Genomic DNA, 51,989 nt, shown 5'->3' with positions numbered 1-51,989 from the left:
TTGGGCTTTAGCCGCCCACTCTCGCTGCGTCGCAGCGACCGGGAATCGCCTAAAGGCTAGACACCAACGGTTGCTGAATACCTTTTGATTTAGGCCTGTGCCATTGCGTTTAGAGAGGCTTTCATTGAAACAAAGCAATCGGTTCCACGATCATTCCCCCTTATGCTGGGTGTTGCGTAATCCGATCTGGGACAGGTCGATCGGGATGATGCCCATTTCCAGTGCGGGAGATCCCGGCTTGAACCGAAAGTCGCCGTTCTCCGGGTCGACGAACATCGGGTCCGTCGCCCGACTGTTGGCGTCCACTCCATCGCCTTGTTGTTTTTCCAGCGTCTGTTTCGCCAGTTCCGGATCGGTCGAGCTGTAGTAGATGTTGAAATCGGTATCGGCATCCTTCGATCGCGCCAACTCACGCCCTCTGCTATCCTCGGTCTTGCGTCCTTTTCCGGGAGCCAGTTCATCGATGAAGACCGTGTCGTTGCCCATGGAATAAAAGATGTTTCGCTTGATCACGGCACCCTCCATCGGCCCTTCCCGCAGCGACAGGTAGTAGCCTCGGGGCGGCGCGAGAACATCGGCCACGATGTTGTTTTCGGCGCGATTGTTCAGTTTTAAAATGATCCCCTGCGCCATGCACTTGTAGATCAGGTTTTCTGCGATCAGCGTATCGCGCTGGCCACCGTCGGTGCGAATCGCCGCCTGCATCAGCATCGGGGTCACCAAGTGGTGAATGTAGTTGCGGCGGATCACATTCCCGGCACCCGCGCCGCGGATGTAGATTCCGTTGCCGTCGCCCATGGTTTCCATCACGTGATGAATCTCGTTGGATTCGATCGTGTTGTCCCGCGAGTGAAGATAGGTTCGAACCTCTTCCAGCGTCGGATTGCGCGGCACGTCACCGACTTCGTGCTTCCTGATGGTCCGGCAAAGCTCTCGGCCGTTTCTGTCGAAGAAGTGCGTCATGAAACCAGAGACGATGATTCCACAGTAAGGCATGTGATGGATCAGGTTGTTCGCCACGCGATTGTTGCCGCTTTGCCAGACCAGGATTGCGGGCGAATGCAGGTAGATGCGTCCCAGATGGTGGATGTGATTGTTGAGCACCAGATTGTTGCGATTGACATCCTTGGTGCCTGGGCCGTAGCCGCAAAGCAGGATGCCGGCTCCTCCCATCTGCTCGATATGGTTGCCGGAGATTTTGTTTTGCCGGCCGTGCAAATCCACGCGAATCGCACCGCTGCCACTGTGGGCGAAGCGACATTGCTCGATCGCGCAGTTCTCGGTGCCGCGTAGCCGAACCAACGCGTTGGCCTTGTCGTGCATGTCCCAGTCGTGCTGCAGGCCCGCGTCGTCAGCGGTCAACAGATAGCGTTCGCCGTGCAAGAATGTCAGACCGCGAAAGCACAGATTCCTGGCCGGGATGTCCTTGGGCCCTTGTTTGTCGACGTCGCCTTCGATGCGAATCAACTCCGTCAATTGAGGCGCCACCACGGGCGTCTGGTTTCGCGGCCAGAGGTAGACCTTGCCTTGCTTTGTGTTGAGCACCCATTCGCCCGGTTCGTCGAGTTCCTCCAACACGTTCTCCACCCAGCACGATTCGACGGTGGGCAAGAAATGCAACTTGTTCATGGCGTAGGTTGCGTCGATCGACGTGCTCGCCAGCTGTGTTTGTTCGTCCACCGATGCCAACGGCAGCACATTGGAGATCCAAGCATGATGCGGGCGGACGATGATTTCCACGTCCTTCACATTCGGCCAATTCTTCAATCGGCCCTTGGGAAAATGAAGCCGGTTACGACTGCCGCCGCTGAGCGGGATAAATCCAGCCGAGCGGGCTCGCGGCAGCATGCCTTCGTCGTCGTAGAGTGTAAAGAATCGATCCGAGACATCCGCCGCCCAGACGTGACCGACCGCCGCGTCCGGTAAGCCCGGCAGGGTCTCGGTGACCTTCTTCCACCCGTCGATTGTCTTCCCCGAACTGAACACCGGTGTTTCGCCGGGATAGGCGGCGTAGGTGACGGTTGCATCGCCCTGCGGAGAATCTTGCAACCCGAACACAACGGTCTCATCCAGTCGGTAGGTTCCTTCGCGGACGAGGACCACGACATCGTTGGACGGACGCCCTCCCAACTCCCGAATCGCGTCACGCGCCCGCTGCAAGGTTGCAAACGGCCCGTCGTTGCCCTGTGGGTTGGGTTCCGCCAGCGTGCCTGACCAGCTGTCCGATCCGTTGGTCGACACGTACCAATCCGCATCCGTCTCGGCTGCTCGACAAACACTTCCGGTCACCAGGACCAACAACAAAATCCATGCGAACTTCGTCATGTTCAATTGCTGCCTGTGTTTGACAACTGTTCCACCAAGAATTGCACGCTGCGGTCGACAATGGCATCGAATGACGGTTCGATCTCCGCGCCCACCTTTCGCCAGTTGTGTCCGGAATTACGGATGATCATGACCTCGACCGGTGCATTGAGTGCTTCCGCTTTCTCTTGCATGTACCACGCGTGCTTGACCGGAATGGTCGTGTCTTTGTCACCCTGGATCATCAGCAGTGGCGGGCTGTCCTCGGACAGATAATTGATCGGGCTCATTTCGCGGTAACGGGCCAATTTGATTTTCGGATCGGCATCCGACTCCAGAATCCGGCCGCCAAAGCGGTCCGCTTTCTTGGATGAATCAGACGTCTCAAACAAGTCAACTTTCTCGAAATCGCAGGGGCCATACCAGGAGACGCCGGCCACGATGTTGTAGTTGGCATCCGCCAGACTTGGATCTCCCGGTAAACTTTCCGGCGCCGAAAGCAGCAGCATCTGCGCGATCTGTCCTCCGGCGGAATCTCCCATCACAAAAAAGCGGGTGGGATCCAGGCCCAGCGCTTCGCCGTTGCTGGCCAGATACCTCACCGCATCCTTGCAATCGATCACACAGTCGCGCATCAAGACCCCGCTGCCCTTCTTGGTAAGCCGGTAATCCACCGACGCCACGCAGAAGCCTGTTTCGATCAGTTTCTCAAACAGCGGTTTGAACAAGCCTTTGGTGACGCCGTGCCTGCTGCCCGCCGCCCAGCCTCCGCCGTGCGTGTAGACGATCAGCGGGCACTTGCTGTCACGCTTTTCCTGTGGGTAATAGAGATCCAAGGACAGCTTTTTGCCCTGGACTTCCTTGTATTGGACATCGAGCTTCTTTTCGCCATCCGTCTCAAGGGACGCCGGCAACCTCTTGTTGGCCTGAGTCACATCCTGCGAAAAGCATGGCAGTCCGATCGTTGCTGCCGCCAGGCAGCAAACAAGAAGCTTCGTTGATGCAAATCTCATTTTCGCGATTCTCTATCTGAAAGCCGACAGTGGCAAATCACTTCGGGTGTGACGACTCAACTCGACGCAGTGGCTTCGTTTTCAGTTTGTCCCGAGCACAGGTAGACCGCGAATCCGAAGACCGCGATGACGACGAAACAGATCAGCGGCAAGAAGAACGACACGCGAACGGATTCCAACGTTTGGCCCGCGATCGTCATCCCGGGGCCGTCGATCAATCCGCCTTGATAGCGTGGCAGGAACGCGCCGCCGACAATCGCAAAGATCAAACCTGCGGATCCCAACTTGGCGTCATTGGGCGTCAATCCGCTCAGAGCGATACCGTAAATGGTCGGGAACATCAGCGACATGCAGGCGGAAACGCCGATCAAGCAATACAAGCCCGACATGCCTTGGATGAAGATCGCTCCGGTCGTCAGCAAGCCGCCGCCGACGGCTAGGATTCCCAGCAGCAAGCCCGGCGACAGGTATTTCAGAATGAAGGTGCAAATGAACCGACTGGCCAGAAAGATCACCATCGCAATGATGTTGTAGTTTTGTGCCTGTGCCGCGCTCAGTCCGACGAGTGTCATCCCATAGTGAATGATGAACGTCCAACACATGATCTGCGCGCCGACGTAAAACGCCTGCGCGACCACGCCGCCGACGAATCGCCAACTCGTCATCAGGTGCTTCAACAGCGCCTTCAGCGAGATCTTTTCCTCCTCATGCCCCGTATCGGGCAGTTTCGAGACGGCGAAGACGACGAGTACCAGCAGCACAACGATTGCGATGACAACGTACGGCGTTTTCACGACGTCCAAGTCATGCGCCACCATTTCTTGCCGAGCGTCAAAGTGATCTTCGGCATGCTGCTCCATCGCCGCGGTGATCAAGCCATCGACTTCACTGGGCAACATCGTCGCGTATTCCGGGTGCGCCTGCAGTTGCGTCTCCCGGAACTCCGACACTTGGAGGGCCGGCAAGATGAAGGTACTGGCGACCACCATGCCGGTCAGCGATCCGATCGGGTTGAAGGCCTGGGCAAGATTGAGTCGTTGCGTCGCCGTTTCCCGCGGGCCCATCGACAGGATGTACGGATTCGCGGTTGTTTCCAAAAACGCCAGCCCGAATGTCAGGACGTAAAAGCCGACCAGGAAGACGTTGAAGTTCATCATCATGCTGGCCGGAATCGTCAACAGTGCGCCGATTGCGTACAGCAACAGCCCGACGATAATGCCGGACTTGTAGGAAACCTTGCGGATCACCAGCGCCGCCGGGATCGCCATCGTGGCGTAGCCGCCATAGAACGCCCATTGAACCAGACTGCTTTGAGCGTTGCTGATCAAGAAGATCTCTTTGAACGCCCGCACCAAGGGGTTGGTGATGTCGTTGGCGAAGCCCCAGAGCGCAAAGAGCGTCGTGACCATCACAAACGGATAGATGAACTGAGTCGGCACCACGGGTAAGTCGCGGGCCGGGCCAACAGTCGCCGGCTCGGCTGTCGGAGTGTCTTCGTCAGTCATTCGATTCCTTACTGCATGCTCTCAAGGGTGTGGGCGGAAGGCATCCTCCGGCAGAAAGCACATGCGTCGCAACGATTTTCTGCCTGAAACCAGACGATAGTTGAATCCATCGCGTCTGGAATATTGATTCGCAACATGGTTATAACGAATTGCGGCACTCCGTCGACGCAAAAGAGCCGGTCACGGTCAGAGTTTCGCCGGTGACGCCGGTGAGCTCGCGATCCCGATCCCGCCCACGTCCATTCGGGTTGCCGCCGCAGCCGGCTTTGCGTTTGGATCGGTGCCCAGGTGAGTTTGCTGTGACCCGGAACGACGCTTACTGATCGACGAAACCTTCAACATCATCCAGCACCACCTTTTGTCGTTCGTCCGCGTCGCGAGTCGTCAGCTGGACATTCTTGAACTCAATCTTCCTTGCATGGCGGATGTAGGCCCCCAAGCCGGCAGCACGCCAAAGAAAAATTGTTCCGGATAGCGATCAATGTCTTCAGCAACGGTGCGTCGTGCATCTTCTTCCGTGCCATGCCCCGGGAAGGAGATCTGGATGTTCTCTAGGACGACGTTTTCGACGAAATGACCGGGGATGCCCGTGATCATAATCGGCCCGGCTTTCGACTTCTCTTTGTCAGTCACGCCGGGCGTCGTGTCCACTTCCAGATTCTTGTACACCGCTTCAGCAGCTTTCGCTCGATCCTCTATGATGACCTTGGCAACGACATCGCTGATACGTATGTTTTTTAATGTGCCGACGGGCGGACTTTCGCGTCCTTCGCCAAAGTGACTGCCTCGATTGCCTAGACGTATGAATAACGGACAGCCCACCTCTTTCATGACCACTCGGGAGATATCGACATTCTCCAGGCGTCCGCCGTCCACCGACTGCAGCTTGATCGCGCCCATGGGACAGTCGTGAAAATAGCAGTTGGTCACCGTCACATCGATGAACCCGCCGCGGGATGAAGTGCCGAACTTCAATGCAGCCGTGTTGCTGTCCAGCTTACATCCGCGGACCACAATGTTTCGGCACGGGTTCTTTGAACTCTTCAAGCAGATCGCGTCGTCTCCGGTGCTGAGATCACAGTTCTCGATGAGCACATTCTCACAGCCATCGATGTCGAATCCATCATTGTTGTAGTTGTTGTTGCGGAATCGCACGGTCACCGCGTTGAAGTGAATGTTCTTGCAGTCGATCAAGTGCAATCCCCAGAAGGCGGGGCGTTTGTAGGTGACGCCGGAAAAGGTGAGATCCTCGCAACTCTCCATGCGGATCAGGCGTGGGCGGATGCCAGAGTTTCTGCCGCCGCTCCTGTTCCGCGGGAAATTCTCGTGAGTTCCCCTGCCATCGATCACGCCGAGACCTTCGATGGTGATGTTGTTCGCGTTTTCAGCGTAAATCAGGCAATGAGCGGCGCCCTCTCGGGGTCTGCTGAGGTTTTCCGTGGGGTAGTCAGCCACATCGGTGCTTCCGAGCAAGCTGGCTCCGTAGTCGAGCGAAAGGGTGACATTGCTCTTCAGAATGATCGTGCCGATTTGAAAACTGCCGGTGGGGACGCGCACGACCCCTCCCCCTGCATCATGACAGGCATCGATCGAGTCTTGGATCGCTTGTGTCTCCATCGCAACACCGTCGCCGATCGCGCCGAAGCTCTTGATGTTGATCACCTTCGTGACGGACCTGGCGTCGTTCACTGCAACCGCGTCTTGGGGATCACGGAGATGTGTCAAGACGACCCCGAGCAGAACAACGGTCGTGATTAGCTTGACGGACGATTGCCGGTCCATTTGTGTTCCCATTGTCTTCTGCGTGTCATTCTTCGAGCGTTGCATGCTATTGAGGGCGGGGTGTGAACGGTTTGCGCGGCTTGAGTATCGCGACTTTGTTCGACGCCGCTCCGAATTCACTTCGACTCGCCTCCACGGGCATGAAGGCGTATCACGCTGTCGGTGGGCGAGGGCTTAGTCGGACACCGATGGAGAGTATTCGTCCAGCACTTTCGCATCGAACTGAAAGTCGTCTACGGTGATGTGTCCCCAGCCGTCGGTCGAATGGTCGACAACCTTGATGAACATTTTCTGACCGACATAAGGAGTAAGGTCCCAGGCTGCTTGCTGCATGACCTGGTCATTGATGCCGCGCGCGAATGCGACTTCTTTGCCGTCGGCCGTGCACAGCGCGGCGTAGGTGGACGGTCCGCGTCCGCCGCCGATCCGGAAGGTCATCGTTCCGCCGTCGGGAATGAACAGTGGTGATACGATCACGCCGGTCTGCATGTCCGTGCCCTTGTTGGCATCCGCGGAGGGTTCAAGCGTCGTCAGATACGATTCACCCTGTTTGTTGTACTCTCTTTGATTGTGAAAAAATCGGTCTCTGCTACCGATGACATGCCCGAACTCACCATCGACGACCTTCCAGGGTTCCAGCTTGCCGGACTCGAAATCGAAGGACGCGGTTCGGAGACTCGGTGTCGCCGGCGTTTTCTTGGCGGGGTTGGCCGGCGCACGCGGATTTCGTTTCGCTGGGCGTGACGTTTGCTTTGGAGGCGCGTAACTTGAAAGCAGGGCATCGAGTTCCTTCACCACCTCGGGACGTTCGTTGTACACATTTCGTGTCTGACTGACGTCTGCTTCCAGATCGTAAAGCTGAGCTGGCGGGGCGTCTTTCTTGATTTTGCCGTCTTCGATGTCGCTGTTCACTGAACCCACAAAGCTGACCGCCGGCGGTCCCGCGAACGTATGGTCGCCCGGTTTCCGGCCTCCGAACCCGCCGCTGCCCTGGCCGGGGATATACATCCACTTTCCTTTGCGAACCGACAGGTGCGTGCCCTTGTGAGGGGCGAGGACCAGATGGTCGCGGATCGGTTTCTGCGGTTCGCCGACAAAGGCGGGCAGCATGTTAACGCTGTCGGCTTGCTGGGCCTTGTCCAACTGCTGTTGCGTCAGTGCCGCAAACGTTGCCAGCATGTCGACGTTTCCGATCAACTGGTTGGAAATCGTTCCGGCCTTCACCTTGCCCGGCCAACGGACGATCAGTGGCACGCGGTGACCGCCTTCCCAGACGCCGAACTTGAACCCCAGCAGGTCGCCGTTTTGTCGGTGTCCGGCTTTGAAAGCGGCCTGTCCGCCGTGGTTGAACATGCCGCCGTTGTCGCTGGTAAAGATCACCAGCGTGTTGTCGCTCAAACCGTTTTCTTCAAGACATGCAAGCACCTCACCGACGATCCAGTCCAGTTCATGAATGAAGTCGCCATAAAGTCCGCACTGGCTGGTGCCTTGGAAACGTTTGGCCGGCGTGAAAGGGTGATGAATGTTGGTTGTTGCCAGATACAGAAAAAACGGTTCGTCCTTGCGAGCATTGATCCACTCGACGGACTTCTCCGCCAGCGTGGTGCCGACCTTGTAATCGTTGAACAACTTGTGAGCTTCCTTCGCCCCGCCAAATTGATTGGGACTGCGCTGCGCGGCCTCTGGAGGAATCGGAGTGATCGGCGTGGCGGCCTTGTTGTTCCTGCCCAAGTAAACCAACGGGTCGGCGGGATCGCTCCCGACGATGCGATCGTTTTCCACAAAGACATACGGAGGTGCGCTGTTCACCACAGGCATCCCGAAGTAGTAATCAAAACCGAGATCCTGCGGCCCGGGGCGCAGCGGTTCTTGCCAGTCGTTCTTTTCCTGGCCGAATCCCAGATGCCATTTTCCAAAAGCCGCCGTACTGTAGCCGCTGTTTTTAAAAACATCCGCGATCGTCGTTTTTTCCGTGTCGACAAGAAGTGGTGACGTCACCGGAGCTGGTCCCCAGATGCCCCTGCCTCCGTTACCGCGCAGCGGGTATTGGCCGGTGAGCAGCGCGTAACGTGACGGGGTGCAGACCGCTGAGACCGAATGTGCGTCGGTAAACCGGCGGCCCTCGGCGGCAAGTCGGTCGATGTTGGGCGTTTGCACATGGCTCGCGCCATAGCATCCCAGGTCGCCGTAGCCGAGATCATCGGCAAAGATCAGAACGACGTTGGGCGGTGTGTCGGCGGCGCGGCAGAATGAAACCGTCGCCAACGACAGAAACAGACTGGCAGAGAGTATCAGGGGAAGGTACTTCATGGTGTGTCGCTTTATCGTTAGGAAAGTCTCAAGTGCGGAGCAATCGTCGCTAAAACAGGTGCGAACGAAGGCGGTTTTATGGTCTACTTGGAACGCGGTTTCGGATGCTTGATCTCCGGCACGACTGGCACGTTGAGCACCTCTTCCGGATCCGGCTTGCGGTTAGAGGTCGTGTCCGCATCGCCGTACCAATACACCCCGACTGCGTAGCCCATCTCGCAATCCGTCCAAGACCAGACTTCCATGTCCAGTTGTAGCGAGCTGCTGAAGGGCATCGTGTCGAGAGCGCGAGTGCGCGTTTCGGTGCTGAAGCCCTGTGTGTTCTTTTCGTCGATCTTGGGTTTACGGCTCAGCTTATTGTACTTGTGACTGAACGTCTGGGCGTGGAACGGGTGTTCGTAAAAGTCGGTGCTGCGACCTCCCCACGAGTAGGCGTAATAGTCTTCGGTGCCCGTGCCGAAGATCGATGGGAAGGTTTCGCCGTCGACGAAAATCTTTTCATCGCCTTCGCCCCACCAACGTTCCACCGGATTCATGATCGTCAGCGTATCGCCGACGTAAACCCCACGCCCCTTCAGCGTGACGTAGTTCCAATCTGAATACGGCCGTGTCGGCACGGGAAACTGACCGTGCCAATCGGCGTGAAAGTACATGCTGGACGAATCCCATTTCCAATCTCCGACCGTTGCCGTGAGTTCAACGACAACCGGCTCTTCGCTCAGGTTCAAGATCGAAACCTTCGCGTTGTTTTGATACGGCATGACCCAGCGGCTGGTCATCGTGCCGTCGCTGTCAACCGTGCGATACCATCCCTGAAACGGGTTCAAGCCGAGACCGGAACCGAAGAAGTCGCCGATCGGGCACCAGACCGTTTCCTTTCCGTCAAAGCTGATCTTCAAAACGACGTGCCGAGTGATGTTCGCGTCGTCGTAGCTGCCCAGCTTGAGCGACAGAGTTTGGACCGCCGCGGCGCCCTCTCTCAGCGACACGGACTGCTCCTGACCGCCGCCGAGAGTCTCCTTCAGTTTGATCACGTCACCGACCGCGGCCTTGGCCGGGTTGAGAAGAGAATCGCAGGTTGCGGTGATCGATGACTTGGCGGACCGAAACGCTTCCATCGAAAACGTCTTCACGTCGACGTCTTCGTCGTACTCGCGGTACGTGAACTGGAAGAAGAACGGGTGATCCGACAGGGTCACCTTGCAGCTCTTGGCGTAAGGAATCGGGAAAAACGAAACGGCCGACCGCAGGGACTCGTGTGCCAGTGGAAACGGAATCAGACCCTTTCCCTGAAACAGATCGAACATGTTGCCTTCGAGGGCCGGTTCGGACGCACCATCGAGGTAGAACCGAATGAGGATGTCAGATCCGGGTTTCAACTGGTCTCGCCAGGGAACCCAAAATCGGACAATCGCCCCTGGGCCTTCGTCCTCCATCACCACCCATTCCTTCCGGCCTCGGTTTTCTTCGGTGCGAACGAAGTTGTGGTGTTTGTCGCTCGTGTTGCGATCAATATTACTGAACCAGCCCTTGGGGTCGTCGGGCGTTTTGGAAGCCCGGTCGTAGCTGCTGGCTTGTTTGAGACGGAAGTCGGCTTTCGGGTACCGCGCCACCTGATCGCGATCACCCATCTCTCTGAGCAGAGACTGGATCGAAACAGGCTGCTGTGATTGAACACGAGCGGCAGACAACGCCACGACGGCGAAGATGAGACAAGTGGCTTTCGAGACGCGTTTCATGATTGTGATGCCGTTTATCAATAGCTCAGTTTACCGCCTCTTTCATAGCCGATCGATTTCAACAGCTTCGGATACGTGATTTCGCTCCGCCGCAGGTGAGCTTCATGATTGCCCGACAGATGCCGATAGACACCGTTGCGATACGGAGTCCGGCCGGTCAGGATCGCTGACCGTGACGGTGAGCAAACCCCGCAAGCCGAATAGCACTGAGTGAACTTGACACCCTGCGAGGCCAGTTTGTCGAGGTTGGGTGTTTGAATCAGCTCGTGGCCGTAAGTTGCTGAATCACCCCACCCCATGTCGTCGGCTAGGAACACCACGATGTTGGGCTTCGTCTGCTCGGCTGCGTTTAGAGCGGCCAGCGAAATCAGGCTCAGGAATACGCACAGTGGCAGCGATAGTCGCATGGTGTATTCACGCAAGTCAGGAGGGAAAGGGGAGAGGAGTCGAGGTGGGAAAGGCAGACGCGATCGGACGATGCCTTGTTGACGTACGGGCATTGAAAAGGCGCGGAGGGATGGAGTTGGCGTGGCGTCCCCCCTGAACGATCGCGACAGTCTTGCACGGCCAGAATCGCCAACAGTTTACGCCCATCGCCACGATGCCGACGGACAAATTGCGGCATCCAATGATCTATATGCGACACGCAGGGCGTTGGGGGGCGTTGCCGGGCGGGGGCATGGCTGGGCGGGGGCATGGCCGGGCCATTTGGTGTCTAATGGAGTCGTCACCATCGACTTCTCCATCTGAGTCTTGCACCTGGAATCATGACACGACCGCTACAACGTTTGATCACCGCCGGAGTTCTGTTCGCCGTTGCTCTTCAGGCTTGCGTCGGCCTCGGGACCGGTGCTTTGCTCGCGGCCCCGCCGAATCTGGTTTTGATCATCGCCGATGACATGAACTGGGATGACTGCGGCGCCTACGGTCATCCTGCGATTCGAACACCGAACATCGACCGTTTGGCGACCGAGGGGTTGCGGTTCAAGCACGCTTATCTGACCACCAATTCATGCAGTCCGTCTCGGTCGAGTATTTTGACGGGCAAGTATCCCCACAACACGGGGGCCGAACAGTTGCACTGGCCCTTGCCCGAGGGCAGTCGGACTTTTTCCGCCGAGCTTCGTCAACTCGGCTATTACACCGCGGCGGCCGGAAAGTGGCACCTCGGCGATGCGGTGCGAGACCATTTCGACCGGATCTACGAAGCGTCGACGGCGGGATTTGTATTGCCATCGGGAGAAGACGGCCAGCCGCCCAAAATGATCGCCAAGCAACCCAGCGGATGTGAGGACTGGGAGCAAGCGATTGAGGATCGGCCCCGCGATCGACCGTTCTTTCTTTGGCTGGCCGCGCTTGATCCCCATCGCGAATACACCGACGGAGCGCTCGATCCCCCGCATCGTGCCGATGATGTGATTGTGCCGGCACATTTGCCCGATACCGCGGACGTCCGCGAAGACTTGCGACTGTACTATGACGAAATCGGTCGACTGGATACCTACGTCGGCAAAGTGGTTGCAACGCTCCAGCAGCAGGGAGTCGCGGACAATACCTTGATTCTGTTCATCAGCGACAACGGCCGCCCTTTTCCACGCGACAAGACGACACTCTACGATGGCGGCATTCGCACGCCGTGGATCGTCCGTTGGCCGCACGTGGTCAAGCCAGGCGTCACGACGGACGCGTTGGTCAGCGCCGTGGACATTGCCCCGACATTCCTGGAACTGGCCGGAGCCACGTCCTCGCTGGCGACCGAAGGGCAAAGCTTCGTCCGGGTGCTTGACGATCCGACGCAGCCGCATCGTGAATTCGCGTTCGCCGAAGACCACTGGCACGACTATGAGGACCATGCCCGCAGCGTGATGACGCAGCAATACAAACTGATTCGCAACGACTACATCGATCTGCCGCCGACGCCCTCGGCCGATGCCGGACGCGGACTGAGTTGGCAAACCATGCTGCGACTGCAACAGCAAGGGAAATTGTTGCCCCATCAACAGACTTGCTTTCGGGCACCACGCGACAAGTGGGAACTGTACGACTTGCAGCGTGACCCCGGCGAGTTGCAAAATCGCATCAACGATCCCGCGTACCACCGTGTCCGTGATCGTTTGACAGTCGCTCTGGAAGACTGGACCCAACGAACCGGCGACTATCTGCCGACGCGTCGAACGCCGGATGAATTCGATCGCGTGACGGGCGAGCCGGATCACAGTGTCCGCGTGCGACCGAGGCCGTCGAAGTTCGAGATGTTTGGAACCAACGAAAAGTACTAAAAGACAATCCCTTAACAGCCGCCCGCCGAGAGATCCATCTGATGAAACCATCCTACCTTGTCCCGGCCGCGTTCCTGCTGGCACTGGCCGGTTCGTTGGCGAGTCCAGCATCGCGAGCCGATGAGCCTCGTAATGTTTTGATCATTCAAACCGACGAGCACAATTTCCGCACACTCGGTTGCTATCGCCAGACGCTGTCCCAGGAGCAAGCGTTTGTGTGGGGGAAAGAGGCGTTCGTGGAAACTCCGGCGATCGATTCGATTGCCCGTCGCGGCGCCATTTGTACGTCGTTTTATGCGACCAGCCCCGTTTGCACGCCCTCCCGTGCCGCGTTCTTCACCGGGCGGTATCCGCACCAGACCGGCAGCCATACCAACAACGAGCCGATGGACAGTGACATCGTCACCTTTGCCGAGGCGCTTCGCCGGGATGGCTATGCCACCGGTTACGCCGGCAAATGGCACCTCGACGGGCCCGGTAAACCGCAGTGGGCTCCGAGACGGCAGTTCGGTTTCAGCGACAATCGCTTCATGTTCAATCGTGGACATTGGAAAAAGTTTCAGCTGACCGACGCCGGGCCACGAGTCGGTTCGCGTGACAAAAATGATGCGCCCAGCTACGACGTCGGTGACGCCGATGAGCAGACTTTTGCAACCGACTGGCTGGCCGACCGCGCCATGGATTTCATCCGCGAACATGCCGACGAGCCGTTTTGTTACCACCTCAGTCTTCCGGATCCGCATGGACCCAACACGGTGCGCCCACCCTACGACACGATGTTTGCCGACATGGTCATTCGACCGCCGATGTCGTTTTCGATGGCAAACGAGAATCCGGCTTGGGCAGCGGTGGGAGGTAAAAACTCGGCGGCACGATTCAATCCGGCGCTGATGACGCTGTACTTCGGCATGGTCCGCTGCATCGATGACAATGTCGGCCAGATCCTGGACACCTTGGCGGAACTGAAGCTGACCGACAAAACCATCATCGTGTTCACCTCGGACCATGGCGACCTTTGTTTCGAACATGGACGACTGAACAAGGGTAACCCGTATGAGGCGAGTGCGAAGATTCCGATGATCATCGCGGCGCCGGGATTGATCCCGGCGGGGACGCGGGTCGACCAGGCGCTCGGCACGGTCGACTTTGCCCCGACGTTGTTGTCGTTGCTTGGAAAAGAAGCGACAGCGGGAGCGGTTGGCCGCGATGCGTCACCGTTGCTGACCGCCCAGAGCGATCTGGCGTGGGACGATGTGGCAATCATCCAGTCTTCGGGACTCAAGCCGTCTTGGTTTGCGGTGATCACCGACCGGTACAAGCTGGTGCTGTCGGTTTCGGAACGCCCTTGGTTGTTTGATTTAAAAACCGACCCGGACGAATTAAAAAATTCTATCGACCTGGAACAGAATCGCGACATCGTTTGTGAACTGGCCGGTCGTCTGCGCGATTACACACAGGCACAAGACGCCGGGTTCTTGAATCCGAAGCTGAAGCAGCAGATCGACACGTTGGTGTCCAGCCGTTAGGCGATCTCGGATCGCTGCTTCGCAGCGACGATGGGCGGCTGAAGCCTGCACACCAGCGCGCGTTGGTGTCTAGCCTTTAGGCGATTCTGGGTCGCTGCTAGGAACGTCGATTGTATAAGTGACGGATTTGATCGTAGCGGAAGGCGCCAAGACTTTTGCGGTATGAACCCTCTCTGGCGTTTGCTTGCTGCGCAAACGCCGTCTCTCCCAAAGGGAGAGAATCTAAATGAGCTGGCAAAAGCTGCCGTTATACAATCGATGTCCCACGGGATACTGGATTCGCAGGCATGACCCCGAACGGGGTCAAAGCCAGTAGCCGGAGGTGAGCGCAGCGACACCTCCGGACATCCGGCCCCTGCCGGACGCGACCCCGGAGGGTGTCGAAGCGAATGGCGCCCGCGCCCTCGAATCCGGCCTGCAGCAACGTTCAAGCATCCCGATCAATCTCTTTTAGCAAGGCGAACTGCGGCACCGCCGGCGGATTGATTCGCTGCGACCCCGCCGGGGTCGATGGGACTTGAAGGCTTGCCTCCCGGAGGTGGCGCTGCGCTAACCTCCGGCTACTCGCTGGCATCCCGCCGGGATGCTCGGCTCGCTGTCGCGATCCCGGCGACCCGATTACCGGAGGTGGCGCTGCGCTGACCTCTGGCTACTCGCTGGCATCCCGCCGGAACGTCGATTGTATAAGTGACGGATTTGATCGTAGCGGAAGGCGCCAAGACTTTTGCAGCGTGAACCCTCTCTGGCGTTTGCTTGCTGCGCAAACGCCGTCTCTCCCAGAGGGAGAGAATCTAAATGAGCTGGCAAAAGCTGCCGTTATACAATCGATGTCCCACGCAGCGAGGATGGGCGGCTAAAGCCTGCACACCAGCGCACGTTGGTGTCTAGCCTTTAGGCGACTCCGTGTCGTTGATCGTTTGCGCGTTTTCGCCCAGGTCACGTGATTGAATTCCTTCGCGTGGACGCGGTGGGATGAATGCTGAGTCCGGGAAGGCAGTGGCGTCGGTCTTGCTCGACTGAAACAACAGCGTGTGCAGTCGCGCCAACTCCTTCGCCGGGATCTTGATGACCTTGCGATCATAGGTCATCAGACCGTTGATCTCACCTTCCACGTCGGTCGTCTGGGTGTAGACACCGGCGGCGATGCCTTTCCCACGCAGTTCGTTGAGCATCTTCAGTGACGTAACGTAGCGGGCCTTGTATTCGGCTTCGTTTTGCGGCAGCCCGCCATAGCCCCAGTTGCGACGATTGGCATCCCAGAGATGGCCTTTGACGGGATAGCCGTGACCTCCAAATTCCCCCATGACTTTGATGTAGTCCTCGAAGCGTCCGCCGGCGCCCTGGTCGAACGGGAATTCGGGGTGGGGATACGCGTGGGCGTCGACGACATCACCGACCGGCCAGAAGTTGCCGCCGCTGGCGATGTTGACCAAGCGCGAGGGGTCGCGATCGACCGTCCACTTGCCGACGTCGAGCGTACGATGTTGTCCCCAGGCCTCGTTGAAGGGCACCCACACCACGATCGACGGATGGTTTTCCAGCAGCCCGATCATGCGTTCCAGTTCGACCATGAATTGCCGATGATGCTGGTCAGGCCAAACGGCGTCTTCTGGATCGGGTTGCAAACGCGTCCACTTGGGATTGTTGCCCGCGCTGACTTGGTCCTGCCAAACCATCATGCCCAGTCGGTCGCAGTGATAATAGTATCGACGCGGTTCCACCTTGATGTGCTTGCGAATCATGTTGAATCCGGCGTCCCGGAGCCACTCGATATCGAACAACATCGCTTCGTCGGACGGAGGTGTCAGCAAGCCGTCGGGCCACCATCCCTGGTCGAGCGGTCCCCAGTGAAAAATGGTGTCGCCGTTGAGCGTGAATCGCCAGTTCCCCTCGGCGTCTTGGGCTTTGCCGACGTTGCGAATTCCTGCATAGGACGCAACTCGGTCGAGCGTCACCGCGTCGGCGCCGACCAGGGTTGCTTCGATGTCGTAGAGGTGCGGTGACGAGGGCGACCAGAGTTTTGCGTCGGCAATCGTCAACTCGATCGCGTCGTTTCCCGATCCCTCCGCCACCACGTTGTCGCCGTCTTTGACGACGACGTGGACTTCGCCATCGCCTTGGACGAGCGGGGTGACGGTGATGCTTCCTGTGTCGGCGTCGGTAGCGATTTTCAGATCACGGATGTGGTTCGGTGAGACTTCTTCCAACCAAACCGTTTGCCAGATTCCCGAAACCTGTGTGTACCAAATTCCGCGTGCGTTGAGCGTTTGTTTGCCCCGCAGTTGATAGTTTTCGGTTTCATCTTCGACTCGGACGACCAACTCATTGTCGCCGTCTTGCAAGGCTTCGGTGATGTCGAACGTGAACGCCGTGTTGCCGCCCTGGTGTTTGCCGACGGACTGACCATTGACGAAGACTTCGCAGCGATAATCCACGGCTTCGAAGTTCAGCAGCGCTCGTTTTGATGCAGACGGTGTTGCCCGAAACGTGCGGCGGTACCAAAGCGCGTCGGTTGCGTCCAGCAGTCGCTGCACGCCGCCGAGTTTTGATTCCAAGCAGAACGGCACCAGGATCTCGCCGTCCCACCCGTTGGGTTGCTCGGTTTGCTCGACCGGCGTGATCGCATAGTCCCAGTTGCCATTCAGGTTGATCCAGTTGTCGCGTTGCAATTGCGGGCGGGGATACTCCGTCCACGCATTTTCCGGCGTGACGTCTGCGCCCCAGGTGGTGATCAATTCGGATTGGAACGGTTTGGTGTCGCGTGGCGGAGCGGGCAATTTGGGAACGTTGTCACCGTCGACCAGGTGAACGTCGATGAACTGGCCGCCACCGGTTTGACGGCAGTGGACGGCCAAGGTGTTGCGACCGAGCTTGAGCGCCGATCGTTTCGCGCGATCGATGGAAACGACTTGGTACTCGGTGGTATAGCCTTTGAACTGGCCGATCGGGATTCCGTTGAGAAAGACGTCGGCGTCTTCGTCATGGTGAATCAGCAGGGCGGGGTTGTTGGGAATCGCCGCCAAGTCAAATGATTTGCGCAGCCAGATGTTGTTGGTGGCCCAGACGGTTCCGACGCGTGCCCCCGGCGTATCTCGGGTGCCGAAGCCGCCGCCGGCTTCCTGCCAGTCCGAATCATCGAATGAATCCGATTGCCATTCGGCGGCGGGCTTGCCAAGGGTGTATCGCCAGGTGTCGTGGACGGCTTGGGCGTGACAGATGCTACTCGTGAACAGAAGGAACGCGAGGGGCAGAAGCGTGATTCGCGATCGGCACGTTGAGTGCGTCGCGAGTGGCGATCGATGGGGCATGGGGCAGTCTCGTGTGGGAGAGGTTGACTTGGATGGCATTCTAGCAAGCCAAATCCACTTCAAACTGAGACACGCCGTCGGAGTGTTTAGAGATGTTGTCAGACTATTCGACAATCATCACCCCGTTCATCACTTTCCAGTGTCCCGGGAACGTGCACAGGTAGGGATAATGCCCGGGTTGTGCGGGGACGCGGAAATAAACCGTGAATTTCTCGCCCGGCAACACCACATCGGTGTAGGCCAAGACATCGGTGGTGGAGGGGATGTAATGATGAAGGGCGGCGTCGGGATCCGAAATCGATCGGTCCGCCAAGACGCCTACACGCTCGATCGTCCCGGGTTTGGCCAAGGCCCAATTGTGCGGGACAACGTCGGGGTTGGAGAGCGTCAATGCGATCGGTTCACCAGCGCTGACCCGAAACGATCGCATTGCGTAGGACAGGTTGGTCCCGGTTTCGATCTCGATCTGGCGCGCCCCGGCAAGCTTCTTTCGATACGGGTTCGGCACGCTGCGGGTCGCCATGGCAAGGTCCGCGTGGATCGGATGCGGGTCGATCGTCTTGTCAATCGACAGGTAACCCGGGAAATCGGCGTAGGGCTTGTCGAGTTCATGAACCGTGATGAACAACTGATGAAACTGACCGGGCGACGATTGCACGGACAGATGCAATTGATTCGTCCGCTGGAGTTCGGGTAGTTCGAGGAAGACGGTTCGGTGATCGGCAAGGACATGGGCGGACTTGATCGGCAGATGATCGTGCCCCCGCACGCCGGGGTGCCGCGTCGAGAACTCGGGGGAGCCATAGCCCGGACCGTAGCGATAGTTCCAGGTCTGTGCGAAGTGATTGCCGGGGGCGGTGACCGTCGCTGCGTCCAACGGCATCGAAAACGAAATCACAATTCCATTTTCATGGACGTGAAAGCCGGTCGGCAGTTGAGCATCGCCGCCGTCGTAGCGCACGCGTTGGAAACAGCCATCGTCGGTCGTGTAGGAGCCCCAGCCCTGCATGCCGGTCACGTAGAGTTGGCCGTCGGTGGGGTTGAATCGTCCGCGGTGGACGCCCGAGCGGAATTCCCCGGGCAGCGGCACCACCGCGGCTTGGGCTTGTCCGTTGACTTGGTCACGAAGCACCAGAAAATGCGAACCTGCGCCGAAGGAGAAGTGTAGCAATTGGCCGGACAGGGGACCCCAGGAATCGCTGTCAACAAACACCTGGCCGCCGCTGGAATTGTCCAGTCCGCGCGGCAGATAGGCGAGCGGCAACTGCGGGGTTTGGCCGTCGCGGGGCCCGCCGTAGCCGTAGTGCGGCACACGCTTGTTTGCGCGTGTCGATGAATCTGCGGTATCGCCAGGAACTGCTTCAACCGGCACGGCGCAAATCATCGAAGCGGGAGTCCAACTGCCTTCCGAGGCGGGAACGGTCACAGTTCCGTCGGGCAGCAAGCCCAGGCCATCGGGGTTGCGAAATCCGGTCGCGATCACGTCGGCCCGTTGACCGTCCGGTGAAATACGGACCAAACCTTGATTCCCCGACGCGGTGTAAAAGTTTCCGTCGCGGTCACGCTGCAAGCCACAAATGAAATCGTGTCCGGCAGCCGACGTGCGAAAGGCGTTGCTGAAGCATTCGTAATAATCCGCTTCGAAGTCGCCGTTCAGATCGTGAAGACGTGTGATCTGGTCGCGGCCCAAAACGAAGATTCCGTCTTGGTCGACCACGATGCCCAAGGCATGGTGCAGCCCGGACGCGAACCGTCGCCAGGTCGCCTTGGTCGAAGGGGATTCGATGCCGGTCACGCGCCAGACGTCGCCTTGCATCGTGCAAACCAACGCGGAACCATCCGGCAAAAAGGCATGGCCGCCGCAGAACAACAAGGCGTTCCAGGGGTTCTCGGAAGGCAATTCGATCGTATCCACCGCGTAGGGTTTCGTCGTACCGAATCGGATTTCGGTTTCGATCGTTTGCGGCCATTGGGTCGGCGCGTTCTTTATGTGATGACGTAGCGGATGTTCTTCTGCCGGCGCGACGACGCGGACGAACTGTCCGTTTTTCACATCGGGCGCGTCGAGGAACGTTTCTTCGCCGATGCGATAGGCAAACACGACTCGATCGCCGAGTCGGTAAAAGCCCAGGTATTGAAACGGTGGGTCGGGTTTCTTTTGCCGCGGCTTGCTGAGCAGTTCACCGTCGATCCTCAGCCCGTCCAAGAAGCCGTGCCGGTGCGAGGAGAACTTGACAAAACCGCCGCGCCAAACGGCATCGTACGTCAACGTGTCGGGGTTGAAACAGGTTGCGAGTTCGCCGTGGTCGCCGAGACGCACGCACACGCCGCGAGGGAGGGTCGTCTTGCCGACGCGGAACACACCGCACATCAGGCTGCCGAGTTCGGTCTGGTTCCAGCGGTCGTTGGCCCAGGTGGTGTCGTTTTGGTTTCCCCAGTGACCCTGATCGCCGCCGTCGAGCCCGGGGTACTCGGCCAGCAACGGCGGGACGGCGGCTTGTTGACGGAAGAAGTTCGCTTGTTTGGCGTAGAAGTCATACACCCGATCGCGATTGACGTCGTGTTGCCAGCTGGGCCAATGTTCGGGGGCTAGCGGTCGTCGCTCGATCGGAAACTCCGCCGGTCCATGCGAGTGTGTCTGGGCGTGTAGGAGCAGCGTTTCCATCTCCGCGATCGGCAAGCCCTCCTCGGTCCCCAAGGTGAACAAGAATCGCAACAGACCGCTAAGGTCTTCGCGGGACATCGCACCGGCCAAATTGTCGGGCATCAGCGTGCCGACCTCTCGCTGTAACGCGATCTCGTCGATCGGGATCGCCGTCTCGGTCGGTTGATTGGCCGAGGGATCGCGAAGCACGAGTTCGCGATGGTCCTGACGCACCAGGTAGCCTTGGTGGGTCTGACCGGAATCGTCGAGGACCAGATGGGCGACGTATTCGGGTGGGATCTGTCGTTTCGGCCAGAGCACCGATTCGACCAGTTCCTCGGGTTTGCGTTGCTTGCCGATCGACGTCAACTCGGGACCGACGCTGCCGCCGTGGGGACCGATGCGATGACAGGACAGGCACGCCGAGTTGGCATTGGCAAACGTCAGCAGGCCTCGATGCGGATCACCATCGGCACGGGCTTTTTCGACCAACGCGGAGACCAACGCGGGCGAGTAGTCTCGGTTCTTGAAGTCCAGCCGCGCAGTGTCTGGTTGCGGCCCTTGCGCCCCGCCGCGCGGTGAGGTTTCCTCACTGCGCCACAACAACAGCGTCGTGTCGTCTTGGGTGGCATCGACCACCGGATCGGCGGGGATGTCTCGTACGCCCTCGGAAATGCGAACCCAGTGGACTTGGCCGCGACAGCCGATTCCTCCTTCGACCAATCGACCGATCGCCAACTTGTCCGCACGGCCATCGCGGCCTGTCGATCGGATCGGCTGATCGGCCACCGGCTTGCCATCGACGAGCAATCGCAAACGATTCGGCTGGTAAATCATCGACACGGTATGGGGCTTGGCATCACAGATCATCGCCTGGGAATGGACGTGATCGGGTTGCATCCCGGGCAGGTAGGCGGTGAAGTTGCCGGTACCATTATTGGAGAATATCTCCCAATGGTCGCCCGATCGTTTGGTGTCGTTGGCGACGAGGATGTTGTACCCGTTTGCATCGGGCAACGTGACGCGGCATTCGACGGTGATCGGCGGTCGTCGGTATTCCGGGCGGCCGTCGATCAATGATCCGACGCTGCCGGATGCTCGTTTGGGAGGTGCTGTCTCGGGTGAAAACGTACGGAGTGTCGGCTTGGGGCCGGCAGGCTGGCCGTCGATTTGTGGCAGCAACCAATGCAAACCGTCGAGGTTGTCTCGCAGTCGAAGTTCCACGTCATCCTGCGTGTGACCGATCAGGCCGACGGGGCCGTCGTAGCCGGAATCACGGACGGCGGCGAGCAGTTGGACATCGAATTCGCCTTCGCCCAGCGGCAGTATTTTCTGGCCACGCTGATCACCGTCCCGGGTCATGCCGTTCAGATTCAGGCACAAAAGGTAGGGCTTGAGTTGATTGAGAACAGCGGCAAAGTCGTCGATGTGCCCGTGACCATGGTGGAGGTTGTAAACAATGCCGACATGGTGGGCGTCGTGATGCTCTCGCAGGTAGTCGCAGACCGCGATCATGTTCTCCGGTTCGCCGCCCCAGCCGCCGTGGTTGTACAGTCCGAGTTTGCTGCCCAGCTTGCGTGTCTGCTCGACCAGTGGCAGCAACCGGGACGCGGCGGTTTTGATGCGATCCGCTTGCGTCGCACCTTCGATCGAACCGAGCATCTGCCAGATCTGCGGGCGCAAGCCATGTTTTTGGAACAGTTCCAGCGCCTCGTCGTGTGCACCCCAAAATGCGAAGTATTCGATCCCGTGTTTTTTGTATTGCAGGATTTCTTCTTCGAACGTCGGCACATGTTCGGCACGCCAATCGTAGGCGACACGGCGCAATCCGAGCCGTCGGACCATCTCGGCACGCTCGGCCGGCCCGCGCTTTTGCGAGTCAAAGGGAACGATGCACCAGGCAACCAGATTTTCGTCGCGAAGATTGGCGGGCGTCTCGGCGAAACATTGCGTGGTGACGGCGACGCCGAGTAGGATCGTCAACAGGACTCGTAGAGGGGCCATGGATGATTCAGTGTTGCACAGATTGGTTGGAAGCCGATTTCGTTTTCTTTCGGCCATTGTAAACCACGTCTCTGGTTGCGGCAGGCAATTCGATCGCAGGGACGACGGTCCTTTTGACACCAGGTAGACTGTGGTGGGATCGGACGATTCATTCCTTTTTTTTAGTAATCCATGAAACGACAATTCACCAGGTGGCTCGGATGCCTGTTTTTGTTCTCGATCGCGTTTGCACCCTCGAGCGTGTTGGCGAATCATCGGCCGAACGTCGTCACGGTGTTCATCGACGACATGGGGTGGTCCGACCTGTCCTGCTACGGCGGAACACGGACCTGGACGGAGAACATCGATGCGTTGGCGTCCGAAGGGATTCGCTTCACTAACTTTTACGTCAATTCACCGATCTGTTCGCCGTCGCGCGTCGCGCTGTCGACGGGGCAATATCCCCAACGCTGGCGGATCAGTTCGTACCTGGCCGCGCGGAAGCTGAACCGCGATCGCGGCATGGCGCAGTGGCTGGATCCCCAAGCACCGGTGCTCGCCCGTCACTTGCAGCAATCGGGGTACGCGACCGGACACTTCGGCAAGTGGCACATGGGCGGACAGCGCGATGTCGGCGAGGCGCCGCTGATACAAGCCTATGGATTTGACCGCAGTCTGACCAATTTTGAAGGCTTGGGGCCGAGAGTGCTGCCGCTCAAAGACGCCTACAATGGCAAGCCGCCGCAAAAACATGATCTGGGATCGGCCGACCTTGGAAGAGGGCCGATTCGTTGGGAAGACCGCTCGGTGGTGACGGCCGCGTTTGTCGAGCAAGCGGTTGAGTTTATCGATCAAGCACAATCCGATGGCAAGCCATTCTTCGTCAATGTTTGGCCCGACGATGTGCATTCGCCGTTCTTTCCACCGGAAGTCCTTCGAGACAAAACGGACGAGTCCAAGCGGGCCCTTTACTACGCGGTGCTCGATGCGATGGACCAACAACTTGCCAAGTTATTCGACCGCATTCGCAACGACAGTTCACTGCGCGAGAACACGCTGATCCTGGTCATGTCCGACAATGGGCACGAAGAAGGCGCGGGGGCGTCGGATCCGCTACGTGGCGCCAAAACGTGGCTTTACGAAGGGGGCGTGCGATCGCCGTTGATTGTTTGGGGGCCGGGACTGTTGGCCGAGGGTGTGGCCGGCCGCACCAACAACGAATCCGTCCTCTGTGCCTTGGACGTCAATCGGTCGCTTTATTCTCTGACCCAAACCGATCCGCCGGACGGCGTCTCCTTCGATGGCCAGGATCTTTCATCGACCCTGCTGGGGGATCAACGGGAAAGCCGAAGCGAACCGATTTTCTGGCGACGGCCCCCCGATCGTCCGGGGACGGCGCGTGAAGACAATCCGGACTTGGCCGTCCGCGACGGCAAGTGGAAGTTCTTGGTCAACTACGATGGCAGCGATCCACAGCTTTATGATCTTCAAGCCGACGCTTCGGAATCGAACAATCTCGCGAAACAACATCCCGACGTCGCCGATCGCTTGCGGCGCTCGCTGATGGACTGGAATGCGACGCTGCCCGTTGACGCGGGGGATCCGAACTGGTCGGGGCACCAACGCGTCGGTTCGGTTCCGCTCGATCAATTCGTCAACCCGATCGGTGAGGGCGCCGATCCCTGGGTGACGCGTGATCCGAATCAGACGCGTTACCTCTGGTGCCTTTCCCACGGCAACCGGGCGATCTCGATTCAGGCCAGTGATCGATTGACGTCGATGGGCAAGCCGAACATCGTTTGGACGGCACCGCAGTCCGGCCCCTATTCGCGCGAGATCTGGGCGCCGGAACTGCACCACTTGGACGGTCATTGGTACGTCTACTTTGCCGCCTCCGATGGCCAGAACCGGAACCATCTGACGTATGTGCTGAAGTCCAAGGATCAGGACCCGCTGGGCGAGTACGAGCTGTTCGGGCCGATGGCCACCGGTGACGGCCAGGACGGTGCTTCGCCCAACGTCTGGGCCATCGACATGACGGTGTTGACGCATGGCGAAAAACGCTACGCCGTCTGGTCGGGTTGGGATGCGCCCGGAACCGATCGACAGTACCTGTACATCGCCCCGCTCGCCTCGCCGACCGAATTGGGCGGCCCGCGAGTCCGGCTGTGCGACAACGACGACTACCGCTGGGAGCTGACCGAACCGGAGCAATCCGGGCGTGGGTTGAATGAAGGCCCGCAGGTGTTTCAATCGAAAAACAAAACCTCAATCGTGTACTCGTGTGGTGCCTCTTGGTTGCCGACGTACAAGTTGGGCATTTTGGAGTTTACCGGGGGCGATCCGCTGGATCCCGCTTCGTGGACCAAGCGTGACAAGCCATTGTTCGAGGGCACACGGGACGTCTATGGAGTCGGGCATTCGTGTTTTGTCCCATCGTTGGACGACCGCCAGTGGTGGCACGTGTTTCATGCCAAGCGAGATCGCAACCCCGGCTGGCGTCGCGCCGTTTACGTCCAGCCGATGAAGGTGGGGCGGCGGGGATTTCCGTTTCTGGAGTCTCCGATCCGGGCCGGCGAGTGGCTGGATCGGCCCTCCGGGGAAAAACCTCAAGAACTTGTGTTACCGATTCGTTTGTTCGGTGACGACGCGGGCGATGCGACCTGGTCTTTCTTTGGGCATCATCAGTTGATCGAAGTCGGACCGGAGGGACTGCATCTGGGACGCATTCCCCGTGATCCGATCAACGACTACCGCAGCGGCGAAAAAGTGGTGCTCGATGATCCGTGCCCCGCAGATTGTGTCGTTGACGTCATGATCGACTTTCAAGGCGAAGCGAATGCTCGCGATGCCGGCGTTTTGTTTCGCTGCAGCGGTCCGGCGGTCGGCTACGATGCCCAGCGTGGCTACTTTGCCGGGTTGATTCCGAAGACCGGGTTGGTGATCGTCGGCAAGATGAACGGATCTGCCTGGATCGAGCTGGCGCGGGCATCCACTCAGATCGATGTCACGCAGCCCCAAGCGTTACGCGTCCAAATGAAGGGCAACCAGATCACGGTCACGCACAACGGCCGGCAGCGTGTTTCGCTCTTGGATGAAACCTATCGATCGGGCAGCGTGGGACTACGCGTCGTCGACACGCACGCCGTGTTCTCTGATTTCACCGTGAGTGACGCGAAGGATTGAACGTCCGATGTGCACCATACGCAAGCGCCGAAGCGGGTCTCATTCAGAATCCACCAACCCGCGCAGCGTGAACTTAGAAACCAGCAGCGCGTTTTGGGTGTTGCCTGACGATGATTTCGTCGGTGCTTGTAGCAATTTTGGTAGCGCGACGGTTTCGAAGAAGGACGTGTTGGGACGTTTTCCCAGTTCGTCCAATTTCTCTTGAATCGACTGTCCACGTTTCGTTTGCAGCATCATGGGAATGTTGCTGCCGGACCGCGACCAAGCCTTGGTGCCGTCACTTTCGATCGTGAGCGTCGATTGGTAAACCTTCGCCACATAGGCTCCCCGGGCGATGTAAGAAACGGCTTCGTTCTTGGGGCCGCTGATGGCCGCCTTGATCTTGATCGCGGCACCGTTGCTCAATTTGTATCCGGCTTTTGAAATGGCATTTTTCAGATTCTGTTCGACCTCCGCGCGGTATTTGTCGGGGACGCCGCTGACATCCATCGCAACGTTGACACCGGGATGGATCAAAAACACGCTCGGATCATCCACGGCTTGCCGCAGGACTTCGGTCGCTTTGGGGTGGGGGATCGAAGTCGGAACGATCAGCCCGCCGCCGTCAGAGAGCAACCCCACAAACTCGGTTCCGCCGACCGACGTGATCACCGCCGCGTCCTTGTAATCACAGACGGTGATTCGCGACGGAATGTGCAACAGCAAATGGTTGTCCAGCAAGGCGTAATCGGGTGCCGGATAACTGAGGCCGTTCGGCGCAATCGGAGCTCCGCCCTCGCGCGAATATTCATCAATGGTTTCGCCCGTCTTCAGGTCCATGATCCGCAAGTTGTTGACGAACGAAATCAACATTTGGTCGCCGCTTTCATTCAGTTGCATCTTGGTCCACCCCAGACGCGGTTTCCCTTCCAGTTGCATGCTGCCTTTGGCTTGACCGGTCAACGGATCAACCAACATCAGAGTGTGTTCATCGAGCACGAACATCTGCTGTCGATCGGTGGTGCACGTGACCGCGAAATTCTGTGACAGGCGTGCGTGCCAGATCGGATTCAACGTTGCCAGATCAAAGCAGGCGAGGTGTCCGCTGTCGCTGAGAAGTATCAGGAGGTTGTTTGCGATCGGTACGGCTTTGATCGGACGCGCATGGGTCGTTTTTCCGAACGCCTTCTTGTCGGCTGGGAAAGGCACCCAGATGCCTGAACGCGTGACCTTGGTGCCGGTCAACGTCCAGAGTTGAAGTTGGTCACCGGTTTCAAAACCGTCCCGGTCGCCGCCGGTTCCTTGCATCAACACGGTTTTGCCGTCATTGAGCACCGTCAGCGGGCACATGTTGCACTCGACCGGTTCGGAATTGATTGCCTTGCCCGAGGGCAAATCCACCAACGAGATACGGCTGAGCGGTTTTGGCGTGCTGAACGTCCACGTGTAACCTGCGACACAGCGTGCGGCCAACGGGTTGATCTGTAAACGCCGCATGCCTTCAAAGAAGTTTGCTTTCGCCGGCAGCGAGGCGGCTTTCGTTTCAAACGGTAACGCGTTGTTGACCGGCGGCGTGTAGTTCCACTGACTCTCACCGAAACCTGGGTCCATCGTCGGCACACTGTCCCAATTGATCGCCGGCGGATGGGTCCACGCCGACATCGACGGGTTGCCGGTGTTCGCCGGAGCGGCCGGAACACGGACGCGAGGACTCGGTTCGGCATCGACCATTTCAAACGGATTTTCGCCGGCATTCAAAAAATCTCGGTCGGCCTGACTGAGTCGCGCGACTGGGATTTTCAGCGTCTTGCCGGTGTCGGTCTTCAAAAAGACCACTTCGTCTTGGACCTGGATCAAACTTGCCGTGACGCGAAACTTGCCGGTCGAATCGGTCCAAGTTCGTGGCTCATCGGCGCGACCCGGTGAGACAAGCAGTGCGATGCAGACGGTGAACGTGACAACAAAAACGCAGTCTCTGAGGTGACGTGTTCGCATGAGTCGGGATTCTCGACAAGGGCAACAAGACAGTCATCGAACTCAGGATACACCATCATCGCGGTGTCGTGCCAAACACAGACGGACCGAAACGCAAGCTGGAAGCTTACGCCACTAGTTGTGCCAGAAGGTTGAGGCTTTGGAGGCGGTGTAGGCGACGTCCAGGTGCGGGGTGTCGATCGCTTTTTCGCCGGCGTGCAGGCTATCGACGCCGCCGATCACCATCCCGGACGTGAGCAACGTGCGTTCGATCGGATACGGCGTTCTGCCTTCGATCATCGTCGTTTCGAGATGGCGGACGAGCGGATTAAAAAAGTCGGCGGTGGTCGATCCGTGACCGGGCATGGGCAAGTACATTTGGCAGGAAACGAGCGTGTCGTCGGCGAGCATGCCGGCGTAATTGAAGTCGCGAATCCCGGTCAGCAGCATGGTCGTCCGCAGCCCGTCGAGGTGCTCGATCAAGTAGCCCGTCGTCTGTGGCATGGTCTGACGCATCCAGTCGATCGACGGGACGTCGGTCGGGAACCCGCCTTCGACCGGCAGATTGTGACTGCGAGTGAGCGCGGCGACGACAAGCTTTCTCGTCCGACGGCAATCATCCGATGCCAACCGGTCCCAAAGGTTGGCGCCCCGCAAGGCGTGGATTCGTTTGACGCCCGTTTCCCCTCCGCCGCGGCGCTCGGACATGCACTGGGCGGTTTCCAACGCATGGATGTCGTAGCTGTCGATGCCGCCATAGGCCACGCAAACACTCTCTTTCAGCGCCGCGCCGTAGGGCATGTCGATTGCGGGAAGACGTCGCGTGACGGGAAGCGAGGACCCTGCGAGCAACGGGAACCCCAGACGTCGCGAATCGTCCACCATTTCGACGCATTCCTCCCAGTCCGTCGACAAGTGTTTGTCGTTGAAGACCGGCACGCTACGTTCACTTTGCTGAAAGACGTTGACGATACGTTTGAACCAATCGTAGCGTGGATAGAGATGTTGTCCTTTTTCGTTGCGTGGGTAATCGCCGTGTTCGCCGATCACGACCACGCCGTCGACGGCCAAGGTTTCGCCGCCCAGCGTGAGGGCTTCTTCGATCGTCGGGAACAGTCGCAGACCGTGGCGTTTGACCCGCTCGCGGCCGAGATCGTCGTCGGGAAACTGGTCGATGAATACCGACGCGACATCGACGCGCGGTTGTTGCCATCCGCCGTTCCAACTGTATCCCAGCGTGTGGCGATCGAGAAAGTGTTGGGCGTGCGAGTGCCGTCGCACGACGGTGCCCAGGAACGCGATCTTGGGACGCCGGCCGGTGACCGCAGGCGAGTCGGCCGAAACCGTCGGCTGTGGACCGACCATTCCCCGCGTGAAACCGAAGGCGCCAAATCCGAACAGCGTTTTTGTGCCGGTCCGAGCCAGGAAACCGCGGCGGTCAATCTTCCAGGGGTGTCGATTCATCAGGAACGTCTCTCCAAAAAATCCAAAGAATGATCGCGGCGATGGCGGGCAAACACGAGGCCGCCGCCAGGCCCAGGTCGTAGGAACCGGTCACGTCGACGAGCCGGCCGAACAGTTTCTGGGTGGGCGGAACCAGGAACCAAGCCGTCACCCCGGCGATCCCGGTGATCTTGCCTTGGTGTTTGCCGGAAATGTCTTGCGTGAAGGCGTGATAGAGCGGAAACATGCCCAGCGCCCCCGCTCCGCCGAACAACAGCACGGCCAACAGCACCCACCCCTTGGGCAACAGTGGCAGGGTGAGCATCGTCAGGCAGAGCACGGCACAGGCGGTGAAAACCATCTGTCGTGAGCGTGTCGGCGTGAAACCTTTCGCGCACAACCACAACACGACCGCTCCGACGCCGAGGCATCCGACATCGGTCGCGGCGAACCAGGCGGAATTGAACAGCAGGGTATGGGTTTCGGTGTAGTCACGACCTTCTTGAAGGAACAGGTGCAACCAGGCGCGAAACAACTGCCACGTCGTGTTGATCAGGCAGACGATGATCAGCACCACGACCATGCGTCGTTGCAGCAACACACGCCAGGGTGTGGCTTGTTTGCGTTGCACGGCGTCGGCTGCCAGATCCGTCGATCGAACGATCCCAAACCAGGCGGACACCCACAAGATGCCGATCCCGCCGACGATCGCAAACGCCGGTCGCCAACTGCCGACGTCGTCGGTCAACAACGCCAGCATGATCAGCGGCGCAGCGACCGCTCCGATCGAAGTCCCGCTTTGCAGCAAGCCGTTGCCCATCGTTCGGCCGCGGGCCCGCGTCAAACTGCGGACCACGCGCACGCCACACGGCCAGTGCCCCGCTTCGAACACGCCGAGCAGCAGTCGCAGCCAAAGCAGATCTTGATACCCGCTCGCCAACGCCGTGGCCGCGGTCACCGTGGACCATGAAATCACGACGACGGGATACAACCAGCGGACGGGGACCAAGTCGGCGAGCACGCCGAACACGATCGATCCGATCACGAACCCGTATCCGAAGACGGCTTCAATATCACCGTACTGCTCGTTGACCAGATCAAACTCCTGCATGATCCGCGCCGACGCACTGGCCAGCGTCTGGCGATCGAGATAGTTGAGCGCCGAGGCGAGCAGCAACAGGCCACAGATCAGTGCGATCCGGACGGGGCTGACCGATGGCGCCGCCTCGTCTGCCGGGGCTGAGTCGAGCGTGTGTTTGGATTCATCCATCCCAAGATTGGCCATCCCATCCGGCGACGCGTTCAATGAAACCGACCACCGCGTCGGCGAAGAGTTGAAGCAGCTGTTCGCCCTTTTCCGCGGTCGCGGCGGCCGGGTCGCCGACGTGTCCGGGGGCGGAGCGATCGGGCATCGTCCAGGCCCGCGACGCGGGCAGGAAGGGATTGCCGAACGGGATCTCGGCGACCTGCGTGTGATCGTGAACCAGTTGCGGTGCCAGTCGCAGGATCATCGACGTTTCCCATTCACACGCGTGACCCATTTCGTTCTGCCGCAAACCGGCCAGCTGGGACGACGGATCGGCCAGGTGCCAGTAGGTGGCCGCCAGCAGCAACAAGTCTTGGCGGTCTCGATAACGTTGCCGCAATTCAAAGATCACCTGTCGCGCCGGCACGTCGTTGCCACCATGACCGTTCAAGATCACGATGCGGCGGAACCCGTGGCGGATCAAGTTATCCACCAGGCCGCTCAACAAGTCGAGGTAGACGCGTGGGTCGGCCGAGAGCGTGCCGGGAAAATCCATGTGGTGGTGCGAATTGCCGAGCCACATCAACGGCGCCACCAAGACGGATTCGGCCAACGATTGATCCGCACGCGCCACGATTTCTCCCAGCAACATGCTGTCGGTAAAGACGGGCATGTGCCGACCATGTTGCTCCAACGCCGCGACGGGAATGATGACCGGTGTGTTGCGATCGAGCGCATCGACAACCGGCCAAGTCAGATGAGCGAGTTCCATGGTGGGCGATCGGAGGAAGGGGAACAGGGAAGGCGGGGGTCGCACTGCCGGCGGGGCGAAGTTGCGACGCAGGCTGGAGATTCTAACCGGCATTGTGCCCCGCCGTGTTGACGATGGTCGAAAAGACCGATTGTCGATAGAATTTCGATGGATGGAGAGGTGGCCCTAAGCAACCAGCGGGAAACCGGTGACACAAACCGGTGACACAATGAACGCCCCGACAAATGAAAACGACGGCTTTGAGGGGCTGCCTTGGGTCAAGGCCCTGAGCGACGGGATCAGCCAAAGTGATCAGCGGATTCGATTGGCCGGGCTGACCGACGGTTGGGCCCTCGTCAATCATCGCGGGCGCGTGATTCGCGATGCGATGAAGTGTTTCTACGAGCGGGTGATCGCGGAAGCTCCCCCGCGGGGCGCGATCGTGATTTACGCCCTGGGAGGAACTGGACGAGGAGAAATCTGCCCCGGCTCGGATGTTGACATCGGCATCATCGTCGAGAACATCGAAGAGAACCAACACTTCCTGCGGCACCTATCGAGTCGGCTGAGGGTGTTCGCGCCCCGCGTTCCGGGGCTGCGAAACGTCGTCAAAGCGAACGCCTTTCCGGATCTGAAAGACCGCGAACATTTTGATTTGAAATCACGGGTCGCACTGCTCGACTGCGATCTGCTGGTCGGCGATTCGGAATTGGACCATCGGATCCGACGCGTCTGCCGAGGGCGTGCGGCCGAGTTGGGACTCGATTTTATTTTTGCGGTCAACCAAGACTTGAGGCGGTTCGATCAGCTGCATCCCCAGCCGCCCGGCGACATCGGAGGGTTTCACGTCAAGAATGGAAAGGGCGGTCTGCGCGGCTTTCAGTTGGCGATGTGGTTGTACTCGTTCGAACGCTGGATCCCGTCGCTGCAGGTGTACCAGCAAGTGCGGAGCACCAGACGTTTTGATCGCGAGGGTGCTCCGTCGGCGAACGTCTTGGAAGCCGTCGGCGTGATTTTTTCGACGCGTTGTTGGATCGAACAGCGGCGTGCCGCTCAGGCAGCCGACCGGTCAAGGGACTCCGGTGAAAAATTGGTCTCGCCGCTGTTGCTCGATGCCGCCGACATGGAGGCGTTCTTGTATCGTTTCGGCGCCGGAGGGTTGACGAAACTGCGCAACGCGCGGGATGTCATCGATTCATATCGTCACGAGACCATGGACCGACTGCTCGAACGCGGCGTCGTCGTGCCGGACACCGATGGATTGGTGGTCTGGGGATCGGACGGGTTGCGGATCGGAACGGATGCCTTGTTCAAGGACGCGACGGAGATGTTTTACAGTTTGTACCGCGCCCAACAGCGATTCTTGTTGCCCATCGATCGCGCCGTGAAACGCGCCGCTCGGAAGAACATCTCCGAATCGTTGCGTCCGGATCCGGCGCTGATCAAGCTGATGGTGTCGCCGGGGCCGGTCTATCCGGCGATCAAAGACTGGTTCGACTTCGGGGTCTTGGAAAAGCTGTTGCCCGGTTTCGGAGAGCTTTCCAATCAGCTTTATCAGCCGGGGCATCGGGCGGCGACCCTGACGCGAGCGGCTCGGGCGGTCCAACGGTTGGAGGGGTTGGAGTACCTCGATACGTTGAAGCGGTCCGCGGTCACCTCACGCGACGAAGCCTATTTCTTGCGTCAATACCAAGACATCGGCGATTCAGGTCGTGGTGCATTGCGGCTGGCGCTGTTGACCGACGAGATTCCTCAAACGGTTTACATGTCTGCCGCCCCGTCCGGCGCCCCCGGCTATGATCCGCAAATGTATGGCGAATCCGTTCGGCGTTATGTCAACGAGCATCTCAGCAACCTGCCGGGACTCTCCGGGCCGACCCTCCGCACGATCGAGTTTCTGCTATTGAAGAAGCGTGAGTTGCTCAAGTGGGCCGAAGCGGGAAGCCATCCACAGGTCTTGGAAAGTTGGCGGCGGGAAATCGAACGCTTGCATTCGCGCGATTCCGCCGACACGATTCGAGCCCTTGCGCTGTTTGCTTATGCCGCGTTTGATTTTCGCAATCCTCAGGGAGTGGCTCGCATTCGCTTGGAACCGGAGCAATGGCAAAAGATTCAAAACCTGACGCAAAACTTGTTGCATGGCGAATTGGGCGTCGGCGGCCGATCGTTTGAAGATCACTACTTTGACCCCACCGGCCAGCGGATCGGTGCGTTGCTGCCCCACCGGCTGCTGGCCAGTCCACACGTCGACAACTCGCTTCGGCAAACCTACGAAGGCACCGAGACGCTCGATCCGCAACGCGCCCACCGGATCATCTTTGCCTTGACGGCGGTCGTGCAAACCGGACGCCCCAAAGTGGAACTCAAACGTGACGGAGACTACTACCGATTGACGCTGTATTCCTGGGACTTTCCGGGGCTGTTCTGGCGGGTCGCCGGCTCGTTGCATGAAATGGGATGCGCCATCCGGTCGACTGATCTTTACGAAATCCCCGATCCCGCCGGCCACGCCACCGACGGCGAAACGCTGCCGCCCAACGAGCGACATCTGATCGTCGACGTGCTCACCTTTGATGCCACGGCCGTCTCGAATGAGAATTGGGAAGATGAAGTCAAACGGCGGATCTGCAGTCGGCTTGAGAACCCGGATGAACGGTTGGTCGATAACACGGCAGAGATTCTCAGGCCCGTCCTCGACACGCTTTATCCGCAGTTGACCGATCTCGGGGACGGCCGGATCAAGTTTTCCTGCAATTCGCCCCCGTCCGATCAAGGCACCCGTTACGCGATCAGCCGACTGCTCTCCGAACGGGCAGGCGCCAGCATCGAATCGATCGTCCGAGACGGGACACGCGATTGGCCGGTACCGCGAATGAATTTCTACGTGCGTGTGGACAGAAGCGTCGAAGCGGTCGCCGAAACGCTGCGCGATGATCTGGGCGATGTGGCCATCGACGCCGAGGTCTTGGTGTAACGCCCCCCGCGCCCCGCACGACCGGTCGCTGCGCGGCCTCACGGGGTGGCCTCACGGGGTGGCCCGTCCCCGGCCCCAAGCGGTCGCCCGCGAAAACGAGACGGGATGTGCCCGTTGCCCCCCGCTGCCGGGCTGGGTCGTGCATGATGGATGTCTCGACGCGCCGTCTGAATTGGCGGAGTTCCCTCATTCATCACCTTGGCACAAGTCGCTCCTGCCGATTGCGGCCCACAGTTTCTCGAAGAACCCGAGGTGGTGCGGTTAACCGAAAAATCAACGCGACGGTCCAGCGATCGAGCAACACGAGAAGCAGAATCCTTGATGGATTGCGAACTGAGCACGAAGAGTACGATGAACCCAGACATTGCGAAAATCGTTGATGGCGAAAACATGCCTTCGCCTCCCACCATTGCCGCTAGGCTTCTGGACCTGGTCAACCAACCTGACGCCAGAATCGCTGACATCACCAAAGTGATCAGTGCCGATCCCAAGTTGTCGGCCAAATTGATCGACTATTGCAATTCGCCGATCGTCGCTTCGGCCCGGACCGTCGGCAGCTTGCAGCAGGCGATCCCGTTGTTGGGCATGCGAACGCTTCGCTTGCTGTCGTTGTCTTTCTCGCTGATGGACACGCAGGGACAATCGGGTTTTCCCTATGAAGAGTTTTGGCGTCGTTCGCTGGCGACGGCGATCGCAGCCAAGCTGATCGCCAAACAAGCCGAACAGAACGCCGACGAGTCCTTCTTGTTGGGGCTGGTGTTCAACATCGGCGCGATGGGAATCGGTAGCGCCTATTCGGATGAATTGGCACTGCGATTCGAATTGGATGAGCTGTTGGACAAACTCAGCGTCGACGTCGAACGCGAAATTTGCGGCGCCGACCGCTATGAGGTGGGCAGCTGCCTGTTGGAAAAGTGGAACTTTCCGGCCGCAATGATCGAGGTTTTAAAAACCTACGACCCCGATTCCTCTGACCTGCCCTCCAAACTGTTCTGCGTCGGTCAACAGGTCGGCAAGTTGCTGCTGTCGGCCGAACCGGCGGACCGAGAAATCGTTGGAGTCCGCAAGGCCGCCGGCGAGATGCTGGGCATTCAAGACGAGCAGTTTGACGACCTCTTCGACGCGATGATCGCCGAATGGAAAGGCTACGAAACGCTTTTCAATTTCGAATCGATCGCATTTGATTCGATCAAGGACCTGGAAACACGGGCCAAAGAATCCATGGTCCAGATTTCGCTGGGCATGGAACGCACGATTCGAGAAATGTCGGAACAGCAACACGAGCTTCGGCAAATGGCGCTGCTGGATAGCTTGACGCAACTGAAGAATCGATCCGCCTTTGACGCTGAAGTCTTTCAGCTGTCCAATCAGTTTCGTCGGCAGTCCCAGTCGTTCGGATTGATCATCGCGGACATCGATCACTTCAAATCCTTCAACGACACGTATGGACACGCGGCCGGTGACGATGTGTTGCGTGAAGTCGCTGCCTGTTTGAAACGAAACTGCAGACAGTACGATACGGTGTATCGATTCGGCGGAGAAGAATTCGTCGTGCTGGTCGGCAATTGCGATTACGACTCCACGCTAAACGTTGCCGAACGGTTGAGAAATGCGATCGAGACGTTGCAGGTCGACGTCGGTGGCAACCAGTTGTGTGTCACAACCAGTCTGGGTGTTTGCTGGGTCGACCGCGGACGCCACGACAACTTCAACGCACTGTTCGAAAAAGCAGACGCCAGTTTGTACGAAGCGAAACGCAAGGGACGCAACAACTGCGTCGCCATCACCGCCTCCTCGGCACATCATTCGGTGATCGACGCGGCGGGAAGTCATCCGAGCACCCAGGCGCCGATCGGGGCGGCCGCCACGGTGGTCAGCCCGCCCCAGTAGGCGGCCACTCGCTGACCGGCCGGTTGTTCTCAACTGTGATCGCATTCAATCAACAGGCGGTGACGCTACGTGGTGGGCGTTGAGGGCAACGCCGGATCGCAAGCTGGAAGCTTACGCCACTTGCTTACGCCACCGGTGTTCCCCAGCCGCCACCGCCGGGCGTTTCGATGCGGAGCCGATCGCCCGCACCGACTTCGATGGTCGTCGCGGCGGGTAAATCAATCGGCGGTCTTCCCGTTCGGATCAACCGGTTGCGTCCCGACAAACCGCCCCCTCCTCCCGAAACGCCGTACGGCGCGGTCGTCCGGCGGCTGGTGATCAGCGAAACCGTCAAGGGACGCAAAAATTCAAACTCACGCACCAATCCATCACCGCCGCGATGTTTTCCGACGCCACCGCTGCCACGACGGATCGAAAACTCCACCAACCGAATCGGCAGGCGTGATTCCAGCACCTCCGGATCGGTGATGCGTGTGTTGGTCATGTGTGTGTGCACGCCGTCGGCGCCCGGACCGAAGACCGTTGCCCCGCTGCCGCCTCCGATCGTCTCGTAATATCCGAATGATGCGTCCCCGATCAGCACGTTGTTCATCGTGCCCTGGCTGGCGGCGACGGAGCGAAAGACGGGACCGGAGTCCATGGTCGAACCGATCGCGCCGAGCAGCACATCGACGACCCGTTGGCTGGTTTCGACGTTTCCCGCGACCACCGCGGCGCACCGGGCCGGATCGTCATCGCGTGGCGGCGACAACAACCCGGTCGGCAGTCTCAAGTCGATCGGACGTAGCACTCCGTCACACAGTGGAAGATTCGAATCGCAGAAACAACGCATCACGTACAGCACCGCCGAACAGACGATCGATGGTGTCGCGTTGTATCCGTTGGGGTGCACGCCGCTGGTGCCATCAAAATCGACGACCAAGCGGTCGCCGTCACGCTGCAACCGGACCGCGATCGCGGTGCCATCGTCGAGCGTGTCGTTGAATCGCATTTCCGATTTCGGCAAACTGCGAATCCAACGAACCACGGAATCCGACGCAACGTCCAGCAAACGGTCCATCATGGTTTCGATGTGCCGCAGCGAAAGCTCCTTGCTCATCTGTTGCAGGGCTCGGGCGCCTTCCTGTCCCGCAGCGATTTGAGCATGCAGATCGGCCAGGTTTTCCGCGACGTTGCGCGAGGGATAGGGGCCGCCGGAAAGCAATTTGCCCAGTTCGTCTTCGTGTGACACCCCGTTGCGAACGAGCGCGAACCCGCGTATCAAAACGCCTTCTTCGGCAAGCGAGTTGGCCATCGGTGGCATCGACCCGGGAGTCTTGCCGCCGATCTCCGCATGGTGGGCTCGGCTGGCGACGAAAAATGACGGCTTGGCGTCAGACGCGGCTTGGTCACTGTCGCTGCCACTGTCGCTGCCACTGTCGCTGCAAAAGACCGGTGTCACGACGGTGACGTCGGGCAAGTGCGACCCTCCCGCATACGGGTCGTTGGAAACGTAGCAATCGCCGGCGGACATTTGGGGGAACAATCCGGCCAAGGCGCGGACGGTGTGCCCCATCGCACCTAAGTGCACGGGGACATGGGGCGCGTTGGCGATCAACGTGCCGTCGCCCCGGAACACCGCGCAGCTGAAATCGAGTCGCTCCTTGACGTTCACGCTGACCGCGGTGCGACGCAGCACTTCTCCCATCGCATCGGCAATACTCTGCAACCGTCGAGCGACGATCTCCATCTGCACCGCTTCGCCGGCACTTCGACCCGCTTCGCTTTGGGGATCCTCCTCGGACACTGACGCCTCGCACAGCGCGAGTGTGATCGATCCATCGTCACAGACGACACCCTCCCAGTTCGGCTCAACGATCAGCGTTGACTGGTCGCTGACCACGATGCTGCCCGGAGCGATCGTCTGACCACGGCAAAGCTGGTCGCGATCGAGCAGTTTGAATTGGCACCAGCGACCCCGATGAAACACGGCCGTCGTTTCCGGATCGTCGCGGCGGGGCGATCCACCCGCATCTTGTTCGTCGGCATCCTGTCTGTCGGGTTTGCTCGGATCGCCGGCCAACCATTGCTCGGCATGCGGTGACAGGCCGCCGGTCGCTTCGCACCGCAGACTGACCAGTTCGATGGGATGGCCGTCGCGGCGGTACCCGAATCGATGTTGGTGTTCGTGGTGAAACCGATCGGACAAGGGCTGAAGGATCCGCTCGGGTGAATCCTCAATCGTCAGCGGAATCGAGGCATCTGTGCCCACGTAGCGACAGTCGCATTCCAGACGCGTCTGCACGGATTTGGGTTGGTCGTGTCGCAGCGACTCGACCGTTTGGGCGATCAGGTCATCGGCCGCGGCCTGGAAGTCGGCGGCGCTGACCTGATCGAGTCTGCGATAGATCCCGACCGTTTCAATGCGTCCGCTGGTGGCGACGCCCATGCCCACGGCGCTCAACACACTCGCGCGGGGATGATCGACGATCCGACGGATGCCCAACGCATCGGCGACGCGGCAAATCAGTTGCGCGGCGGCACCGCCGAATCCGACCAACGCGTGGTCACGGACATCGACACCGCGCGCCGTTGTGATCGCGCGCACCGCTTCGGCCATGTGGGTGACCGCGATGTCCAGGAACCCTTCGGCGAGCGATTCGATCGCCTCCGGAGGTGCGGGCATGCGTGAAGCGACGTGCTCGATCCGCTCACGCGCGGCGGCCGGCAACAGGGGAAATGGGAATCGATCCACGCGCAATCGCCCCAGCAGAACGTTCGCATCGGTCACCGTCAGCGGTCCGCCGCTGCCGTAACAAGCCGGTCCCGGAGCCGCGCCGGCGCTGGACGGACCGACCACCAAGCGTCCGCCTTGGAAGTCACAGATCGATCCTCCACCGGCGGCCACCGTGTGAATGTCCATCATCGGGGTCATCACCCGCAGGTCCGCGATGCGGGTTTCATAGCGACGCCCGACCTGGCCATCGAAGCGGCTGACGTCGGTGCTGGTTCCGCCCATGTCCAATCCGATCGCCAACGGGCACCGATGGGTCTGGGCGACGTGGCGGAGTCCGACGACGCCGCCGGCCGGTCCGGAAAGGACACTGTCCCGCCCGCGAAACTCGTCGTGGCCGACCAGATTTCCGCCGCTGGTCATCAATTGCAACTGACATGTCGACCCGCCGAATTGCCTGCGGACGCGCGCGACATAGGCCGACAGGATCGGATTGAGATAGGCATCGAGCGTGGTGGTTTCGGCGCGCGCGACCAACTTGATCAGCGGAGCCACTTCGCTGGACCGGCTGACTTCTGCAAACCCGACACGCCGCGCGATTTGTTCCACCGCGATCTCGTGCGCAGGATTCCGATGAGCGTGCATCAAACAGATCGACAGGGTTTCGATCCCCGCGTCGAACAAGGCCTGCAATCCGGCTGCGATTGCGTCTTCATCGATCGCGATCCGCTCTTCGCCGTCGGCGTCCATCCGGGCCCGGATCTCGAGCGTGCTTTCGGCCAGCGGGGGAGCTTTGACGAAGGCCAGATCGAACAGCTCGGGGCGATCTTGTTCGCCGATTCGCAGGACGTCCCCGAACCCTTCGGTGACGACCAGTCCGGCCGCCGCGCCGCTGCGTGTCAGCAGCGCGTTGGTGCCTCGGGTCGTCCCGATGCGGGCCGTCATCGGGGGCATCGGATCATCGATGGGGACACCGGTCAGTAAATGAGTCGCCAGCACCGGGGCTTCACGCCGGCAATCGATCTCGACGATCGCACCGGGTGAAAGCCGGCTGGCGATTTCCCCATCGACGTTTGCCAACGCTACCCTTGAGGTGGCCGAGTCGTAGCCGCGGATGTCGCCGACGCGATGATGGATCCCCTCGGCGAGCCATTCGAGTTTCGCCGAGCGGAAGAAGTCGTCGGGCAACCGGCCGGCGGCCAGCCCACCGAGTAATTCGTCGGGGATCTGGATCCGCACCGTCATCTCGTCCGGCACGTCCGTGACGCGGCAGCGGATCAGCCCGGTCGACAACACTTTGATGCAACCCGAGTGGGACGCTCCGGAGTGGTCGGTCCAAACCGCCAGACAATCCGTAAACGTCCCTCCGACATCGGCGCAAACAGAAAGGGTGTGCAGCGACATAAACAACAGCGTGCATTGTGAGTTGGAAAAGCGGGATAGGCTTCCAGCCTGTCGATCCCGTGAGAGAGGCTTCCAGGCTCATCGGTTGCGACCCTTGACAGGCCGGAAGCCCGATCAGCGATTGAACAGGGCCAGGCAGTCCGTGATGTGTTGTTCGTCCATCAGCGCGACGACGATGTCCCCGGGTTGCAATTGATCGCCGGCGGTGGGCATGCGGATAAAACTGTCGCGTTGGATGGCGGTGATCAGGCAGCGGCCGGCCAGGGGCAGATCGGCGAGTGTGGCTTCGGTGACGCGTGCCCCTTCGACAACCTCCAACTCGTACACCGCAATTTTTCCGTTGGGCAATCGGCTCTGGCTGATCACAGCTCCCTGGTTGAGAAACCCGAGGATCTGACGGGCACCGACATCACGTTCACTGACGACGTGATCGATCCCCAGTTTTCCAACCACGTTGGCGTAATCGGGGCGTCCGACCACCGCCATCACACGCCGTGACCCCAATTCACGGGCCTCGACACAAGCCATGATGTTACTTTCGTCGCTGCCGGTGCAGGCGACGAAGTAGTCGGCCGAGCCCCCGCCCTCGTCTTCGAGCACACTGCGTCGATTGGCATTGGCGTGCACGACGGTGCACTTGGGCAGCAGTTTGGCCAGCTGTTCACAGCGGTCCTCGTCGTATTCCAGCAAGGTGATTCGATAATCGCTGGTCGGCAGCGCGCGCGCGATGTGAAATCCGATTTCACCTCCGCCGGCGATCAGCACGCTACGGCGTTTGCTGCGTTTGGTCGACGAGGCGAACAGCGTTCGGCTTCGATTCACGTCCGAAGGCATTCCGATCAAACTGACCCGGTCGCCGACGTGCAGTTCGTCTTCGCCGCTGGCCAACCACAAATCGCCTTCACGCTCGATCGAACCGATCCGCACCGATCCCGGCATCTTTAGATCACGCAACCGCTGATCGGTCGCCTGCGATTTCGCTTCCACTTCCGTCTCGTAGACTTCCAGATGCCCGCGGGCGAAGTGTTCCAAGGGGATCGCGTCGGGATTTCGGATCGCACGTGCCAATTCAAACGCGCTGAGCTGTTCCAAGCTTAACAGCGCGTCGATGCCGAAATGACTCTGGTAGTCAAACGTGCTGGAATCGCGGAACGCGGGCGCGTAGACCCGGGCCAGACTGCGTCGGGCGCCGAGGGCTTTGGCCATGCTGGCGGCCACCACGTTGGCTTCGTCGTCTCCGGTCACCGCCAAACAGATGTCCGCGCTGCAGACATCGGCCTGGAACAACACGGTGCTTTGAGCCGCACTGCCTTGGATCGCCCGGACATCCAGTTCGCTGTTGATCTGACGAACCCGTTCAGGATCGATGTCGATCACGGTCACATCATGCCGACGCCGACACAACATGTCCGCGATCCAATGTCCGACGGTTCCCGCACCCAACGTCAATACGCGCACTAAACCATCCAGTTGATCAGTAAGAGGATGACAAAAATGATCGCCATGAAACCGGTGATCCAACGAGCCGTATAGAACGCGTGCTTGAGGATCGTCTGGGTGTCCTCATGACGTGTCGCGCCGAAGACCAAGGAGATCGAGATGATCAACGGGACATAATACATCAAGTAGGTCGGAGAGATCGAAATCATGCCTTGGCCTCAGGGGTGGGTTCGCTGGTTGCCGCGGGGGCTCCGCTGTCGGATTCGCCCGCAGCCTGTTGTTCCGAATCCGAGTCGTCGTCTTTCTTTTTGCGTCCGCTGATCGGCACCGCCAAGGGTCCGGCATAGGCGTCGTAGATCACCAAAATGTTTAACAGACCGGCGATCATCGTGTACCAGGTGCCCATTTCATATCCCGCACCGTACGTCGCATACCACGCAGAAACCTCATCGGTGCGATCTTCGATGACCGGTCGATGGGGCGGCGCCATGAACCCGCCCCACATCGGTTCGTAAGACCTTGATGTGACGCCCTTGTCGGTCATCTTGCGCATGCGGTTGCCTTGGATCAGTGCCGGCAACGCCGCCGCACCCACGCCGGCTTGCAAAATGTAGTGCCAACGCCGGTCACCGGGTTGCCAGGACGCATAGACCACATGGCCGCCGCCGAGCGCAAATCCCAGCATCCAGGTGGTCAAGATGCAGACCAAATACAGACTGCCCTTGGTGTGTCGGCCTTGGTAGAAATGCCCCGCACCGGGGACCAGCCAAGCTAGGAATGCGGCAAGAGACCTGTTCTTCAGATCAATGCGTTCGGCATCGACTTGGATAACGTTTGCGCTGGAGGCCATGTTTGATCGCGTTGACGTGGGATGGATCGTCAAACGAATGCGTCTGACGGCCGTGTTGGGGGGGAGCGGCTCGGGAGAATTCGCCGCGTGGCGGTCACTGTCTGCCGCCCGGCGAACCGGTCTTGATATGCTCGGTGCTGCATTTTGCGGGAAAGTCTTTCCCAGCGATAGCCGAGTCGATTGCGATGCGGGGACGCCCCCTTGGAGCATAGGTATCTAGACATCTTAAGTCACCCTCCCTGGCAGGGAGGGTGACTTCGACTCTTGCGACTTGTGTCGAGACCAATGCCCTTGGAGTGAGTCTGCCGCCCGATTCGATGTTGACGCCCGGGACGCCCGATTGGTACCCAAGGCAGACAGGCGGTGTTGACGCACCAAGGTCACAACGTCGACGGACAAAATCCCTGCATTCTTTGGATTGTAAAATCGCGATATGGAAGCCTCCAACCCGACCGCACGGAAAACAAACGTTTGCCCGCCCCCTTCCACCCTCCAAACTCGCCAAATTCGATGGCAGAGCGACTGGGCCTGCGTGCGGAGCTTATTCGCAAACCCGTTGCGGATCTTGGCCGTGTTAGCCTTCGCGTCGTTGGCGGCCGGTTGCGGAAGCCAGTCAACCGACGTCGCCGACTCGCAGCGCTCCGTTCCCGAAACCCAGATCGCTGCAGATTCGGGCCAAACGCAGCCGGCCGAGGTCGTCAGCCAGTTGCTCGACCGCGTCCGTCGGGGCGGACAAGAGGCCAGTTCGAACGAACTGCTGACCAAACTCGCCCAACAAGAACTGACGCGAATCGGCCGCCCGTTTCAATTCCCCGGCTCACCCGACACCCGATTCGAAGTCCGCCAAGCCTTTCCGGTCCCCGACCAAGAGCGGGCCGTTTGGGTGCAAACGCTCCTGACCGAGCCGAGTGATTCCGGGGAAGACTTCCAATACGAAGTCGTCTGGACGCTCCGCAAAGAAACCGAGGGCTGGCGGGTCAGCGGATTCGTCATCGACCAGGGCGACGGCAGGGAACCGTTGGAATTCGATTTCGAAAACGGAGACGAAATGGCGGCTCGGTTGGCCGCGTTGGAACAGGCGGAGGGGCCTGTCAATCGCTAAGCGGACCACCGAAAGCGCAAAATCGGAACTTGAACCGCCCACTTTGGGAAAAATAGGCAATCTTTTCTTGCCACTATTTGCACCCTTTCGCTCAAGACATGGCGTGACAAATTGACCTACACGCCACTCGAAAGGGTGGTGTCTATTGGTGTTCTAGGTCGCGGATAAGCTCGTGATACGCCGGTTTTCTTGGCTTTTTCGCGAATCCGAAGCCGGCGGGCCTAAAACCCGGGCGACCTCGTCGGGCAACCTCCACGACAGATTTTCTGTCCTGTTTCGGGGGTTGGTGCGATTGACACGGGTCTCGCCAAAGTTACTTTATCCACGAAATCACGTGGTCCGCAAACATTCCGCAAAGCACCTATCTTGCGTGTTCGGAAGTTTCGGTGATGGTCACCGACGCTGGAACCAACGGGGGAGCCTGGATATGGCTTCTGATTTGAAAAAGTGTGCGTAGAGGATCGCACCAAAAAATCCGAAACACTTGGGAGAAAACAATGAATCGGAATGTGGTCAGCGGGATTGCCGCGTTTGCACTTTTGGTGGGTGCGGCTCTCGCCATGAATGAATCGTCGGCTTACGCTGGCAACTGTGGTGGTGGACTGTTCTCGAAGCTGCACGCGAAGAATGCGTGTGGTGGAGGACTGTTGGCCAAGCTCAAGTCCCGTAGTGCAGATTGCTGCGCTCCGGAACCTGTCTGCTGCGAGCCGGCACCTGTCTGCTGCGAGCCGGCACCGGTTTGCTGCGAACCAGCACCCGCTTGTGGTGGCGCCAGCCGTCCGAAGCTGTTCGCACGTCTGTGTGCAAAGCTGAAGGCCCGTAAGAGCTGCTGTGCTCCCGAGCCCACCTGCTGCGAACCGGCACCTTGCTGTGCTCCGGAACCGGCACCTTGCTGTGCTCCGGAACCGGCACCTTGCTGTGCACCCGCACCGACTCCTTGCTGTGCACCCGCACCGACTCCATGCTGTGGAGCACCGGCACCCTGCAACGCCTGTGGCGGAGCTGTTATGACTGCAGCACCGTGTGCCGCATGCGATGGCGGCGTCATCATGGAAGCACCGGCTGTCGAAGCTGCACCTGCTGCGGCTGAAGCAAGCGCCAGCGATGCACCGCCTGCTCCGACTCCGGACGCAGACACCAACATCTAAGCTCGAACCTTTACGAGCCTAAACATCAGGCCCGATGCTGCTTTGCCGCGGCATCGGGCTTTTTTTATGCCTTCACCCGACCAGTTTCTTGATCACCGATCCGTGCACGTCGGTCAGTCGGAACGGGCGACCGGCAAAGGTGAACGTCAATCGCTCGTGGTCGATGCCCAGTTGGTGCAGGATGGTCGCCTGGATGTCATGGACGTGAACGGCATCTTCGACCGGATGGAATCCCAGGTCGTCGGTTTTGCCAATCGTTTGTCCGGCTCGCACACCACCGCCGGCCATCCACATCGTGAAGGCTTGGGGGTGATGGTCGCGACCGAGTGATCGTCCCAGCGCGGCGCTGGCTTCCACCATCGGTGTGCGTCCGAACTCGCCGCCCCAGACCACCAGCGTCTCATCGAGCATCCCACGCTGCTTCAGGTCCTTGACCAACGCGGCGCACCCCTGGTCGGTTGCCTTGCATTGATTTTTCAACCCGCCTTCGACATTGCTGTGATGGTCCCAACCGGAGTGGTACAGCTGGATGAATCGGACACCGCGTTCGGCCAATCGGCGGGCGAGCAGGCAATTTTTGGCGAAGGAACCGGTGTCCTCTCGCTTGGTGCCATACATCGCAAGCGTGTCGTCCGACTCGCCGGAAAAGTCCATCAACTCCGGCGCTCGTGTCTGCATCCGGTACGCCATTTCATAGGACTCGATCCGCGAACGAATCCCATCGACGGCCAGGGACTCCATGCGGCGACGGTTCAAATCGCTGACCAGATCCAACGTCGCACGCTGGGTCTGGCGACTGACCCCCGCGGGGTTGGCCACGTGCAGAATCGGATCGCCGCTGGTTCGAAACGGCACGCCCTGGTGTTCGCCGGGCAGAAATCCGTTGCTCCACATCGCCGCCCCGCCGGACAGGTTTCCGCCGCTTTTCAAGACCACAAAACCGGGCAGGTCGTCGGCGTCGCTGCCCAACCCGTAGGTCAGCCAGGACCCCATCGCGGGCCGCCCGGGGATGGGGCTGCCGGTGTTGACGAAAATCTGTGCCGGTGCGTGATTGAATTGGTCGGTGTGCACGCTGCGGATGAACGCGACGTCGTCGGCGATCTCGCCCAGGTGCGGCAACGGTTCGGCGATCTGGGCTCCCGATTGGCCGTAGCGGTTAAATTTGAAGCGGGGCGACAACACGGCTGCCCCGGGCTGGATAAACGCGTAGCGTTGTCCGGCGATCACCGACGGTGGGATCGGTTTCCCTTCCAGTTCGACCAATTTGGGTTTGTGATCGAACAAGTCCAACTGGCTGGGCGCACCGGCCATGAACAAGTAAATCACCCGTTTGATCTTCGCCGGGTGGTGCAGCCCGCCCGACGCAAACGGGGCTGTGGGGGAATCCGCAGCGGACACGTCGCGTGACAGCAGCGATGCCAGGGAGATTTTTCCCAGCCCGATTCCGCAGGCGCCGAACAGTTGCCGGCGTGTGAGTTCTTTTAGGTTCATGGTGTCGTGATGGCTTCGTCGGTGTTCATCAGCGCGCGGGCGACCAGCATCCAGGGTCGCTCGTGTTCGGATTGGCTTCGGAAAAACGTCAGGATCGCGTCCAGTTCGCCGTCGCCGGGCTGACGGACCAGGACAAGGCGGAATAGGCGTCGGGCGATGTCACGCGGCTCCGCTTCGCTGCCGGACCGTCCCGCATCGCGAACCGCAGCGTCGGCAAACCCCTCGGCGATTTCCAAGTACATCTGATCATTGAGCAGAGTCAACGCTTGCAGCGGCGTTGTGCTGCGATCGCGTCGGGCGATGCACAATTCTCCCGAGGGGGCGTCGAACGTCGTGTACGCGGCAAAGGGAGCGGTGCGTTTGCTGTAGGTGTACAGCGAACGTCGATAGCGGTCGGCCCCTGTCGATGTCGGCCAGGCCGTGTTGCCGTAGGCCATTTGAACGACCGACTCGGGCTGTGGCGGATAAACACTCGGACCGCCGATCTGCCTGGACAGCAGCCTCGAACCGGAAAGAAACGCGTCTCGAATCCGTTCGGCGTCATACCGGCGATAGGGAAACACCGACAGCAGCCGGTTGTCGGGGTCCGCCGATGGGGGCGTGCCGATCGATTGGCGGTAGGTCGCCGAGAGCACGATTTCCCGGTGCAGACGCTTGATTGACCAGCGGATCCCGTCGGCCGACGTGTCGCGCAGTCGGACGTCCAGGTAGTCGAGCAACTGGGGGTGCGAGGGCGGCTCACTTTGCGTGCCGAAATCACCGGCGGTCCGCACGATGCCCGTGCCGAAAAATTCACGCCAAGCACGGTTTGCCGTCACGCGTCCGACCAGCGGGTTTGCATCGCTGACCAACCATTGCGCCAATTCCAGCCGATCACTCGGCCCGTCTTCGGGACCGGTCGCAAAGAACTCCGGCACTGCTGCGTCAACCGATTCCTTGGGCTGCAAATACTCGCCGCGATGACGTCGCCGGGTCACGCGTCGATTGGTCTCTGGCCGCTCCTGCATCACCAACGTGCGAACATCATCGGGGAGCTGGTTCCGCAAGCGGTCGATCGGCTTACGATGCTCGGCCATCTCGTCGGCCCCCCGTAAGAATTCCAGGGCCAAGTCCTGTTTCAATTCCGGTGACATCCGGCCCGACGTCTTGGATGCGAGCCATTGACGTTGCAGATCGCTGGAAATCTGCATCGCTTGGGGTTGCTCATCGGTCGTCACGTCGATCCGAAAGCGTCCCAGTCCGGCGACATAATGACGCTCGAAGAGCATCTCCAGCGACCAGGCCTGGTCCAGCCGCGTCGGCGGATCCAGGGGGATGACCAGACGGTGGGTTTGGCCGGCGTCACCGGGGATCGACCAACCGGTTGAGCCGTCAGCGTCAAACAGATTGCCCGGAAAGGTTTTTCCGTTGCCCGGTTTGGCGTTCGGGACGGACGTCGTGCCGACGGCGAGTGCCACGGGGGTTTCTCCGCTCGACATCTCCAGTTCGCTGAGAAAGAAATCACCGCGTCGACCTTCGTAGAAGGCGAGTCCCGGTCCTTTGGCCGGTAGCGTCGGGTGCGACAACGCTTCGATGCGAATCGCCGTGATCGGTTTGTCAGAATCGATGGCCGGCATCGTCAGTGAATACACGTCGCGTTTGGTTGCGTCGCCCGAGGCCAGCACCGATCCGTCGTCCAGGACCGCCAGCGTGGGCATCGTCGATTCCATTCGATCCGGCGCGACCGTCCGCCAATCCGAAAGCTGCTCCCGACGCTCGGCTTGCCAGTCCGCCCACGCGGCCTGAAGCGTCGTGTCGCCGTCATCGGCCAACAGCACGCGATCGACGATGTCTTTCTCCGTCGCCGCGATCTGCTGCTGGATCGATACACGTTGCTCGATCACCGCCGGGGGATCCGCGTTGAGCTCCGGTTCATCGGCATTGTCCATCAGCGCCATCAACGCGTAATAATCCGTGTGCGTCAGTGGATCGTATTTATGCGTGTGACACTGGGCGCATCCGGTCGTCAGTCCCATCCAAACGGTTCCGGTCGTGGCGACGCGATCGACCATGGCATAAAACCGATACTCCAGCGGATCGATGCCACCCTCTTCATTGAGCATGGTGTTGCGATGAAATCCCGTCGCGATACGCTGCGACCGGGTGGCATCGGCAAGCATGTCCCCGGCCAGCTGTTCGATCGAAAACGCGTCATACGGCTTGTCGGCATTGAGTGCATCGATCACCCAATTTCGATAGGGCCAGATCGTGCGTGGCCGATCTTTTTCGTAACCATTGGTGTCGCTGTAACGGGCCAGATCCAACCAAGATCGGGCAAACCGTTCGCCGTACTCCGGCGAGGCAAGTAAGCGATCGACCAGTGCTTCGTAGGCATCGGGGCGGTCGCTGGCGACAAACCGATCGACCTCCTCCGGCGTCGGGGTGGTCCCCAGCAAGTCCAAATAAACGCGACGAATCAGCGAGACGGGATCGGCCTCGGCATTCGGCGACAACCCGTTCTGTTCCATCCGATGAAGCACAAAGCGATCGATCGGACCACGGCACCAGCCGGGATTTTGAACCGCCGGCAGCGACGGTTCGGTCGTCGCCTGAAACGACCAATGCACCTCGTACTCGCCGCCCGAATGGATCCACCGGCGGAGCGTCGCGATCTCGGTCTCGTCCAGCGGCGGGTGCCCGTCCGCCGGCGGCATCCGCAGGTCCTCGTCGTCACTGGTCACGCGTAGAATCAGTTCGCTCTCCTCGACCGCACCGGGTTTGATTGCCTGGTAACCACCCAGATCTTGCCGCGCACCGGCTTGGGTGTCCAAGCGTAGATCCGCCTCGCGCGTGCCTTCATCCGGTCCGTGACAAGTGAAACAGTGCTTGGCGAGAATCGGCCGCACGTCACGATTGAAGTCAACGCGATGGATGTCGGCCTGACCAGAGCCGGATGGTTCAAGCGGTTGGGCGTCGGCCGCGATCGACGCGCCCGCGGCACAGGCCAGGGCGCCCGCGGCACAGACCAGAACGCACAGGGTCAGCCGACGCAGCGGGGACAACAAGCCAGCGGAAGACGAACACGTCATCGAAACAGTCATGACCGGCGGGGGGAGGTGGAAGGAAAATCGACCCCTTCAGTATAGCCGATCAGCTAGGATCGCCGATCAGCTCTCAGCCGTCGGCCGGCTTGTTGTCATCCTGGAACTCGGGCAGCAGGATTTCTTGGTCGCCGATGCCCCCCGAGTCGCCGCGGTCGACTGCAGCGGTGCTGCCTGGTGAATGACCGCTGTCCCCTGACTCCGACCGCCGCCCGGAGTCGACGGTGTGTGTTGAGTCCACCGGCACGGCGGGGGCGACGACACGTTCCGGATCGATGACGATTCCCGTTGCCTCGCGGGCGGCGACCGCCCCGCTGAAAATTTCATAACCGACCAGGGCGATCATGCCGGCCAGCAACGGCAACCAGTAGTAAAGCACACGGAAAATCAGCACCGACGCCAAGACGGTGTCGCCGACGGTCCCCTTGAGCAGCGTCAACAAAATGACTTCCAGCACGCCCAATCCCCCCGGCACCTGCGTCATCATCGCGACGCCGATCGCCACCAGGTAGGCGGCCAGCACTTGAGCAAACGGGACCACCGAATCACCGGGCAAGACCAGGTACAACGCGGTCGCGGAGATCAGCAAATCGACCGCCGCCACCGACGCTTGGACGAACATCAATCCCGGTCGCGGCGGACGAAGATGCAGTTCGCCGATCGGCCAGGGTTTTCGCCACAGAAAGCAGACCAGCGAATAAAGGATCGCCAGCGAGATTAGCACGACGCCCAGCGTTTGCGTCGCGAACGGCAGCGTCACATCCGGGGGGAGTTGGATGGGCACCCAGATCAGTACCAGCCCACCGAGAAACCACCACCCGCTCCAGAACGTCAGCCCGACCACCGAGATCAACGCGACGATCTGGCCCGCTGGCAGTCCCCACTGGGAGTAAAACCGAAACCGAATCGGCGCGGCCGCCAACAGCGTGCCCAGGTTATTGCCGAGCGAGAAACCGGCGATCGAGACCAGGGCGATTCGTCGCAGCGGCAGCGAGCGTGCGACATAGCGCAGCGCCAAAATGTCATAGGCGATCAGCAACCCGTAGTTGAGCGCGATCAAGAACGCCGCGATCACGATCTGGCTGGCGGGCACACCGGTCAATCCGCGAACGAATTCATCCCACGTGATCTGATGGGCTTCGCGGATCAGCAACCGCACCGCCAATGCGAACAACGCAATCGCGAGCACCGGACCGGCATATTTTCGGATGCGTTTTTTGGGCAAGGGTTGGGAACGCCTGGAGGGGGGACATCGCGTCGGGCCATCGCCCCGTTGCGTTGGCGGCGGGCTTGGGGGAAATCAACCACGCCAGAATTGTCCCCGTCGGCCGCTCCAGGACAACCCCGTGATTTACCAAGAATCCTCGGCCGCCTATGGTAGTGCACTGCAAGTTTTGGTCAGCTTCTTTTCGGCAAATCTCCGCAAGCAACCCTTTTACGCAAGCAACCCTTTTACAACGCAAGCTCATGAAGACGGTCCGACACGAATTAGTTGTCCTCGGCGGTGGCCCGGCCGGTTACGTCGCCGCCATTCGCGCCGCACAGCTGGGATTTGACACCGCGTGCATCGATGAAAATGCTCAATTCGGCGGGACGTGCGTGCGCGTCGGTTGCATTCCTAGCAAGGCGCTGCTGGAATCGAGCCATTTGTACGAAGAGGCCAAGCACCGTTTCAAAGAGCATGGACTGAAAATCGGCTCGCTCGACCTCGACCTCGCCGCGATGATGGATCGCAAAACGAAGATCGTCGATACGCTGACCGGCGGGATCGACATGCTGTTCAAAAAGCAGAAGGTGACGCCCTACCACGGACGCGGCAAACTGCGCGATCTCAATTCGATCGTGGTCCAGGGCGAGGAACCGGTCGTGATCGAAGCCGACCGGATCCTGCTCTGCCCCGGTAGCGTCCCGGCCACCTTGCGGGGCGTCGAAGAAGACGGCGACCGCATCGGCAACAGCACCACCGCGCTCAGCTTTCCCGAAGTTCCCGAACATCTGGTCGTCATCGGCGGCGGTTACATCGGCATGGAACTCGGTAGTGTCTGGAATCGACTCGGCAGCCAAGTCACCGTGCTGGAAGCCTTTGATCGGATTTTCCCCGGCATCGATTCCGAATTGGCGAGCATCGCGCTCCGCACCTTCAAGAAACAGGGTTTCAAGTTCCAGCTGAAAACCTTCGTCCAGTCGGCACGTGTCAAGGGCGACAAGTGCGTCGTCGAGGTCAAAGACGGCGACCCGATCACGTGCGACCGTGTCTTGCTGGCCACCGGCAGACGTCCCGCAACCGATTCGATCGGGTTGGAATCGATCGGCCTGGAAACCGACCGCCACGGCTTCATCCCCGTCAATGAAAACTTTGAAACCTCCGTCGAAAACGTGTTCGCCACCGGCGACTGCATCGGCGGCGCCATGCTCGCCCACAAAGCGATGGAAGAAGCGGTCGTGTGCGTCGAGCGAATGGCCGGCATGAAAACCCATCTGAACTATGACGTCATCCCCGCGATCGTGTACACGCATCCGGAGATCGCCAGCGTCGGAAAGATGGAAGACGAACTCAAGGAAGCCGGCGTCGCCTACAACAAGGGCGTCTGCCCCTTCGGCGCCAACGGCCGCGCCCGAACCCTGGGCGAGCCCGACGGCCGCGTCAAAATCCTGGCCGATGCCACGACCGACCGCGTCTTGGGCGTCCACATCATCGGCGCCCGAGCCGGCGACATGATCGCCGAAGCCGCCGCGGCGATGGAGTACGGTGCCAGCAGCGAAGACATCGCCCGAACCTGCCACGCCCACCCGACCTTGGCCGAAGCGATGCACGAAGCCGCATTGGCCGTCGACAAACGCGCCATCCACACGGCCTGATCGATCGCTTTCTGGTGATCTCCGTTTCGCTGCGGAGCAGCGAAACGGGCGGCTTTAGCCCAATAC

General features: G+C 59.8%; 27 protein-coding genes and 1 pseudogene. 8 read left to right on the top strand and 20 right to left on the bottom strand.

Going from position 1 to position 51,989, the window contains the following annotated elements:
- Positions 1–150 precede the first annotated feature (150 nt).
- The 4 genes from NZK35_RS25110 to NZK35_RS25095 all read right to left on the bottom strand — a co-directional run bounded on the left by NZK35_RS25110 (position 151) and on the right by NZK35_RS25095 (position 6,439).
- Positions 151–2,325 (bottom strand): right-handed parallel beta-helix repeat-containing protein, encoded by a 2,175-nt coding sequence (locus NZK35_RS25110; protein ID WP_259635274.1) that lies wholly within the window; start codon positions 2,323–2,325, stop codon positions 151–153.
- Positions 2,326–2,327: 2 nt separating this feature from the next.
- The gene (locus NZK35_RS25105; protein WP_259635273.1) at positions 2,328–3,317 is read right to left on the bottom strand and encodes an alpha/beta hydrolase; all 990 of its coding nucleotides are present in this window, start codon (positions 3,315–3,317) and stop codon (positions 2,328–2,330) included.
- 56 nt (positions 3,318–3,373) lie between these two features.
- The gene (gene fucP / locus NZK35_RS25100) at positions 3,374–4,822 is read right to left on the bottom strand and encodes an L-fucose:H+ symporter permease (RefSeq protein ID WP_259635272.1); all 1,449 of its coding nucleotides are present in this window, start codon (positions 4,820–4,822) and stop codon (positions 3,374–3,376) included.
- Between the two features lie 384 nt (positions 4,823–5,206).
- On the bottom strand, positions 5,207–6,439 hold the full coding sequence (locus NZK35_RS25095; protein ID WP_259635292.1) for a glycoside hydrolase family 28 protein: 1,233 nt from the start codon (positions 6,437–6,439) through the stop codon (positions 5,207–5,209).
- Here NZK35_RS25095 and NZK35_RS25090 point away from each other — a divergent pair.
- A complete protein-coding gene (locus tag NZK35_RS25090; RefSeq protein ID WP_259635293.1) occupies positions 6,398–6,580 on the top strand; it encodes a hypothetical protein in 183 nt (60 codons plus the stop codon). The two genes, NZK35_RS25095 and NZK35_RS25090, sit on opposite strands and share 42 nt — an antisense overlap.
- A 198-nt stretch (positions 6,581–6,778) precedes the next feature.
- On the opposite strand, the gene NZK35_RS25085 is transcribed toward NZK35_RS25090, so the two are convergent.
- The 3 genes and pseudogenes from NZK35_RS25085 to NZK35_RS25075 all read right to left on the bottom strand — a co-directional run.
- Positions 6,779–8,914 carry a sulfatase family protein gene (locus NZK35_RS25085; RefSeq protein ID WP_259635271.1) on the bottom strand — a complete coding sequence of 712 codons (2,136 nt, stop codon included), beginning with the start codon at positions 8,912–8,914 and terminating at the stop codon, positions 6,779–6,781.
- 83 nt (positions 8,915–8,997) lie between these two features.
- Positions 8,998–10,653 (bottom strand): glycoside hydrolase family 172 protein, encoded by a 1,656-nt coding sequence (locus tag NZK35_RS25080; RefSeq protein WP_259635270.1) that lies wholly within the window; start codon positions 10,651–10,653, stop codon positions 8,998–9,000.
- 41 nt (positions 10,654–10,694) lie between these two features.
- A pseudogene (locus tag NZK35_RS25075) lies at positions 10,695–11,060 on the bottom strand (sulfatase family protein); the annotation flags it as partial.
- Between the two features lie 360 nt (positions 11,061–11,420).
- Between NZK35_RS25075 and NZK35_RS25070 the strand changes: the two are divergent.
- Both NZK35_RS25070 and NZK35_RS25065 read left to right on the top strand, forming a co-directional pair.
- A complete protein-coding gene (locus NZK35_RS25070; RefSeq protein WP_259635268.1) occupies positions 11,421–12,932 on the top strand; it encodes a sulfatase family protein in 1,512 nt (503 codons plus the stop codon).
- Positions 12,933–12,973: 41 nt separating this feature from the next.
- Entirely contained in the window at positions 12,974–14,458 is a 1,485-nt protein-coding gene (locus tag NZK35_RS25065; RefSeq protein WP_259635267.1) for a sulfatase family protein, read from the top strand.
- A gap of 884 nt (positions 14,459–15,342) precedes the next feature.
- Here NZK35_RS25065 and NZK35_RS25060 read toward each other — a convergent pair.
- Both NZK35_RS25060 and NZK35_RS25055 read right to left on the bottom strand, forming a co-directional pair.
- Positions 15,343–17,766: a glycoside hydrolase family 2 protein gene (locus NZK35_RS25060; protein ID WP_259635266.1), complete on the bottom strand. Its 2,424-nt coding sequence runs from the start codon at positions 17,764–17,766 to the stop codon at positions 15,343–15,345.
- Between the two features lie 103 nt (positions 17,767–17,869).
- On the bottom strand, positions 17,870–22,414 hold the full coding sequence (locus NZK35_RS25055; RefSeq protein ID WP_259635265.1) for a DUF6797 domain-containing protein: 4,545 nt from the start codon (positions 22,412–22,414) through the stop codon (positions 17,870–17,872).
- 171 nt (positions 22,415–22,585) lie between these two features.
- On the opposite strand from NZK35_RS25055, the gene NZK35_RS25050 reads away from it, so the two are divergent.
- Positions 22,586–25,579 carry a sulfatase-like hydrolase/transferase gene (locus tag NZK35_RS25050; RefSeq protein ID WP_259635264.1) on the top strand — a complete coding sequence of 998 codons (2,994 nt, stop codon included), beginning with the start codon at positions 22,586–22,588 and terminating at the stop codon, positions 25,577–25,579.
- A 39-nt stretch (positions 25,580–25,618) separates the two neighbouring features.
- Here the strand turns inward: NZK35_RS25050 and NZK35_RS25045 are convergent, their stop codons facing one another.
- The 4 genes from NZK35_RS25045 to NZK35_RS25030 all read right to left on the bottom strand — a co-directional run bounded on the left by NZK35_RS25045 (position 25,619) and on the right by NZK35_RS25030 (position 30,993).
- Positions 25,619–27,553, bottom strand: coding sequence for an SHD1 domain-containing protein (locus tag NZK35_RS25045; protein WP_259635263.1), 1,935 nt, complete (start codon positions 27,551–27,553; stop codon positions 25,619–25,621).
- Between the two features lie 114 nt (positions 27,554–27,667).
- A complete protein-coding gene (locus tag NZK35_RS25040; protein ID WP_259635262.1) occupies positions 27,668–28,996 on the bottom strand; it encodes a hypothetical protein in 1,329 nt (442 codons plus the stop codon).
- Positions 28,971–30,245 (bottom strand): MFS transporter, encoded by a 1,275-nt coding sequence (locus NZK35_RS25035; RefSeq protein WP_259635261.1) that lies wholly within the window; start codon positions 30,243–30,245, stop codon positions 28,971–28,973. The genes NZK35_RS25040 and NZK35_RS25035 overlap by 26 nt, the downstream gene beginning before the upstream one ends.
- Positions 30,238–30,993, bottom strand: a complete 756-nt coding sequence (locus NZK35_RS25030; protein WP_259635260.1) for a creatininase family protein — start codon at positions 30,991–30,993, stop codon at positions 30,238–30,240. Before NZK35_RS25030 ends, NZK35_RS25035 begins: the two co-directional genes overlap by 8 nt.
- A gap of 208 nt (positions 30,994–31,201) precedes the next feature.
- Between NZK35_RS25030 and NZK35_RS25025 the strand changes: the two genes are divergently transcribed.
- Both NZK35_RS25025 and NZK35_RS25020 read left to right on the top strand, forming a co-directional pair.
- Positions 31,202–33,946 (top strand): nucleotidyltransferase family protein, encoded by a 2,745-nt coding sequence (locus NZK35_RS25025; RefSeq protein WP_259635259.1) that lies wholly within the window; start codon positions 31,202–31,204, stop codon positions 33,944–33,946.
- 351 nt (positions 33,947–34,297) lie between these two features.
- Positions 34,298–35,836, top strand: a complete 1,539-nt coding sequence (locus NZK35_RS25020; RefSeq protein ID WP_259635258.1) for a sensor domain-containing diguanylate cyclase — start codon at positions 34,298–34,300, stop codon at positions 35,834–35,836.
- Positions 35,837–35,960: 124 nt separating this feature from the next.
- Here NZK35_RS25020 and NZK35_RS25015 read toward each other — a convergent pair whose 3' ends face one another.
- The 4 genes from NZK35_RS25015 to NZK35_RS25000 form a co-directional block, all read right to left on the bottom strand.
- A complete protein-coding gene (locus tag NZK35_RS25015) occupies positions 35,961–39,953 on the bottom strand; it encodes a hydantoinase B/oxoprolinase family protein (protein WP_259635257.1) in 3,993 nt (1,330 codons plus the stop codon).
- Between the two features lie 114 nt (positions 39,954–40,067).
- Entirely contained in the window at positions 40,068–41,411 is a 1,344-nt protein-coding gene (gene trkA, locus NZK35_RS25010) for a Trk system potassium transporter TrkA (protein WP_259635256.1), read from the bottom strand.
- Entirely contained in the window at positions 41,411–41,602 is a 192-nt protein-coding gene (locus tag NZK35_RS25005) for a hypothetical protein (RefSeq protein WP_095738983.1), read from the bottom strand. Before NZK35_RS25005 ends, trkA begins: the two co-directional genes overlap by 1 nt.
- Positions 41,599–42,243, bottom strand: a complete 645-nt coding sequence (locus NZK35_RS25000) for a DUF6677 family protein (RefSeq protein WP_259635255.1) — start codon at positions 42,241–42,243, stop codon at positions 41,599–41,601. The genes NZK35_RS25005 and NZK35_RS25000 overlap by 4 nt, the downstream gene beginning before the upstream one ends.
- A 571-nt stretch (positions 42,244–42,814) precedes the next feature.
- Here NZK35_RS25000 and NZK35_RS24995 point away from each other — a divergent pair.
- Complete coding sequence (locus NZK35_RS24995; protein WP_259635254.1) at positions 42,815–43,345, top strand: hypothetical protein; 531 nt, start codon at positions 42,815–42,817, stop codon at positions 43,343–43,345.
- A 1,220-nt stretch (positions 43,346–44,565) separates the two neighbouring features.
- On the opposite strand, the gene NZK35_RS24990 is transcribed toward NZK35_RS24995, so the two are convergent.
- From NZK35_RS24990 to NZK35_RS24980, 3 genes are all read right to left on the bottom strand, one after another.
- A complete protein-coding gene (locus tag NZK35_RS24990) occupies positions 44,566–45,984 on the bottom strand; it encodes a DUF1501 domain-containing protein (RefSeq protein WP_259635253.1) in 1,419 nt (472 codons plus the stop codon).
- Positions 45,981–49,064 carry a PSD1 and planctomycete cytochrome C domain-containing protein gene (locus tag NZK35_RS24985; RefSeq protein ID WP_259635252.1) on the bottom strand — a complete coding sequence of 1,028 codons (3,084 nt, stop codon included), beginning with the start codon at positions 49,062–49,064 and terminating at the stop codon, positions 45,981–45,983. Before NZK35_RS24985 ends, NZK35_RS24990 begins: the two co-directional genes overlap by 4 nt.
- A gap of 73 nt (positions 49,065–49,137) precedes the next feature.
- On the bottom strand, positions 49,138–50,289 hold the full coding sequence (locus NZK35_RS24980; RefSeq protein WP_259635251.1) for a putative bifunctional lysylphosphatidylglycerol flippase/synthetase: 1,152 nt from the start codon (positions 50,287–50,289) through the stop codon (positions 49,138–49,140).
- Between the two features lie 242 nt (positions 50,290–50,531).
- On the opposite strand from NZK35_RS24980, the gene lpdA reads away from it, so the two are divergent.
- Positions 50,532–51,923 carry a dihydrolipoyl dehydrogenase gene (gene lpdA, locus NZK35_RS24975; protein WP_259635250.1) on the top strand — a complete coding sequence of 464 codons (1,392 nt, stop codon included), beginning with the start codon at positions 50,532–50,534 and terminating at the stop codon, positions 51,921–51,923.
- Positions 51,924–51,989: the final 66 nt, after the last annotated feature.

It is taken from the genome of Stieleria sedimenti, from assembly GCF_025060895.1.
GTDB classification, from domain to species: domain Bacteria; phylum Planctomycetota; class Planctomycetia; order Pirellulales; family Pirellulaceae; genus Stieleria; species Stieleria sedimenti.
This window is presented reverse-complemented; position numbering and strand designations above follow the sequence as displayed.

Bases quoted from the DNA above. Each gene is read 5' to 3' on its own strand.
- NZK35_RS25110 (WP_259635274.1), bottom strand. From the start codon at position 2,325: ATGACGAAGTTCGCATGGATTTTGTTGTTGGTCCTGGTGACCGGAAGT.
- NZK35_RS25105 (WP_259635273.1), bottom strand. From the start codon at position 3,317: ATGAGATTTGCATCAACGAAGCTTCTTGTTTGCTGCCTGGCGGCAGCA.
- fucP (WP_259635272.1), bottom strand. From the start codon at position 4,822: ATGACTGACGAAGACACTCCGACAGCCGAGCCGGCGACTGTTGGCCCG.
- NZK35_RS25090 (WP_259635293.1), top strand. From the start codon at position 6,398: ATGACAGGCATCGATCGAGTCTTGGATCGCTTGTGTCTCCATCGCAAC.
- NZK35_RS25095 (WP_259635292.1), bottom strand. From the start codon at position 6,439: ATGGAGACACAAGCGATCCAAGACTCGATCGATGCCTGTCATGATGCA.
- NZK35_RS25085 (WP_259635271.1), bottom strand. From the start codon at position 8,914: ATGAAGTACCTTCCCCTGATACTCTCTGCCAGTCTGTTTCTGTCGTTG.
- NZK35_RS25080 (WP_259635270.1), bottom strand. From the start codon at position 10,653: ATGAAACGCGTCTCGAAAGCCACTTGTCTCATCTTCGCCGTCGTGGCG.
- NZK35_RS25070 (WP_259635268.1), top strand. From the start codon at position 11,421: ATGACACGACCGCTACAACGTTTGATCACCGCCGGAGTTCTGTTCGCC.
- NZK35_RS25065 (WP_259635267.1), top strand. From the start codon at position 12,974: ATGAAACCATCCTACCTTGTCCCGGCCGCGTTCCTGCTGGCACTGGCC.
- NZK35_RS25060 (WP_259635266.1), bottom strand. From the start codon at position 17,766: ATGCCCCATCGATCGCCACTCGCGACGCACTCAACGTGCCGATCGCGA.
- NZK35_RS25055 (WP_259635265.1), bottom strand. From the start codon at position 22,414: ATGGCCCCTCTACGAGTCCTGTTGACGATCCTACTCGGCGTCGCCGTC.
- NZK35_RS25050 (WP_259635264.1), top strand. From the start codon at position 22,586: ATGAAACGACAATTCACCAGGTGGCTCGGATGCCTGTTTTTGTTCTCG.
- NZK35_RS25045 (WP_259635263.1), bottom strand. From the start codon at position 27,553: ATGCGAACACGTCACCTCAGAGACTGCGTTTTTGTTGTCACGTTCACC.
- NZK35_RS25040 (WP_259635262.1), bottom strand. From the start codon at position 28,996: ATGAATCGACACCCCTGGAAGATTGACCGCCGCGGTTTCCTGGCTCGG.
- NZK35_RS25035 (WP_259635261.1), bottom strand. From the start codon at position 30,245: ATGGATGAATCCAAACACACGCTCGACTCAGCCCCGGCAGACGAGGCG.
- NZK35_RS25030 (WP_259635260.1), bottom strand. From the start codon at position 30,993: ATGGAACTCGCTCATCTGACTTGGCCGGTTGTCGATGCGCTCGATCGC.
- NZK35_RS25025 (WP_259635259.1), top strand. From the start codon at position 31,202: ATGAACGCCCCGACAAATGAAAACGACGGCTTTGAGGGGCTGCCTTGG.
- NZK35_RS25020 (WP_259635258.1), top strand. From the start codon at position 34,298: ATGAACCCAGACATTGCGAAAATCGTTGATGGCGAAAACATGCCTTCG.
- NZK35_RS25015 (WP_259635257.1), bottom strand. From the start codon at position 39,953: ATGTCGCTGCACACCCTTTCTGTTTGCGCCGATGTCGGAGGGACGTTT.
- NZK35_RS25005 (WP_095738983.1), bottom strand. From the start codon at position 41,602: ATGATTTCGATCTCTCCGACCTACTTGATGTATTATGTCCCGTTGATC.
- NZK35_RS25000 (WP_259635255.1), bottom strand. From the start codon at position 42,243: ATGGCCTCCAGCGCAAACGTTATCCAAGTCGATGCCGAACGCATTGAT.
- NZK35_RS24990 (WP_259635253.1), bottom strand. From the start codon at position 45,984: ATGAACCTAAAAGAACTCACACGCCGGCAACTGTTCGGCGCCTGCGGA.
- NZK35_RS24985 (WP_259635252.1), bottom strand. From the start codon at position 49,064: ATGACTGTTTCGATGACGTGTTCGTCTTCCGCTGGCTTGTTGTCCCCG.
- lpdA (WP_259635250.1), top strand. From the start codon at position 50,532: ATGAAGACGGTCCGACACGAATTAGTTGTCCTCGGCGGTGGCCCGGCC.